The sequence below is a fragment of the Methylobacterium sp. BE186 genome, assembly GCF_031457035.1.
GTDB lineage: Bacteria > Pseudomonadota > Alphaproteobacteria > Rhizobiales > Beijerinckiaceae > Methylobacterium > Methylobacterium segetis.
The window spans coordinates 1-52,863 of the sequence record NZ_JAVDVV010000014.1; the positions used below are offsets into that span (position 1 = coordinate 1).

Below are 52,863 nucleotides of genomic sequence, written 5' to 3' on the forward strand. Positions count from 1 at the left end.
TCGTAGCGGGCGAACACCCCCTCGCTCGTCACCGTCTCCGCGCCCGACGCGATCGCGCCGGCCGTCGGACCTGCCCCGGGCAGGACGTTACAGCCCGACACCGCGAGCGCAGTGCACAGGAGAAGGGGAAGGGCGCGCATCCAGGATCGCCTGTCGGTTTCTCTCGTCTGCCGCTGCGGCCCATCCGCCGGAACCCCGGCCGCGGGACGGAGCGCCAGCAACTCGCCGGTTCTCCCGACCCCTAGCCCAAAGCCGCCCCCCTGTCCGTGGCGGGTGGGTCACAGTCCCGGGGCGACCCGCCCGCCGGCTCCGCCGTCCCCGCTCCCCACAAGCCCCGCGCAAGCCCGGGGCGCGGATGCTCCTCCGGCCTTGCCGGGAGCTCCCCCGACGCTGCAATCCTCGCAAGAGGATGGCCACGTTAATGCAATTCCGCCGCGCATGTTCTAGACAGGATCGGGGGGCCGCTCGGCTCAAGCAACACGGCACGACCCGGCGCCGAGTGCCCGATCGATGAACCAACCCTTGACCTATACGCCCCCAGACCTTCGGGGTCCCGGCCCGCAGCCGGTGCGGCGGCGGCACGTCTTCTATATCCCGGGCTACGATCCGGAGGGCCGCAGCCGCTACCGCTTCCTGTTCGTGCGGGAGTTGAACCGGCATGCGCGCCGCTTCGGCGGCGAGCGGCGGGCGGTCTCCGAGGCGCGGCTCAGCCCGGACGGGCTGGTCCAGAGCTGGCGGGTCGAGGCGCCCCAGGGCGGCGAGGGCGCCGAGACCGCGTACGACGTGCTGCTGTGGGACGACCTCGTGGCGCGGGATTTCGCCCGCTCCCGGATCCTCAGCGTCGCCCTCCTCGTCGCCGGAACGCTGCACTCCCTCCTGATCGGCCTGCTGTTCCGCTTCTATCGCCTCAATTGGAAGTACGGGAACGTCATCCTCTATCCCTTCGCCATGGTCGTGCTGCTGACGCTGCTGTCGGTCTTCCTGGGCACGATGGTTCACGCCCATCTCGGCGACTGGTTCGGCCACAGCATCGGCCTGCCGATCTACCTCTCGCTGCCGCTCGGCGTCGCGGCCGGCATCGTCTGGATCAAGGGGATCGAGGCCTTCCTGAACCGGATCTTCTTCTGGCAGCTGCTCAACGACTGGGTCTTCAACTGGCAGCACGGCCAGGGCTGGCGGCCCGATTACGAGCACAGGCTCGCGGCCTTCGCGGACATCGTGCTGGCGCGGCTCGCCGAGCGGGCGGAGGCGGGCGAGGCGGTCGACGAGGTCATGATCGTGGGCCATTCCTCCGGCGCCCTCACCGCCGTCGAGGTGGCGGCCCGCCTCTTCGCCCGCGATCCGCGCCTCGGCGCGGAGGGGCCGGCCCTCTCCCTCGTCACCCTCGGCTCCGGGCTGCCCCTCGTGGCGCTGCAGCCGCGCGCCCGCCGCCTGCGGGCAGAGGTGGAAAGCCTCGTGACGCAGCCTCACCTCGTCTGGTGCGATTTCCAGGCGCCGCAGGACTGGATGAACTTTCCCGGCTTCAACCCCGTCCGGCACCTCGCCCTCGACCTGCGGGGGCGGCCGGTGGCGAACCCGCTGATCCGCTCGGCGCGCTTCCGCGAGATCCTGTCGCCCGAGACCTATGCGAGGGTCCGGCTGCGGCCCTTCCGGATGCACTTCCAGTTCCTGCTCGCCAACGAGCGGGGCGGCCCCTACGACTTCTTCGCGATGACGCTGGGGCCGCAGGCCCTGCGCGAGCGGGTGCTGGCGCCGGAGGGGCCCGATCCCGCCCCGCTCACCGCGGCAGGCTGACGCCCCGCGGGCCCGGACGCGAGACCGGAGGCCCTCCGCGCCCTAAGACATCCGGCCATCGGCCCGAACCCGGATGCGCGCGTTGGCAGAAATCTCGGCCCCAGCCCCGGCAAAACGGAGCGCACCGCGCATCCTCGTGGTGATGGGAGTGTCGGGCTCCGGCAAGAGCACGGTCGCGGCCTGCCTCGCCGAGCGGCTCGGCTGGGCCTGCGTCGACGGGGACAGCTTCCACAGCCCGGACCACGTCGCCCGGATGCGGGCGGGCCACGCCCTCGACGACGTGGACAGGGCGCCCTGGCTCAGGGCCGTCGCCGCCTGGATCGGGGAGCGCCTCGCGGCGGGGCAAACCGGAATCGTCGCCTGCTCGGCCCTGAAACGGGCCTATCGCGACGTGCTCGTCGCCGGGCGCGCGGAGGTCCGCATCGTGCATCTCGACGGCAGCCGTGCGCGCGTCGCGGAACGGATCGCGGAGCGGCGCGGCCACTTCATGCCGGCAGCCCTCCTCGACAGCCAGTTCGCGGCCCTCGAGCCGCCGGGGCCGGACGAGGACGCGATCGTCGTCGGGATCGAGGACCCGCCCGACGCCATCGCCGAGGCGATCGTCGCCCGGCTCGGGCTCGAGGGCGAGGGCGAGGGCAGGGTAGAGGGGAGGGACCCATGACGGATGCCGGCGGCCACGACATCGCGCTCGTGATCTCGGACGTGGACGGCACCCTCGTCACCTCCGACAAGCGCCTGACCCCGGCCGCGGTCGCGGCGGTGCGGCGCCTCGGCGAGGCGGGGATCGGCTTCACCATCGCCTCGAGCCGGCCGCCCGTCGGGCTCCGGCCCCTCGTCGAGGCGCTGGGGCTCACCCTGCCGCTCGCCGCCTTCAACGGGGCGAGCATCGTGCGCCCGGATCTCACGATCCTCAGCGAGACCCTGATCCCGGAGGAGGCCGCCCGGGAGGCGGCCCACCGCCTCGACGCCGCGGGCCTCGACGTCTGGGTGTTCGCGCGGGGCGCCTGGTTCCTGCGCGACCCGGACGCGCCCTACACGGACCTCGAGCGGCGCACGCTCCAGGCCGAGCCCGCCATCGTGGCCGATCTCGAACCCCTGCTCGCCTGCGCCTCGAAGATCGTCGGCGTGAGCCCGGACGCCGCCCATCTCGCCGCCTGCGAGGCGGAGGTCGCGACGGCTCTCGGCCCGCGGGCGAGCGTCCACCGCTCGCAGGCCTACTATCTCGACGTGACGCCGCCCGGCCTCGACAAGGGCCGCTTCGTCGACTGGATGGCCGGGCATCTCGGCATCCCGCGCGCCCGGATCGCGACCCTGGGGGATGCGGGCAACGACGCGGCCCTGTTCGCCCGCAGCGGCCTCTCCATCGCGATGGGCAACGCCGTGGAGAGCCTGAAGGCGGGGGCCGACGCGGTGACGGAGGCCAACGATTCCGACGGCTTCGCGAAGGCGATCACCCGCCTCGTCCTGACCTGAGCCCCCGGCCCGGCGCCGGCCCGAAGGGTCTGTGGCGCACGGAGCACAGGCCGGGGTCAACGGCCACGCCGCCCACAGGCAACCGCAGGGAAGCCGCTTTCCGGCCTCATTTCGCCTCGACCTAGGCCGTGAAGAACAAGCGAACCGGGTCTCGCGCATGAATCGCCGCCTCCTGCTCCTCGCCGCCCTCCTGGCGGCCGCGCCGGCGCCCGCGCTCGCCCAGCAGGTCGCGCGGGACAACATCGACGCGCTGATCGAGGAGCATGCCCGGGCGAACGGCGTCCCGGCGAGCTTCGTGCACCAGGTCGTCAAGCGCGAGAGCAACTACAATCCGAACGCGAAGGGCGGCAGCGCGCTCGGCCTGATGCAGATCAAGCACGCGACCGCCCGCGGCCTCGGCTACAGGGGCGATGCGAGCGGCCTCTACGACCCGAAGGTGAACCTGCGCTACGGGGTGGCCTATCTGGCGGGGGCCTACCGCACCGCCAAGGGCAACCTCGCCCAGGCCTATCACTACTACAACCGGGGCTATTATTACGCGGCCAAGCGCCAGGGCATCACCACCGAGGTGGCCGACGAGACGCCGACGCTGCCCGCCCCCGCCGCCTCGGCCGGCGCCTTCGCCAGCCTGTTCAGCCTGCGCCCCTCCGACGCCGCCTCCGGCCCGGCTCTGGCCTATGCCGCCCCGCAGGCGGCGGCGAGCGGGCCCGTCGAGGTGCCGCTGCCGCCGCGCCGCCCGGCCGCCCTCGGGGGCGCCGACACCGTGCAGCTGGCAAGCCTCGATCCCGCCGCCGGTCTCGCCGCCGGTCTCGCCGCCGCGGGCAAGCCGCCGGGGGCCGCGGAGCCGCAACAGGCCGCCCCGCAGGCCTCGGCCTCCGTCGAGGTCCCCCTGCCGCCCCGCCGCCCGGCCGGCCTCGGCGGATCCGCCGTCGCGAGCCTCGCCGCGCCGGACCTCGCCGCCCTCTCGGTCGGCCCCCAGGGCGGCCCGCCGCCGGCCCCGGCGGCTCAGGCCCAGCCTTCCGCGCAGGGTGCCGCCGAATCGGTCGAGGTCCCGCTGCCGCCGCGCCGCCCCTCGCCCCAGCTCCTCGCCGCCATCGTCCGGCCGGCCGCGCGCAAGGCGCCCTCCGCCGCGGCGCCCATCCTCGAGGCGACGGCGCTTCCCGCCGGGCAGTAATCGCTCCCCGTTCCGGAGAAATACGCGGCCGCGCTTGATCGGGGCCGCTCTCGTCAACACATCCATCCGGTCACGGGTGTGTTCAGTGCCGTGCCCGTGTGAGCATCGGCATGTCCCCGATGGCAAAGCTTGCTCGGGACGAACGGAATTTTCCTTCCGAACACCGATATCGTACGCGCATCCATCCACAGGATGCTGCACAATTCTGCCGCTTTCGGCGTTCGTGGAGACGAGGCGGCGGAGGTCGAGTATCAACGCGCTCGCGAGGCACCGGCCTTGCTTGCGAGACTGGGAACATGGGCGACCCGATGGCCGGCGCTGCGGAACAAGAAACCCTCTTCCTGACCGAGCTCGGTCGGCGGGTGCGGCACGCGCGCACGGTCCGCGGCCTGTCGCGCAAGCTGCTCTCGCAGACCTCGGGCCTGTCCGAGCGCTACATCGCGCAGCTCGAAGGGGGCCAGGGCAACGTCTCGATCATCCTGCTGCGGCGGGTGGCGAACGCCATGGGCGTGCGCCTCGACGACCTCATCGCGGGCCAGGACCTCACGCCCGACTGGCAGGTGATGCGCGATCTCGTGGCCCAGGCCGCGCCCGAGCAGATCGCGGCCGCCAAGGCGCTGCTCGCCGGCGGCGCGCTCGCCGACGGCAGCGTGCCCAAGCCCCGCGTCGCCGTGATCGGCCTGCGCGGCGCCGGCAAGTCGACCCTCGGGCGGCTCACGGCGGAGCGGCTCGGCTGGACCTTCGTGGAGCTCAACGCCGAGATCGAGCGCGAGAACGCCCTCTCGGTGAAGGAGATCTTCGCGATCTACGGGCAGGAGGGCTATCGCCGGCTGGAGCAGGCGGCGCTGCGCCGCCTCACCGAGCATCCGGGCCCGCTGATCCTGGCCACCGGCGGGGGCATCGTGGCCGAGCCCCTGACCTACGACCTGCTGCTGCAGGCCTTCTTCACGGTCTGGCTGCGCGCGAAGCCCGAGGAGCACATGCAGCGGGTGCGCGACCAGGACAACCTGCCCCCGACCGGCGACCACGCCACCGCGATGCAGGAGCTGCGCGCGGTGCTCGCCAGCCGCGAGCCGCTCTACGCCCGCGCCTCGACGGTGGTCGACACCTCCGACATCCCGATCGACGTGATGGTGGACCGCCTCACCGCCGCGATCGAGGCCCGCTTCGGCACGCAGGAGCGCCGCCGCAGCGCGTGAGGGCGGCCGCGGGCCTCGCGCCGCGACCGGACGTTCCGATTGACGCCTCGCGCCGGACCTCGCGCGCCGCCATGCCGGCCGTCGCAGCGCGGGAAGGCTGCGGCCGCCCGGGCGACAGGCACGCGGCTTTGAAGCGCCTCGCCCCCTAAGGGTCTTGATCGCACCCGGCCGGCACCCCACGGTAGGGGCACGGTGCATTGCAGCGAGGCAGGCAGCGAGGATCTTGCCGCCGCCCGCCCCGCGTTCCGCAGGCCCGTTTTTTCGCCCGCAGCGAATTCGCGCTAGAATCGTTCCCGGCCGGCCGCCCCTCCTCCCGCCGAAAGGGGAGCCCGGCGGCCCCACGGTCCCGAGGAGAAGCCCATGACCGCCAGCCCGTCGATCAGCCCCGCCGCCGGCCACGATCCGATCGCCGGCGTGTGCGATCCGGTCTGGTCGCGCCTGCGCGGCGAGGCGGAGACCGTGCTCCGCGAGGAGCCGCAGCTCGCCTCCTTCATCGTGGCGACGATCCTGAACCACGCGACGCTGGAGGGCGCGGTCGCCCACCGCGTCGCCGCCCGGCTCGGGCACGCCTCTCTGCCGGCCGAGCTCGTGGCCCACGGCTTCCACGAGGCCCTGCAGGACGATCCCCACATCGGCGAGGCCTTCCGGGCCGACATCGTGTCGGTGATGGACCGCGACCCCGCCACCTCGCGGGCGATCGAGCCGGTCCTCTATTTCAAGGGCTTCCACGCCATCCAGGCCCACCGCCTCGCGCATTGGTACTGGGGCCACGGGCGGCGCGACCTCGCCCTCTACCTGCAGAGCCGCTCCTCCGAGGTGTTCCAGTGCGACATCCACCCCGCCGCCCGGATCGGGCGCGGGATCTTCCTCGACCACGCCACCGGCCTCGTCGTCGGCTCGACGGCGGTGATCGAGGACGACGTCTCGATCCTGCACGCCGTCACCCTCGGCGGCACGGGCAAGCAGGGCAGCGACCGCCACCCGAAGATCCGCCGCGGCGTGATGATCGGGGCGGGCGCCAAGATCCTCGGCAACATCGAGGTCGGGGCCTGCGCCCGGGTCGCGGCCGGCTCCGTGGTGCTGCGGCCGGTGCCGCCGAACACCACCGTCGTCGGCGTGCCGGCCCGCGTCGTGGGCACGGCGGGCTGCGCCGAGCCGGCGCGCGCCATGGACCAGCTCGTCAGCATGGACCAGTTCATCCACATGGCCGAGGGCATCTGAGGCCCGGCGCCTCGATCGGGGAGGGGGGCGTCCGGCCGCGCTTGCCGCTGGCGGCCGGGCATGGCAAGGCCACCGTCATCCCCTTGCGCCACGACGGAGACGAGACAGCGTGACCAAGCCCGAGATCGCGAAGCTGCAGGATTACCTGCGCCGCACGTTCGCGAACGCCAACATCCGCGTCGTCGCGATGAAATCCGCCGATTCCGCCGAGGTGTTCATCGGCCAGGAATCGATCGGCGTCATCTCCGACGACAAGGAGGACGGCGACGATTCCTTCATGTTCCGGATGGCGATCCTCGACATCGACCTCGAGGATTGAGGCATCCCGGGCGCCCGCGCCCGCGCAGCTGTGCACGGGGTTAACCCTAACCCCGGCCGGCGCTTAACGTTTCGTCAACCATGGGGCAGAGTGTCTTCATCGTCCGTTAACGGTGGAGCGCGTCGCGTATGGCTCTCGACACCTCGGCTCTCGACACGATCCAGACCCTCTGCGTCGGGCTCGCCCTCTCGGGCCTGCTCGCCAGCGCCTACGAGCTGTTCACGGAGCGGCGGGCGAGCTTCTCGCTCCTGGAGCGCGGCGGCGTCGCGGCGGTGGCCGCCCTGCCGGTGCTCGCCTTCTCGGCCCCCTTCATCATCCTGCGCAACACGGTGCGCGGGCGCCGCATCGAGGGGCGCCCGATCCCCTTCGTGATGCTCGCGACCATGATCGCCTGCGGCTGGGGCCTGATCTCCGGACGCATCGCCATCGACCTCGCCGCGCTCCTCGTCGGCGCCTGAGGCGAGGGGAGCGAGGCCGGCCCCTCAGCGGTTGGCCGTCGTCACCGGCGAGGCGCCGCCGTTCAGCGAGACCCAGCGGGTCCCGTCCTGGCCCTCGCGCTTGACGTAGGAATAGCCGGTGCGGGCCCAGGGCAGCACCGCGTTGGTCTTGTTGTCGAGGATGAAGTCGCCCCGGTCGGTGCGCACCATCAGCACCGCGTGGCCCTCGCCGATATCGTCGATCACCACCGTCATGCGCAGGGCCCGCCGGGGCAGGCCCCGCTCGGTCAGCATGCGGCGCTTGAGCAATTGGTAATCCTCGCAATCGCCGAAGCCGTCGTCCGGGTAGTCCCAGCGGTCGATCACGCCCCAATGCGCCTGGTCGGTGATCGGCTTGATGCGGGCATTCACCCGCCGGTTGACGCTCGTCAGCGTGCGCCAGATCGCGGCGTCGAGATGGATGAAGGCGGGCTCGGCCGTGTTGACCGCGCACTCGGCCGGCATCCGCTCGCAGAAGGCGCTCCAGGCCGCCACGGGCTTGACCGCGGCCCCGGTCTCCACGGGCGTGCCCGGTTCGGGCAGCGTCGGCCCGGTGCGCGCCTGGGTGGTGGCGCCGCCGAGCATCAGGATCGCACCGACCAGGGCGAGGCCGGCGCTGCGGTTCAGGCGCCGGCGCAGGCCGCGCGCCAGCCGCGCGGGCTCCAGGGCTTCCCATGCGCCGAGCCAGGGGGCGCCTTCAGCGGCCGCAGCGGCGCCGCTCCCTCCGAGACCCCCGTGCCGCATCCCCGCGCCCCGCCGACCGATCCTCAGGCGGCAAAGCTGACACGGCCCGGGCCGGGGCTCAATGGCAAAGTTAAACCCCCGTTAACTCGCCCGGGGCGGATTGGTTCCAATCCGGGACGGTGATGCATCGCTGCAACCGGTGGGGGTTCAGCGACCGGGTTCCGCGGCGGGCTTCAGCGGTTGGCGGTGGTGACCGGGGAGGTGACGCCGCCGAGGGACACCCAGGCCACCCGGTCCTGGCTCTCGCGCTTGATGAAGGTGTAGCCGGTCTGGTGCCAGGCGAGCACGGCGCTCGTCTTGTTGTCGAGGATGAAGTCGCCGCGGTCGGTGACGAGCGTCAGCACCGCGTGGCCCTCGCCCTTCTCGTCGATGACGACGGTCATGCGCATGGCCCGGCGGGGCAGGCCCGCCTCGACGAGGAGGCGCCGCTTCAGGAGCTGGAAATCCTCGCAATCGCCGATCCCGTCCTCGGCCATGTCCCAGCGGTCGGCCACGCCCCAATGCTCCAGGTCGGTCATCGGGCGCACCGCCTTGTTCACCCGGCGGTTCACCGACACGATCGTGTTCCAGGTCGCGGCCGTGAGGGCGATGGCGGCGGGCTCGGCCGGGTCGACGGCGCATTCGGCCGCGTGGCCCTGGCAGAAGGCCGCCCAGGCGATGATCGGGCGCGCCTCGCCGGCGGGCGTCGCAGAGGCGGAGGGGGCGGGCAGGGCGGCGAGGGTCTGCGCTCGCGCCGGAGCGCTCAGGCCGAGCGCGGCGAGAACCAGGAGACCGAGAGCGATTGTCGTCTTGCTGCACATGGCGAGCACCCCATCCATGCGAGGGAGGATGGGCCCGCCGGGCTGTTCCGCGCTGAAGCGGATGCGCGCAATTTTATCGATTCGCGCCCCGAAAAGGCCGCCTTCTCAACGGGGCGAACCGGGGGCTGCCGCATTCGTGAAGACTGGGCGGATCGGATTCAGGATCCGGAAACCGTGAGGCGGCGGGGGCCGTGGCAGGAGGCGGGCGCGTTTCCGGCCGGTGGGCGGACGGGCGATTCACCCGCGATCCGGCGAGGTCCCGACGTCGCCCTGCCGGGCGCGGGCTCCCCCTCGTTCCGAGAGGGGGCGCAGCGACGGGGAGCGACCCTGGCGCGCTCCCGGAGCGTCGCGCTCCCGGAGCGTTGCGCTCCCGGAGCGTTGCGCGCTCAGAGCGTCATGCCGTCGTGGAAGCGGTCGGGCGAGATCGGCAACAGGAACTGCACGCCGAAGCCGCCCTCGAAATGGCGGACGAGGCGGCCCGGGGTGCGGCCGACCGTGACGGTGGCGCCCATCGGCACCCGCTCGCTCGCCGCGATGGCCGCGCCCGACATCGAGACGTCGATGAGGCGGGCGGGGAACTCGATCCCGCTCTCGAGGCGCAGCGTCACGGCGGGCTGCGTCGGCGTGAGGCGCTCGTGGGAGCGCCCCTCCGGCAGGCCGAGCACCTCGCGGTTGGCGAGCCAGGTGAGCTGCGAGGCGATCTTGTCGCGCTTGCGCGGCGTCGCGTTGAGCTGGACGGCGAATCCGCCCGACGGATGGCGGACGATGACGCCCTCGATCCGGCCGATATGCTCGAGGTAGAGCACCACGCGCTCGCCGATCGCGCCCACGACCGCGCAGGTCAGGCGCACGCCGCCGGGCGACATGTCGACCGTCTGGCAGGGATATTCGCGCCGGTCCGAGAGCATGTAGCGCCCCAGGATCGCGATCTTCACGCGCTGGTGGCGGCGCTGCTCGGCGCCCTGCAGAGTCTTCAGCCGGCGGAGTGTGCCGGACAGTGCGGCGGCCTCGGTCATGCCATTCCAGGGTCTGGCTCGGGAGCCTCGTGCGAAACGCCCGCCCTCGCGGTCGGGACGCGCCCGGGCGGGCGCCGCGCGCACCGGTCCCAAGTCGTCCGAAGCCCCTTGTAGGGGCGATCGGGTTACGAAAGGCTTTGTCCGATCCGAGATGTGCCCGGTCTCGGGCCGCTCAGGCGCGCCCGCCCCTGTGGACGAGGAGATGCCCGCGGCGCAGCGGCACGCTGTCGTTGGCCGGGAGCGGCAGGCCGGCGGGCAGGCCGCCCGCCCGCTCGGCCGCGGGCGCCTCCGCCCCGCGGGCGGGCCAGTCGGAGAGGACCCGCAGGGTCGTGGCGGAGAGGGTCTCGACCGGGCGCAGCCCGAGCCAGCCGGGAATCGCGATCGGGCTGAGGGAGCCGAGCACCCGCGACTGCGTCCGCCCCCGGTGCCGCAGCGGCAGCAGCAGCAATTCGAGGTCCACCGTCTCGCCGCGGCCCGTGGCGCCGCGCAGGCCCGCCACAACGCCGACCGTGTCGCCGGCCACGATCTCGATCAGGCGCCAGGGATCGGCCGCGGGCTCGGCCCCCCAGAGGCCGGCGAAGCTCTCGCCCTTCAGCTCGCGCCCGAACAGGGCGCAGACCCGCGTGCCGGCGAGCCGCAGGGCGGCGCTGCGGGCGGGGAGGTCGATCTCCAGGATCAGGCTGTCCGCCAGGAGGTTGCGGATCTCGCCCGGCTCGATCTCGGCGCGCTCGGGCGCGGCGCGCTCGCCCCGCAACCGGTCCCAGTAGCTGTGGAGCAGACGGCTCGTCGGATGCTTCATGGTGACCTGGGGCGTCGCGGCCTGGTGCGTCGGGTGGGGCGGGGTCGGGTGGGGCTGGGAAGGCGTCGAGGCGGCTCGCGGCGGGCGCGGCCCGCCCGCGGCCCGCGGGGGCCGCAGGCGATTCGGTCCGCCTGAGGGACTACCCTAGGGCGAGGGCCGCCCCCGCGCTCGCGCAACCTTTCGTCAAGGTTAACGGCCTGTTGACAAGGCGTCCCGCACGCGCGCGGGCGCCGTGGGGCAGGCGTCAACGCGCCCGGGACGTCGTTTTGGGGGGTTGCCGGCCCGGGCGGCGCGCCGACATGGTGGGGCCATGGATGCCTCGCCCGACTTCCCGCGCCAGAGCCGCGTGCCCGTCTTCAACATGCCCCGCGTGGTCACGGCCGCGATCGGCGTGATGCTCGCGATCCAGGCCCTGCGCGACTTCGTGCTGCCGGACGCCTGGGACATCCGGCTCGTCCTCGACCTCGCCCTGGTGCCGGCGCGCTGGACGGTCGCGATCGACCCGGCCCAGGGGGAGGAGGTGCTGAAGGCCGCCGTCTCGAACGATGCCGCCCTCAGCGCCGCCCGGGAGGCCTTCGCCCGCTACCTCGTGGCCGAGCCCGACGCCGCGCCCTGGACCTTCGCGAGCTACGCGCTGCTGCACGGCTCCTGGATGCACGTGATCTTCAACTGCGTCTGGCTCGCCGCGTTCGGGTCTCCTGTGGCCCGCCGCTGCGGGCCCTGGCGCTTCGGGCTGCTCGCGCTCGCCGGCACCGTGGCGGGGGGCGCGCTCCACGTCGCCCTCGATCCCCTGAGCCTCGCCCCCCTCGTCGGCGCCTCCGCCGGCATCTCGGCCCTGATGGCGGCGGCCGCCCGCTTCGTCTTCCGGCCCCCGCCCCCGGGCTACGGCACCCAGCCCTGGCAGGTGCCGCCGCGGCGCGCGCTGGAATCGATCCCGGAGCTGATGCGCAACCGCTCGGCGGTCGTGTTCCTCGGCATCTGGCTCGTGACGAACCTGCTCTTCGGGGCGATCACCCTGCCCCTCGGCGTCGAGAGCGCGGCGGTGGCCTGGGACGCGCATCTGGGCGGCTTCGTGGTGGGATTCTTCCTGTTCCCGTTCATCGACGGCCCGGAATCGGGGCGGGGCTGAGCCCGAATCGGCCGGGCGCGGCGAAAAAATTCCAGTTTTCCGGCCGCGGGCTCAACCCTCGCGCTTGCCTTGGGCGCTGGCCCGCCACACACTTGCCGCGATCCGCACGAGTGCCGGGATGCAACCCGGCCGGTCGCCATTGTCGACGCGCCGCGGGCTGACGGCGCGCATGTTCGTCCAGGGAGGGACATACATGACCGTCGCACGCATCCTCGCCGAGAAGGGCAGCTCCGTCGTCACGGTGCAGCCCGAGCGTACCCTCGACGATGCGATCCACCTGCTGGCCGACAAGGGCATCGGCGCCCTCGTCGTCTGCGATCCCGAGGGACACGTCGTCGGCATCCTCTCGGAGCGCGACATCATGCGGGCGCTCGCCCGTCAGGCCGCGTCCGCCTTCGACGCGCCCGTCTCGGCCCACATGACCCGCACCGTCACGAGCTGCAAGCGCACCGCCACGATCGAGGAGGTGATGCACCTGATGACCGAGGGTCGCTTCCGCCACGTTCCCGTCTGCGAGGACGGCAAGCTCGTCGGCCTCGTCTCGATCGGCGACGTGGTCAAGCGCCGGATCGCGGCCGTCGAGGCCGAGCATCAGGCGATGCGCGACTACATCACGATGGCCTGAGGCCGTCGCGGGTCCCCTCGCCCGACCGGGAGAGGGAGCGCGTCCCGCCTCCCGTGGCGGAGCGCGGGCGCCCGCGCTTCCTCACGTCCGGGCGCTCGCGCCCTCCAGCGCCGCCCGGATGCGGGGGAGGGCGGCCCGGCCCGCCTGATGGCCGGCCGCGATCGCCTCCGCCGCCCGGTGGAACTCGAACAGCCCCATCCCGGCGAGCTTCGGGCCGATGGCGACGTCGGGCGGGTCGCGCTCCAGGCGCGCCCGCGAGATCCGGTCCTGGGTGATGTTGAAGGCGTCGAACATCACGCGCGCGACGCCGGGCGCCCCCTCGGCCGGGCGCGGGCTCCGCCGCCCGGCGATGCGCCGGCCCGCCCCTCGGACCCTGTGCAGCAGGCTCCAGCGGTGGCGCGCCTCGGCGGCGCCGGCCACCCCCGTCTCGACCGGGTCCGGCCCGTCCGGGGCGATCACGGTGCCGCCGCGCACCCGCGGGTCGCAATTGAGGTTCACGCAGATGACGAGGTCGGCCCCCATCGCCCGGGCGAGGGTCACGGGGACGGGGTTGACCAGCGTCCCGTCCATCAGGAGCCGCCCGTCGAAGGGCAGCGGCGGGAAGATGCCGGGCAGGGCGTAGGAGGCGCGCACGGCCTCGACGAGCCGGCCCTTCGTCAGCCAGACCTCGTGGCCGGTGCCGAGCTCGGTCGCGACGCTCGCGAAGCGGATGGGCAATCCCTCGATGCGCCGGTCCGCGAGATCGCCCTCCAGGCGCCGCCGCAGCCGGTCGCCGCCGATCAGCCCCGAGCCCGAGAGCCGCACGTCGAGGAGGCCGACCACCCGGCGCTTCGTCAGGGAGAGGGCGAATTCCGCCAGCGCGTCGAGCTTGCCGGCCGCGTAGCAGCCGCCGACCACGGCCCCGATCGAGCAGCCCGCCACCACGTCCGGGTGGAGGCCCGCCTCCTCCAGCGCCCGGAGCACGCCGATATGCGCCCAGCCCCGGGCCGAGCCGCCGCCGAGCGCCAGCCCGATCCGCGGCCCGCGCGGGCAGGGCGGCCGCACCGGCTCGACGGCGCCGGGCGCCCCGTGCCGGACGAGGCCGGACGGTTCGGGGAAGGCGCCGAGGGACGCCTCCCAGGTCACGCGCCGACGGGCCGGAGCGTCGCGCGCCCGTCGGAGGGCTCGAGGCTGACGCTCCGGTAGAAGCAGGCGCGCCGGCCGGTATGGCAGCAGCCGCCGTCGCCGCCCACCTCGACGCGGATCAGCACGGCGTCCTGGTCGCAATCGACCCGCATCTCGACGACGCGCTGGACCTGCCCCGAGGTGGCGCCCTTGTGCCAGAGTTCGCCCCGCGAGCGCGACCAGTACCAGGCCTCGCCGGTCTCGAGGGTGCGCCGGAGCGATTCGGCGTTCATGTGGGCGAGCATCAGGACCTGCCCGTCCCGCGCGTCGACCGCGATGCAGGAGACGAGCCCGTTCGCGTCGAAGCGGGGCGTGAAGGCATCGCCTTCCTCCACCTCGGCGCGGGGGCCCGGCGCCGGGAAGGGCGGGGTGGTCATCGCGGGCATCCTCTCGCGTGCGGCGCGCTCAGCCCTTGTTGCGCACGAGGGTGAGGAAGCGGACCTGCTCGTTCGGGTCCGCCTTGAAGACGCCCTTGAACTGGGTGGTGATCGTCGAGACGCCGGCCTTCTGCACCCCGCGCATCGCCATGCAGAGATGCTCGGCCTCGACCATCACGGCCACGCCCCGGGGCTTGAGGATGCTCTCGATCACGTCGGCGATCTGGGCCGTCATCGTCTCCTGCGTCTGCAGGCGGCGGGCGAAGGTATCGACCACGCGGGCGAGCTTGGAGAGCCCGACCACGCCCTTCGTCGGGTAGTAGGCGATGTGGGCGAGGCCCATGAACGGCACCATGTGGTGCTCGCAATGGGAGTAGAACGGGATGTCGCGCACGAGCACGACGTCGGAATAGCCCTCGACCTCCTCGAAGACGCGCTCGAGCAGCGCGTCGGCATCCTGCCGGTAGCCGCCGAAGAGCTGGTCGTAGGCCTTCACGACGCGGGCGGGGGTGTCGATGAGGCCCTCGCGGGTCGGGTCGTCGCCGGCCCAGCGCAGCAGCGTGCGGACGGCGGCCTCCGCCTCCTCGCGGCTCGGGCGGCCGAGCGCGATCTCGTCCGGCACCCGCTGCGCGGAGGGCGGCTGCGGCGCCACCTCGACCGGACGCACGGGCAAGGGTGCGGCCGAGACAGGTGCCGCGGAGACAGGGGCGGGGACGAGGGTCGGAGCGTTGTCGTTGCGCATGCCGTTCAGATCCCGGACGCCCTCGGGCAGGTTCCCGTCGGCGGTCGGGTAGGAGAGGGATTTGAGAGCGGCATCCATGGCATCTCCCGCCCGCGCCACACGGGCCGTCATCGTGGTGCTGTCCGGCTTTGCGTACATCGCGTCGAACCGTCTCGGGTCTGGGAGCGTCTGCCCAAACCAGCGCCCTGAGGGAGAACGGGTTCCGAAGCCGTGGGCGCGACCCGGGTCGACGGAGCCGCCTCCTCGCGAAACGGCACGATTGCGCCTATATCGTCGTTCTCGCCCGATCGCGCAATGCGCGGGCCGCGCATCTGACCACCGAGGCGAGCGTCCGCTCCCGCACGTTCCCGTCGCGGGCTCCGCGCAGCCCGGCAGGACCCCGCTCCCATGCTCGACGACATCTACAACCGCCGCATCCTCGAACTCGCCGCCGACATTCCCCGGCTCGGGCGCCTCGAATCGCCGGACGCGACGGCGAGCGCCCACTCGAAGCTCTGCGGCTCGACCGTGACGGTCGACCTCGCCCTCGCCCCCGACGGCACGGTGGCCGACTTCGCCCACGAGGTGCGGGCCTGCGCGCTCGGCCAGGCCTCCTCCTCGCTGATGGCCCGGCACGTGGTCGGCGCCAGCCCGGACGAGCTGCGGGCGATTCGCGCCACCATGCGCGCCATGCTCAAGGAGAACGGCCCCGTGCCCTCGGGCGCCTGGGCGGACCTCGCGGTGCTGGAGCCCGTGCGCGACTTCAAGGCGCGCCACGCCTCGACGCTCCTGACCTTCGACGCGGTGGTCGACGCCCTCGACCAGATCGCCGCCCGGGGGGCGGCCTCGCGCGAGGCGGCGGAGTAGGGCAGGTGCCGCGCCGCCTCGCCCATCTCGCGATCCGGGGCTACCAGCTCACCCTGTCGGGCCTCGCCGGCCGCCAATGCCGCCACTGGCCCTCCTGCTCGGCCTACACCGACGAGGCGATCCAGCGCCACGGGCTCTGGGCCGGGGGCTGGATGGGCCTGTCCCGGATCTGCCGCTGCGGCCCCTTCGGCACCCACGGCATCGACCTCGTGCCGGAGGCCCTGCCGCCGCGGGCCCGCCCCTGGACCCCCTGGGCCTACGGCCGCTGGCGCGGCGTCAACGCGCCCCCGTCGCCCTTCGCCTGCGAGGCGGTGGAGGAGGGGCCGGCCGTCACCCGACGCGCTGCCGGTGCCGGGTGAGCAGAGCATCCAGAAGCTCGGGGCGGCAGCGGAAATGAGTGGCGCGCAGACGCGCGACGGCCTCGGGCAGATCCATCAGGCCGCGGCCGCCCGCGAGTTCGATGAGGCCGAGCGTCCCGACGACCGCGAAGCCTTCGGCCCGGGCTGCCGCGACGCCGGCCCGATCGTCCATGATGATGAGGTCCGCGCAGAGGCTCCGTCCGAGGAGGATCGCCTCGCGTTCGCCTTCATCCAACGCCGGCAGGGCCGGCTCCTCGCCGACAGCCGCGTCCGGATGCACGCGGAGCCAGGGGGGCGCCGACGCGAGCCAGGCACGGACCATGTCGGGCGTTTCCGGCCGGTCGAGCTCCCGACGGACCGCCTCCGGCACGAGGACCGTGTCGAACAGGCTTGGCAGGATATCGATCCGGCCGATCAGGACGAGGTAGTTGAGCGGGCTCGTGTCGGCGACGACCGGCACCGCCTAAACTAAGCCGGCCCGCTCGAGGTCGCGCCGATCCTGCTCCAGGTCCTCGATTCCGTAATCGAGGAACACGCCGTGAGCCTTGAGGAAGCCGTCGAGGCCGTAGCGGGTCTCGATCCCGAGCATCCGGCGCAGTTCGGGCGCGGTCAGGCGGCCGGCCCTGAACTCTTCGAGGCCGAAGGCTTCGAGGGCACGCCGCGACAGTTGGCGCGCGTCGGATTCGGTCAGCTTCCGGGCGAGGTCGTCCGGGATCGGAAGAGTGATGTTCACGCCGTGCGCGCCGTTCCTTGTGGTGATGTCAGCATAGCACGGCGCCACGCCCCTGCGGAGGCTGCGCGACGGCGGAAACAGCGACCCTCTGCTTTTCCTGTCCCGCGAAATCGGTCTACACCCCCTCCGCCGCGCCACGCGCCGCCCATCACAGCCCCCGCTTACCTGCCGCGTTCGCAGGAGTGAGCCAAGGAGACGCGACCCGATGCCCGTCCTGACCTTTCCCGATGGCAACACGCGCGCCTATGACGGCGCGGTGACCGGCCGCAGCGTCGTCGAGGGCATCGCCAAGTCGCTCGCCAAGCGCACCGTCGCCATGGCCCTCGATGGAGCCGTGCGCGACCTCGACGACAGCATCGAGGCCGACGCCCGGATCGAGTTCCTCGACCGGACCGATCCCCGCGCCCTGGAGCTGATCCGGCACGATTGCGCCCACGTCCTCGCCGAGGCCGTGCAGGCGCTCTGGCCGGAGACGCAGGTCACGATCGGCCCCGTCATCGAGAACGGCTTCTACTACGATTTCGCGCGGGCCGAGCCCTTCACGCCCGAGGACTTCCCGAAGATCGAGGCCAAGATGCGCGAGATCATCGCGCGCGACGCCCCCTTCACCAAGGAGGTCTGGACGCGCGACGACGTGCGCGCGCTCTTCGCCGACCGGGGCGAGGCCTTCAAGGTCGAGCTCGTCGACGCGATCCCGCCGGGCGAGGACCTGAAGGTCTACCGCCAGGGCGCGTGGTTCGACCTCTGCCGCGGCCCCCACATGACCTCGACCGGCAAGGTTGGAGCCGCCTTCAAGCTGATGAAGGTCGCGGGTGCCTACTGGCGGGGTGATTCGAACAACCCGATGCTGACGCGCATCTACGGCACCGCCTGGGCCTCGCAGGCCGATCTCGACGCCTACCTGCACCGGCTGGAGGAGGCCGAGCGGCGCGACCATCGCCGCCTGGGGCGCGAGATGGACCTGTTCCACTTCCAGGAGGAGGGGCCGGGCGTCGTCTTCTGGCACCCGAAGGGCTGGACGATCTTCCAGGAGCTGATCGCCTACATGCGCCGCCGCCTCAAGGGCGACTATTCGGAGGTGAACGCCCCCCAGATCCTCGACAAGGCGCTGTGGGAGACCTCGGGCCACTGGGGCTGGTACCGGGAGAACATGTTCGCGGCCCAATCCGCCGGCGAGGAGGCCGAGGACAAGCGCTGGTTCGCGCTCAAGCCCATGAACTGCCCGGGCCACGTGCAGATCTTCAAGCACGGCCTGAAATCCTACCGCGATCTGCCTCTGCGCATGGCGGAATTCGGCGTCGTGCACCGCTACGAGCCCTCCGGCGCCATGCACGGGCTGATGCGGGTGCGCGGCTTCACGCAGGACGACGCGCACATCTTCTGCACCGAGGACCAGCTCGCCGCCGAGTGCCTGAAGATCAACGACCTGATCCTCTCGACCTACGCGGATTTCGGCTTCGACGAGATCGTCGTGAAGCTCTCGACGCGCCCCGAGAAGCGGGTCGGCTCGGACGCGCTCTGGGACCATGCGGAAGCCGTGATGACGCGCGTCCTCGCCCAGATCGAGGGGCAGTCGGGCGGGCGCATCAGGACGTCGGTCAACCCGGGCGAGGGCGCCTTCTACGGGCCGAAATTCGAGTACGTGCTGCGTGACGCGATCGGCCGCGACTGGCAGTGCGGGACGACGCAGGTGGATTTCAACCTGCCCGAGCGGTTCGGCGCCTTCTACGTCGACGCCGACAGCCAGAAGAAGATACCGGTGATGATCCACCGCGCCATCTGCGGCTCGATGGAGCGCTTCACCGGCATCCTGATCGAGCATTTCGCCGGCCATTTCCCGCTCTGGCTCGCGCCCGTGCAGGTGGTGGTCGCCACCATCACCGGCGAGGCCGACCCCTACGCGGCCGAGGTGGTGCGGGTGCTGGAGCGGGCGGGACTCCGGGTCGCGGCGGATCTGCGCAACGAGAAGATCAACTACAAGGTCCGCGAGCACTCGCTCGCCAAGGTGCCGGTGCTGCTGGCGCTCGGCCGGCGCGAGGCGGAGGAGCGCACGGTCTCGATCCGGCGCCTCGGCAGCCAGCAGACCCGCACCCTGCCCCTCGACGAGGCGCTGGCCGCGCTCGCCCGCGAGGCGACCTCGCCGGACCTCGCCCGGGCGGACGCCGTGGCCGAGACGCATCCGAGCACGGACGCGGTGCTCGATTCCCACCATGGGGTGCAGCCGGCGCCGTAGAGCGAAGCGCTTGAGCCGAATATAGCGAAATGCTATATTCGGCTCGTCATGAGGGACATCACGTACAGCAGGGATGCCCTCAGGACGCTGCTGCGCCTGCCGGCGAACACCGCGGCCCTGATCCGATCGAAGATCGCGCTCTACGCCGCGGATCCCGGCGCGCTCGGCAACAACGTGAAGGCCTTGAAGGGGCAACCCGGCATCCGCCGGCTGCGCGTCGGCGACGGGCGCGTGATCCTGAGCGAGGACGGTGCCGTCGTCGCGATCATCCGGATCGCCGCGCGCGGAAATGCCTACGATTGAGGCTGCCGGGGCGGCGTTTCGCGCGGGCTAGGGAGGGTGGGCGCATGGGCGCGCAGGTGATCGTGAGTCCCTCGGGCGAACGCCTCGTGGTTCTGCCCGAGGCGGAGTACGCCGCCCTCGTCGAGGCCGCCGAGGACGCGGCCGACGGAGCCGCCGTCGAGACCTTCCGGCAGCGCCTCGCCCGGGGCGAGGAGGAGCTGGTGCCGGCTTCCGTGGTCGAACGCCTGCTCGCGGGCGAGAACCGCATCCGGGTCTGGCGCGAGCATCGCGGCCTCGGCGTCGGTGCCCTGGCGGAGCGGGCCGGGATCGCGCAGGCCTATCTCTCCCAGATCGAGGCGGGCCGGCGCGAGGGCCGGCTCGACACCCTGCGCCGGATCGCCGACGCCCTGTCGGTGACGCTCGACGATATCGCCGGCTGAGGGCCCGCCTCACCCCATCGCCCGGGCCAGCACCTCGAACACGCGCCGGTCGCCGCACTGGGCCACGTTGAAGCGCAGGCGGTCGGCGGCATCGCCCGAGGCGCTGAAGACGGGGCCCGGCGCCAGCACCACGCCGGCCTGGAGCGCCCGCCGGGCCATCTCGGCCGCGTCGAGGCCGCCGGGCAGGCGGGCCCAGAGGAACATGCCCGCGGCCGGCACGTGCGGCACCGAGATCCCGAGCGCGGACAGCCGCTTCAGCGCCGCGCCCCGCGCCTCGGCGAGGCGGGCGCGCATCCCGTCGAGGTAGCGGCGGTAGGAGCCGTCGCTGAGGGTGCGGTGGACGAGGTCCGCCGCGAGGTTGCCGTTGCCGAGGCTCACCGCGAGCTTGAGGTCGACGAGCCGCTCGACCCAGTCCGGCCGCAGGGCGATCACCCCGGTCCGGGCCGCCGCCGACAGGGTCTTCGAGAAGCCGCCGATATGGATCACCCGCTCCAGCCCGTCGAAGCCGGCGAGCCGCGGGCCGGGCTCCGGCTCGAAATCGGCGTAGATGTCGTCCTCGACGATCAGGGTGTCGTGCGCCTCGGCGAGCTTGAGCACCCGGTGCACGGTGGCCGGGCCGACCGTGGCGCCCGTCGGATTGTGGAGGCCGGAATTCGTCAGGTAGAAGCGCGGCCGGTGCTCGGCGAGCGCGCGGGCGAGCGCCGTGAGGTCCGGCCCATTCGCCCCGAAGGGCACGCCGACGACGCGGACGCGGTGCGCCCGCAGCAGGGCGTGGAAGTTGAAGTAGCAGGGGTCGTCGACGAGCACGGCGTCGCCCGGCTCGACGAGGAAGCGGCAGATCAGGTCGAGGGCCTGGGTCGCCGAATCGGTCAGCACGAGCGCGTCCGGATGGGCCGGGATGCCCCGGTCGTTGAGCCGCCGGGCGACGAGCCCGCGCAAGCCCGCGTGCCCGAGCGGCGTGTCGTAGGAGGCGAGCCGATCGCCCGCGTCGCGGGCGAGCTGGCGCAGCGCCCGGCGCAGGCTCCCGTCCGGCATCCACTCGGCCGGCAGCCAGCCGCAGCCGGGCTTCAAGAGGGCGGGGCCGGTCTCCAGGGATTGCCGGGCGATCCAGAGCGGGTCCACCGCCCGGTCGAGCCGCGGCCCGATCGCCGCGAGGCTCAGGGGCTCGGGCCGGCCCGCCACGTAGAACCCGGAGCCCGGCCGCGAGACGATGGCGCCCTCGGCACCCAGCCGCTCGTAGGCCTCCACGACGGTGGATTTCGAGACGCCCATCGTCTCGGCGAAGGCGCGGATCGAGGGCAGGCGGGCGCCCGGGCCGAGCACGCGGCCGGCGATCCGCCCCTCGATCGCCGCCATCACGGCGCCGACCCGGGTCCCGTCGATGTTCAGGCTTGCGTCCGCCATCCGTACTGCTCGCCATCCAGGACAGTTCTGTCCGATTGTACTGCTACCGTCCCTGTCGCGGAAGCCCGTGCCGACGCATCCTGCCCGAATGACGGACGGAGGCCGCGATGGCGGAGAGATGCTGCGACGCGCCGCGGAGGCGGGACCCGGAGAGGCGGGGCCTCGCGGGGAGGCTCAACGACCTCGCACTCGTGGCGGGCGCGCTCGGCCTCGCCCTGATCCTGATCCTCGTCGGCGCCTGAGCCCCTCCGGAGAGGGCGCACCCCTCACCCCGTCCCTCTCCCGAACGGGAGAGGGGGCCCGCGCATCCTGCCCGATCCTGCCCCCGGCCCCTCTCGCCAGGCCCCAAGAAAGATGCCCGCCCCGATGTCCCAGAAGGCCACCACCCCTCGAACGGGCTCGCCCCGCGCCCTCGCGGACGGGCTGATCGGCGTCGCGATCTTCAGCGGCTCGCTGCCCGCGACCCGGCTCGCCATCGCCGATCTCGATCCTCTGTTCCTCACGGCCGCCCGCGCGGCGATCGCCGGCATCCTGGCCGCGGCGGCGCTCCTCCTGCTCCGGCAGAGCCGGCCCGGCCGCACTGACCTCGCCGGCCTCGCCCTCGTCGCCCTCGGGGTGGTGATCGGCTTTCCCCTGCTCACCGCGCTGGCGCTGGCCCATGTCACGGCCGCGCATGCGGCGATCTTCGTCGGGCTGCTGCCGCTCGCCACCGCCCTGTTCGGCGCGTGGCGGGCGGGGGAGCGGCCGGTGCCGCTCTTCTGGCTGTTCTCCGGTCTCGGCAGCGCGGCCACGGTCGCCTTCGCGGCGAAGGGGGGTGCGGCGCCCTCCCTTGCCGGGGACGGGCTGATGCTCGCCGCGATCCTCGTCTGCGGCCTCGGCTACGCGGAGGGCGGGGTGCTGGCCCGGCGGCTCGGCGGCTGGCAGGTCATCGCCTGGGCCGCGCTCCTGTCGCTGCCCCTCACCCTGCCGCTGGCGCTGCTCTGGCGGCCCGCCGATCCCGGCGCGGTCGGGGCGCCGGCCTGGGCGGCGCTCGCCTACGTGGCGCTGTTCAGCATGCTGATCGGCTTCGTGTTCTGGTACCGGGCGCTGGCGCGGGGCGGCATCGCGGCGGTGAGCCAGCTGCAATTGCTGCAGCCCTTCCTCGGGCTCGGCCTCGCGGCCCTCCTCCTCGGCGAGGCGGTCGAGGGGCGGATGCTGGTCGCGGCCGCCGCGGTCGCCGCCTGCGTCGCGGGCGCCCGGCTCTTCGCCCGGCCCGGCGCGCCGCGCCTCAGGATTTGGCCAGAACCTCGACGTCCCGGTCCATCCCGCTCTCGACCTTGAACTCGCGGGTGTAGACCTGCCCGTCGTGGCGGGCGATCAGCACGTAGTCGCCCTCGGCGAGCGTGACCTGCGGGAAGGCGCCGATCGCCTCGCGGATCGTGTCGCCGCCCGGCGTCAGCACGCTGAAGGCGGTGCCGGCGAAGGCCTCGGCGCCCGCGCTCGCCACGAGCTTCAGGGTCACGGTGGCGGCCCGGTGGTTGAGGGTCGCGTCGGTGACGCGGCCGTTCTCGACCTTGAGGTCGGCCCGCTGGATCGCGTTCGATTCGCCGTAGGTCGAGACCACGTGGTAGGTGCCCTCGGGCAGGCGCAGCAGCTCGCCCGCCTTGACGCCGCTGCGCACGAGGCGCCCCTCCGAGTTCGTCCCGATCGGCACGAAGACCGAGAAGGCGATCTGCCCCGGCGGGATCCGGGTGTCGCCGATGGCGCCGGAGAGCTTGAGCGCGCCCGCATTCACCCTGAGCCGCTCGGATTGCGGCTGGCCGGACATCACCACCTTCTTCGAGGCGCTGGCGAAGCCGTAGGTGACGGTGACGACGTAGGCGCCCGCCGGGAGGCGCAGGCTCGGCTCGGCCTCGCTCGAGCGGGCGACGATGGCCGGCTTCACGCCGTCGCTGCGGTCCTCGTAGACCCGCCAGGCGAGACCGGAGGCGAGCTTGCGCTCGCCGCCCCCGAGCACCGCCGAGAGCGCCAGCGCCGCCTCCTCGCCGCCGATCGACGGGCTCGGCAGGCCGGGCTCGGTGATCGAGGGGGAGGGCAGGTTCGGGCCGAGGCCGGGGCCGAACGGGCTCTGCGCCTGCGCAGGGACCGGCAGGAGCGCCGCCGCGACCGCGAGCCAGACCGTCCGACGCACCATTCCACCCACTCCCACATCCCGGGCCGGCCCGGGCACGCCGTCCGCGCCGATTGCCAAACGGCCGCGCGAAGGCCAGTTAGGGCTGCCTTGAACGCCGACCGTGGCGGCGTGATGGCCAGCCCGGACTCTCGCACGCCGCCGGCGCGGCCGTCGATGCCCCTGGCCGCCCCCCTTCACGCCCGTGATGAATGCCCATGCCCGAAACCTTGCCCGAAACCTTGCCCGAAACCTCGCCCGCAACCTTGGCCTTCCTCGGCGCCCGCCGCTCCGTCCCGCCGATCCGCCTCGAAGGGCCGGGGCCGGACGCGGGGAGCCTCGACGCGATCCTGCGGATCGCCTCGCGGGTGCCCGACCACGGCAAGCTCGCACCCTGGCGCTTCATCGTCATCGAGGGGGAGGCGCGCGCGCGGATCGGCGCGGTGATCGAGGCGGCCTACCGGGCCGACCACCCGGAGGCGGAGGCCGACCGCCTCGCGCTGGAGCGCGGGCGCCTCGCCCAGGCCCCCCTCGTCGTCGCCGTGGTCTCCCGCGCCGGCCCCCACGCCAAGATCCCGGAATGGGAGCAGGTGCTCTCGGCGGGAGCGGCCACCCTGAATCTCTGCCTCGCGGCCAACGCCTCGGGCTTCGCCACCGCCTGGCTCACCGAGTGGTACGCCTACGACCGACGGGTGCTCGACGCGCTCGGCCTCGACCCGCGCGAGCGCCTCGCCGGCTTCGTGCATGTCGGCCGCTCGGCCGAGCGCCCGGCCGAGCGGCCCCGGCCGGACCTCGCCGAGATCGTCACGCGGCTCTGAGGGGCGGCCGAACCCGGCGCGACGGAGCGTGAACCGAGCGGGGGAGCCGGATGAACGAGGCTCGGACCGGGCTCGGGGCGGACGATCCCGCCTCATTGATCAACGCGCGGATCGCCGCCCTCGGCGATTGGCGGGGCCCGCGGCTCGCCCGGATCCGGCACTGGATCCGGCAGGCCGACCCCGCGATCGCCGAGGCCGTGAAGTGGCGAAAGCCCTCGAACGCCATGCTGGGGGTGCCCGTCTGGGAGCGGGCCGGGCTCCTCTGCACCGGCGAGACCTACAAGACCTCCCTGAAGCTCACCTTCGCGAAGGGCGCCGCGCTCCCCGACCCGTCGGGCCTGTTCAATGCCGGCCTGGACGGCGGCACCCGGCGGGCCATCGACATCCGCGAGGCGGATGGGCTCGACGAGGCGGCCTTCACGGCCCTGATCCGCGCGGCCGTGGCGCTCAACCTGTCGCGGGCGGGCGGCTAGGGCCGTCTTCCTCTCCGGCAACCGGCGCTTAACGGGGCGCGCGTAGCCTCCCCCACCACACAACCGGCCCGCCGGCCGCCAGGATGGGATCACGGGATGGGGCAGGATCCGGTCTCCGCCGTGGCGCTCAGCCCGGACCCGCTCCGGGCGCGGCTGCACGCCGAGGCCGCGCGGCTCGCCCGGCTCGGCGCCTGGGAATGCGACCTCGCCACCGAGCGGCTGACCTGGACGGAGGGCGTCTACGACCTGTTCGGCCTGGGGGCGGGCGCGCCCCTGCGGCGGTCCGAGATCGTCGGGCTCTACGAGGAGGCCTCGCGGGGCGCGATGGAGCGCCTGCGCGCCGAGGCGATCCGGACGGGGCGGGGCTTCGTGCTCGACGCCCTGATCCGCCCGCGGCGGGGCGAGGAGCGCTGGATCCGGATCGGGGCCGAGCTCGCCCGCGACGCCGAGGGCCGCCCCGAGCGCCTCTACGGCTACAAGCAGGACGTCACCGCCGAGCGGGAGGCGCTGGAGCGGCTGCGGCACCTGGCCGAGCGCGACCACCTGACCGGGCTCGCCAACCGCGCGGCGTTCGACGCGCGCTGCCGGGCGGCGGCCGCGGGCCCGGATCGCGGCGTCGCCGGCCTCGTCCTGATCGACCTCGACCGCTTCAAGGCGATCAACGACGGGCTCGGCCACGCGGCCGGGGATGCCTGCCTGCGCGCCGCTTCGGAGCGGCTGCGCCACGCCTTCGCCGACGCCGCGCTCGTCGCGCGGATCGGCGGGGACGAGTTCGCCGTGCTGCTGCGCGCGCCGCTCGGCCGGCGCCGGATCCTGCGGATGCTCGCCCGCGCCTCCGCCGCCCTGTGCCGGCCCGTCCCCTGGAACGGGACGGCCCTCGCGGTCAGCGCCTCGATCGGGGCGCGGATCCTCGATCCGGGGCGGGACCGGGCGCCCGGCGCGGAGCTGTTCGCCGAGGCCGACGCCGCTCTCTACGCGGCCAAGGCCGCGGGCCGCAACGCGGTGCGGATCTTCGGCGAGGCCGAGATCCGCGCCGCCTCGGGCTGACGGCGGGCGCGCGGCGGCCTATCTGAGCGTCGGACGATCCCGCGACGCGGCGAGCCCATGCATTACGATTCCGAGACCCGCACCCTGCCGCACAACCCGCTGAAGGCGCTCGTGGCGCCGCGGCCGATCGGCTGGATCAGCGCCATGAGCCGCGAGGGCGCGCTCAACCTCGCGCCCTACTCGTTCTTCAACGCGGTGGCCGACGACATGGTGGCCTTCTCCTCGTCGGGCCGGAAGGACGCCATGACCTTCGCGGAGGAGGGGGGCGAGTTCGTCTGCAACCTCGCGAGCTTCGACCTGCGCGAGGCGGTCAACGCCACCTCGGCGCCGCTCCCCCGCGGCGAGAGCGAGTTCGCCTTCGCCGGGCTCGCCACCGCCCCGTCGCGCAAGGTGCGCCCGCCGCGGGTGGCGGCAGCACCCGCGGCGATCGAGTGCCGCTGGCTGCAGACCGTGCCGCTGGTGCCGCTCGACGGGGGCGAGCCCGCGAACTTCCTGGTGATCGGGCAGGTCGTCTCGATCTACATCGACGACCGCTTCGTGGCGGAGGGCCGCGTCGACACCGGCGCCATGCGCCCGATCATGCGGGCCGGCTACTTCGACTATTTCACCGCGACACCCGAGACCCGCTTCGAGATGCGCCGGCCGAAGGGCGGGGGGTAGGGGACCCCGGCACGGCGCGCGGCGCCCCCTCTCCCGTTCGGGAGGGCGATATTATACTTGCCGTACCCGTCTGACGTGATATGGTAGGCGCATCAAAGGGTTGCGCTATGGCCAAGTCCGTTCTCAGCGACAAGCATTTCCACGATGAGGCGGCGGCCTTCAAGTGGGTCGAGGCTCGTGTATGGCCCGAGGGCCCGATCTGCCCTCACTGCGGCGGTTTTGAGCGCATCGGCAAGATGGGCGGCAAGTCCACTCGCCTCGGCACCTACAAGTGCTACCAGTGCCGCAAGCCCTTTACCGTGAAGGTCGGCACCGTGTTTGAGGCTAGCCATGTGCCGATGCACCTGTGGCTGCAGGCCATGTTCCTGATGTCCTCCAGCAAAAAAGGCGTGTCCTCTAACCAGCTTCACCGGACCCTTGGCGTTACCCTCAAGACTGCTTGGTTCATGTCTCACCGCATCCGCGAAGCCGTGCGCGACGGCGCGCTTGCCCCCTTCGGCGGTGGTGGCGGCATCGTGGAAGTGGACGAGACCTTCATCGGCAACGATCGCGAGAAGAAGCCGCACGGCGAGAAGAAGGGCCGGGGCTACGCTCACAAGGACAAGGTACTCAGCCTCGTTGACCGCAGCACTGGCCAGAAGCGGTCTATGGTGGTGGATGACCTGAGCGCCAAGACTCTGGTGCCGATCCTGCGCGAGAACATCGCCAAGGAAGCCCGCGTGATGACCGACGAGGCCGCGCAAGTACGGCAAGCTATCAGCGCACTTTGAGGACGGTCACGGCTTCACCCGCCACGGTCAGGGCGAGTACGTCAGCCTCACTGATCCGAGCATCCACACCAACACCATTGAGGGTGCTTTCTCCGTCTTCAAGCGCGACATGAAAGGCATCTATCAGCATTGCGATAAGAAGCACCTTCACCGCTATCTTGCGGAGTTCGACTTCCGCTACAATCGCCGCGTTGCCTTGGGCGTGAGTGACATTGAGCGGACCACTAATCTCGCCAAAGGCATCGTCGGCAAACGCCTGACCTATCGAACGATTGCTAGAGGGGCCTAAGCGGTATGGCCGAAAACCGAAAAGCTCCCGGTAAGAAGCCCGAAAAGACACAAGCCGAGCGGTTCAAGGAAGCCGCTCGGGAGATTGGCGCCGACGAGACTGCGACGGCCTTTGAGAGGGCTTTTGAGAGGATAGTTCCTGCTCGGCGTCCGACGAAGAAGGAGCAGTGACGATATTCGTATGACTTTGCGGAAGCCTAATCGTCAGGCCATTACCATTGACGCCGCGGAGTGACAATTGCGGAATTATTTCTTTGAACATGGGCTCAATAAAGGAACAGGAAGTTAGACGGCGTTTTAGTATAAATGCCATGTGGTCTGCTATCTGCAATATTATAGAATTGTTTTTTTTCGTAAAATGCACAGCATCGACGATGTAGTTAGATTGAAAGCTTCTAGGATTTATGGGAATGGTGCGGTCTGTGTAGCTTGCATGAATTGCGCCAACCAGCTCTTTCACGCGATCTGTATCTTCAGCGATTAACATCGCAACCTCATCTGGCGCATTATTTTTCATCCAATACTCTATACGTCTTGCTGCCTCAATAAAAGCTTCAGCGTATGTCCACTTTGCAATATATTCGTCTGTGGCGAGTGGAATTCGCGCACGCATGCCAGCAATGATGTCATCTTTTCGTACATATCCTGCCACGACAGGAAGATTAAACTTAGACGGAACTTTAGAAAGTTCTAATAATAGTTTCATCCTCTGAGCGCGGGTCCACTTATCGCGCGGAAACTTGCCGCTCCCGTGCCATATATCCATCGCATGAAATACAAATGGCACACCATAAGTGGACTCAAATTCAGGAAAATACTTCTTTGTAAGTTCAACAAAGTAGCTCTCGATTTCGCGCCACTTATTGTCTGCGTTCACAATAACGCCCGCGACGATGAGGTAAGGCTCATCTTTCTTCCGCGATAAACCTGCCTCATCAAGGTAGACGAGTTGCACAATCCGGCTCCCGCACAGGGAGCCCCCGCCAAAACTGCGCGGCCCCTGACTGATTCGAGCGCTCATGCTAGCACTCCATCAGCCGATTGGGTACGCGAGGTATAATATCGCCTTCGGGAGAGAGCCGGGGTGAGGGGTGCGGCTTCCCCGGACAACCCTGAACCCCTCACCCGGTCGGCTGGCGCCGACTCGACCTCTCCCGAACGGGAGAGGTGCGACCGAACCGGGACCTGTCTCCGTGCGCCGCATTCAATCTTCCTTTACCATGACGGCAACAGGATCAGGCTCCTAGGGGAGCGCGTTCCGGCTCCTTCGCGCCGCGCCCGCCAGACTTCCGGCGCGCCCCGATCGGGTCCTCATGTTCCTGTTCACCACCCCCCCGGCCAGCACCCGCGAGACCGCCCCGGCGCCCGCGACGACGGCGCGGGGCGCCGGGTCCGCGGAGGTCGTGGCGGCGATCCGCGACGGAGCGCAGAGCACCGGCGTCGGCTTCGACTACCTGCTCGCCACGGCCCAGCGGGAATCCGCCCTCGACCCCTCGGCCAAGGCCGGCACCTCGACGGCGACCGGGCTGTTCCAGTTCATCGAGCAGACCTGGCTCGGGGTGATGAAGAATGCGGGGCCCGGCCTCGGCCTCGGGACCTATGCCGACGCCATCACGGCCAAGTCCGACGGCACCTACACGGTGGCCGACGGGCAGGCGCGCCAAGCCATCCTCGACCTGCGGCGCGACCCGAAGGTCGCCGCCACGCTCGCCGGCGCGCTGACGCAGAAGAACCGCGAGGCGCTCGGCAGCGCGCTCGGCCGCGAGCCGACCTCGGGCGACCTCTACGCCGCCCACGTCCTCGGCGCCCGGGGCGCGGCGACGCTGATCGGCAACGCCCAGACCTTCCCGGCGCGGGCCGCCGCCCTCGACCTGCCGGAGGCGGCCGCCGCCAACCGGGGCCTGTTCTACGACCGGACCGGCCGGGCGCGCAGCGCCTCCGAGCTCTACGCCGTGCTCGCCTCGGGGCCTGCCGCCGCCCAGGGCAACGCGGCGCAGGCCGCCGCGAAGGCGCCGGCCGCCAGCGACCTCACCGCCCTGCCGCAGGGGGCCACCGCCTACGCCTCCCTCGACGGCGGGGGCCTGCGCAGCCTGTTCCAGACCGACCGGCGCCAGGGCGCGATCTCGGAGGGCGTCGCCCGGCTCTGGCAGGAGCGGGCGGGGGGAGGCCCGGAGCGCAAGGCCCCGACCTACTTCCCGCGCTCCGATGCGGGCGCCGACGCGATGATCGCGAACAACGCGGGCGGGTCCCGAGAGGTGATCGCATCGGCACCCGCCGAGATCGCGATCACGGGCACGATCCCGGGGGCGATTCCCGGCGCGATCACCGTGCCGCTGCCGCCGCGCCGGCCGGCCGAATTCTCCGGCCCGGCCGCTGCCCAAGCCGCTGCCCAAGCCGCCGCCAAGCCGCGGGCGAAAGCCCCCCTCGACCTCTCCCTGTTCATGATCCGGAGCGGCCCATGATGATCCGCCAGTTCCTGGCCTGGACGCAGCACGATTCCGCCGGCCGCCGGGCCGAGGCCGCCTCGGCGCTGGCCCGGGCCTACCTCTACGGCAATCTCGGCCCCGACGCGGCCTGGGAGGCCAAGACCGCGATCCTGGCCCTCCTCGACGACGCCTCCCCCCTGGTCCGCCGGGCGCTGGCCGAGGCCTGCGCCGCCTCGGCACGGGCGCCGCGCCCCCTCGTGGTGACGCTCGCCGCCGACCAGCCCGAGATCGCCTCCCTCGTCCTCGCCCGCTCGCCCATCCTCACCGACGCCGACCTCGTCGACGCCGCCGCCATGGGCTGCGAGGCGGTCCGCTGCGTCATCGCCGGCCGCCACCACCTCACCCACGCGGTGGCGGGGGCGCTGGCCGAGATCGGCGGCCCGGAGACGCTCGCCCGGCTCGCCGCCAACCCCACCGCCCGGATCACCACCGGCCGGCTGCTGCGCATGGTCGCCCGCCACGGCGACGACGCCACCCTCCGGGAGGCGCTGCTCGCCCGGGCCGACCTGCCGCTCGAGGTCCGCCACGCGGTGGCGGGGCGGCTCGCCGAGACGCTGTCCGGCTTCGTCACGGCCTGCGGCTGGCTCTCGCCGGAGCGGGGCGAGCGGATGACCCGGGAGGCCCGCGAGCGCGCGCTGCTCGACCTCTGCGCCGGCGCGGGCGCGGCGGCCCTCGCCCGCGTCGTCCAGCACCTGCGCGCCAGCGGCCAGCTCAATGCCGGTCTCGTCCTGCGCGCCGTCCTGTCCGGGCAGATGGCCTTCGCGGAGACCGCGCTCGCCGACCTCGCCGGGCTCGACCGGGCCCGCGTGGCGGGCCTCGTGCGCAGCGCCCGGGGCTATGGCGGCCTCCATCTCCGGGCCGGGCTGCCGGAGGCCCTGCTGCCCGCCTTCTCCGCCGCCCTCTCGGCGTGGCGCGAGGCGGAGACGGGGGCGACCTCCCTGAGCGGGGCCGGCCTGTCCCGCCGCATGATCGAGCGGGCGCTGACCGCCTGCGAGGACATGCCGTTCTCCGAGATGCAGGCCGTCACGGCGCTGCTCGCCCGCTACGAGGCCGAGGCCGCCCGCGACGAGGCCCGCGCGGTCGCCCGCGCCATCGCCGAGCAGGCCGAGGCCCGCGAGGCGGCCCGCCTGGAAGCCGCCCGCGTCGAGGCGGAATGGCAGGAGGCCCAAGCCAGGGTATCGGAAGCCAGGGTATCGGAAGCCAGGGTGTCGGAAGCCAGTGTGTCGGAAACCAGGGCGACGCACGCCGAGGCGGTGGACCCCGCCGCCATCGCCCCGCTGCCCGAGCCGGCCCGCGTGACGGCCGACACGATCGAGATCCGCGCGGCCCTCGGGGCGGAGCCCGTCGCGGCCGCGTCCGGGGACGACCTCATTCCAGCCGAGGCGGCTTCGGCGGCCGCGCTGCCCGAGGCGGTCAGCGCCATCCTCGACGCCCTGCCCGACGCCATCCTGTCGAGCTTCCGCGAGGAGCAGGCCCGCACGGCGGAGGCCCGCGACCGCGAGACGGCCGAGGCCGCGGCGGAGGCCGTGCTGGAGACGATCCCCGCCGCCCTCATCGCGAGCTACCGCGAGGACCGCGCGCGGATGAAGCTCGCGGCCTGAGGGAGGCCCTCAGCCGAACTGCTCGCGCAGGATGCGCTCGTCGAGGCTGTGGCCGGGATCGTGCAGGAGGACGAGGTCGGTGGCCTGGTCGAGCCAAGTCTCCACCGTGCAGACCCGGCGGAACTCGGTGTGGTCGGCCACCGCCGCGACGGGGCGGTGCTCGGCATCCAGCACCTCGACGCGGATGCGGGCGTAGTTCGGCAGGAGCGCCCCGCTCCAGCGCCGGGGGCGGAAGGCGGAGATCGGCGTCAGCGCCAGGAGCTGGGCGTCGAGGGGCAGGATCGGCCCGCCGACCGAGAGGTTGTAGGCGGTCGAGCCGGCCGGCGTCGCCACCAGCACCCCGTCGGCGATCAGCTCCGGCAGGCGCACCTGGCCGTCCACGGCGATCTTCAGCTTGGCCGTCTGGTGCGTCTGGCGCAGCATCGAGACCTCGTTGATCGCCCGCGCCTGGTGGCTGCGCCCCTCGGTGTCCCGCGTCTCCATCAGGAGCGGATGGATCACGCTGCGCTCGGCCCGCTCCAGCCGCTCCAGGAGGCCGTCCTCCCGGAACTCGTTCATCAGGAAGCCGACCGTGCCCCGGTTCATGCCGTAGATCGGCTTGGCCGAATCCATGAAGCGGTGCAGCACCTGCAGGGTCAGGCCGTCGCCGCCGAGCGCCACCACGACGTCGGCATCCTCCGGCGTCACGTGGTCGTAGCGCCGCATCAGGGCCGCGGCGGCGGCCCGCGCATCGGGCGTGGGGCTCGCGACGAAGGCGATGCGGTGGAAACGCCGCGACATGCCGATCACCATTCGCCCGGTTGACGCAGGAGCCCGGCGCGCGCCTCATCGCGGCACCAATGCGGGAGAGCCATAGCATGGAGCGTGCGCACCTCGTCTACTCCACCTTCCCCGATGCCGAGACGGCGCTCCGGGTCGGCGAGGAGCTGGTGCGCGCCCGCCTCGCCGCCTGCGTGAACGTGATCCCGGGGATGCGGTCGGTCTACGCCTGGAAGGGCGCGGTGGAGCGGGGCGAGGAGGCCGTCGCCATCCTGAAGACCCGCAGCGGCCTCCGGGACGCGTTGGCCGAGGCCCTGAAGGCGCGCCATCCCTACGAGACGCCGATCGTCCTGCATCTCGAGGTGGCGGAGGCCGATCCCGGGACGCTGGCCTGGATCCTCGGGGAGACCGGGCCGGCCGCGGGCTGAGCGCCTCAGGTCGGCGCGCCCCATTGCACGGGCACGAGCTCGTAGCCCTCGCCGCTCCTCGCGACGTGTCCCGTGGCCGGGAAGGGCGCGTGGTAGAAGGCGACCTGCACCCGGTCCGCGGCCGCGCGGTCGAGCAGGCGATGCCGGGTGGCGCGGGCCTGATCGGCATCCATGTCGAACACCGCCGACCAGTCGGGATGGCGCACGAACAGCGCCGGGTGGTTCGTCACGTCCGACATCAGCATCAGGCGGCCGGGGCCGGATTCGAGCAGGAAGACCGTGTGGCCCGGCGTGTGGCCCGGCGCGGGCAGGGCGGTGAGGCCGGGGCGGATCTCCTTGTCCCACGCGTACTGCGTCACCCGCGGGCCGCCGGGGCCGAAGATCCGGGTCACCGCCTGGACGTTCGGGCGCAGGCGCTCGGGCGCGCGGGCGGCCATGCCCTCGTCCACCCAGAAGGCCCATTCGGGCGTGGGCACCAGCACCTCGGCGTTGGGGTAGGTGAGGCTGCCGTCCTTGAGGCGCAGGCCGAGCACGTGGTCGAGGTGGAAGTGGCTCATCACCACGGTGTCGATCGAGGCCCGGTCGATCCCCGCCGCCGCGAGGCCCCGCAGCGTGCCCCCCGTCCCGGGCGGCCCGTTATCGGCAAATCCGGTGTCGACGAGGATGCGGTGGCCCCCGGCCTCGATCAGGAGCGTCGTGAAGGTGATGTCGAGCCGGTCCGGCGGCATGAAGGCCCGCGCCATCGCGGCCCGCACCGCCTCGACCGGCGCGTTGGGGATGAAGGTCGCATCGAGCGGGCGCGCGAGCGTGCCCTCGTGGAGCGCCGTCACCGTGGCCTCGCCGAGCCGGTAGCGATAGACGCCGGGGATCGTGCCGGCCTCCTGGGCGGGGGCGGCCGCGGGGGCGGCGCCCGCGCCGGAGCCGGCGAGGAGCAGGGGCGCGGCCCCCAGGACGGTGCGGCGGTCGATCGGCATGGCGCGGTCCTTCGGGCGTGCGGCAGCGGAGCCTGAGCTATCGCGGGCGGGCACGGGATCAAGGTCGGGGCAGGGACCGCCCCGGCGCGGGAGGCCGGCGCCGAAGGCTCACGGCGCGCCCCCGATCGTGTAGCGGCGCCCCTTCCAAGATGCCGCCCCGGCGCGCTCCCGCCGCAGGAGCACGTTCCACTGGATGGCGAGCGCGACCAGCACGGCGGCCGGGTGCAGCGGGATCGTCGCCATGGGCTCGTGGGCGATCAGCGTGATCGCCGCGCGGGTGGCGAGGGACACGACGAGGGCGGCGAGGGCGACGGCGAGCACCGTGCCGGGCACGAGGCCGACGAGGCCCGCCAGAACGAGGAGCCAGGGCAGCACCTGCCCGCCGAACAGGAGCAGGGTCCAGACGGGCAGGGCGCGGGGCGTCGCCATGCCCTCGTGCGCGTTCTTCGAGAAGCCGGCCCAGGCCTCCGCGAAGCCCCGGTACATCCGGCAGGTGGCGAGCGCGTGGCCGGCTACGATATCGGTGCGGTGGCCGGCCCGCCGGAGCAGGCGGGGCAGCGTCACGCCGTCGTGCAGGCTCCAGCGGATGGCGCCGTGCCCGCCCGCCGACAGGTAGGCCGCGCGCGCGACGAGGACGAGCTGGCCGCAGGCCGCGCCGAGGGCGGGGCGGAGCGAGGCGCGCATCATCGCCACCGGGAGGTAGCCGACGAGCAGGAAGTTGATCATGGGCACGGTCAGCCGCTCGCCGAGGCTCTCCATGCGCTGGCGCGGCACGCCGCTGACGAGCGCCGAGCCCGTGGCCCGCGCCTGCGCGGCGAGCGCCGCCGCGGCGTCGGGCTCCAGGCGCACGTCGGCGTCGATGAAGAGGAGGTGCTCGCCCCGGGCCCGTTCGGCGAGGTGCGCGCAGGCGTGGTTCTTGCCGGTCCAGCCCTCGGGCAGGGCGGGAACGGGCAGGAGGCGCAGGCGCGGATCGCCCGCCGCGATGGCCTGCACCAGCGCGGCGGTGCCGTCGGTCGAGTGGTCGTCGCCGACGAGAACCTCGACGGGCACCTCCGTGCTCGCGAGCGCCGCCCGCACGGTCTGCTCGATATTGCCCTCCTCGTTGCGGGCGGGGATCAGGATCGAGACGAGACCAGTTCCCGCCTCGGGATCCGGCGTGCGCAGGAGGGTGAGGTTCGCCGCCGCGAGGGCTGCCGGGAGCAGCGCGAGGGCGAGGGCGACCAAAGCGAGCGCGAGCATCATGGGCGTTTCGCCTCGCCGGCCGCCCGGTGGGCCGCGTCGAAGCGGCGCCCGGCCATCAGCGCCCTGAGGCGGCGCCAGGAATCGTAGACGCCGCCGACGCCCTTGGCACCGGAGACGAGGCCGACGAAGCGCCCGGGCTCGCGGGCGATCACGTCGGCGCTCAGGCGGTCGAGGGTCGCGCCGAGATCGGCCTCGAGCCGGGCGAGGCGCGCGGGCCGGGGCAGGGCGAGGAGGTCGGCGGCCGGGATCGGCGTCCCGAAGGCCGCGAAGGCCTCGGCCCCCCGCTCCTCCCAGAAGGCGTATTCGAGGGCGAGCGGCAGGACGAGGGCGTCGGGCGCGATCTCGGGCAGGCGCGCCACGCCGGGACGGAGGCCGAGCGGCCGGGCTCGGACATCGGCGAAGCGCCCCTGCGCCGTGATCCACAGCATCCGCCCGGGCCGGCCGAGGATGGCCCGGGATGCACTGAGGAATTGCGCGGCGCCGCGGCGCGAGTCGAGATCGACGCCGAAGGCGCCCATGCGGCGGAAGACGGCATAGCGCTCCAGCGCATCCGCATCGAACGGGGCGTGGTGGATGCGCCCCGGGAAGAGGCGGGCGCCCAGCAGGATCAGGGTGACCGCGTCCCACCAAGCGGGATGGTTGCAGTAGACGACGATCGGGCCGGGATGCGCCGCCCCGTCCGGCCGTCCCCAGCGGGCGAGGCGGACGGCGTTGAGGTGACGGCGCAGGAACCTGTCGAAATAGGCGACCATGAACCGCCACAGGAGCGGTGAGACCGGCCCCGGCTCGGGGACGCCGCGGCGCGCGGGCTTCCAGGACTCGTTCGACGCGTCGGGCACGCTCTCGCCTCGGGGCTTTCCGCCGCCCTCCGGGTCAACCGGCCGGGGGCGGGCGGGTTCACGGACGGCTCAGGCGGATTTCCGGACCTCGCCGCGGGCATCCGCGTCGTGCGCGTCGGCGGCGATCCAGCCCGACATCATCACCATGGGCATGCCCGGCCCCGGATGGGCCGCGCCGCCGGCGAGATAGAGGCCGCGCACCTGCCGCGAGCGGTTGCCGGGCTTGAAGGCGCCCATCACCCGGCCGTGGCTGGCGAGCCCGTAGATCGCGCCGTTCAGGACCTTGTAGCGCTCGTGGATGTCCTGGGGCGTGAGGTGGCGCTCGACCACGATCCGCTCGTCCAGGTCCGGCATGTGCGCGGTGCGTTTGAGCTTGTCGAGGATGGTGCGGCGGTAGGCCGGGAACATCTTCGACCAGTCGTGGTGCGGCCGCAGGTAGGGCGTGTGCACGAGGACGTAGAGCGCCTCGCCGCCGTCGGGCGCCACCGAGGGATCGGTTGAGGAGGGGGCCGCGAGGTAGGCGGTCGGGTCGGGGGCGGGCTCGCCCTTGTTGTAGATGAAGTCGAACTCCTCCTCGGGGTCGCGGGAGAAGACGAAATCGTGGTGGTTCAGGTGCTCGTAGCGCTTGTTCAGGCCGAGATAGAGCACCACGCCCGAGCAGGCGGGCTCGAAGCCCTTCTTCTCGTAGGATCGGCCGACCTCGCCGCCGACGAGTTCCCGGTAGGTGCGCACCGAATCCATGTTCGAGATCACGGCGTCGAAGGGGGCGTGGCCCTCCTCGGTGCGGAGGCCCGTGACGGCCCCGTTCTCGACGGCGAGCCCCGTCACCTCGGTGGCGGGCTTCAGCGTCGCGCCGAGCTCGCCCGCGAGCTTGGCCAGCGCCTCGGCCACCGCGCGGGTGCCGCCCATCGGGTACCAGACGCCTTCGGCCGTCTGCATGTGGGCGATGGCGCAGAGGACGGCCGGCGCACCGTAGGGCGAGGAGCCGACATATTGCACGAAATGGTCGAGCATCTGGGCGAGGCGCGCGTCCTTCACCTTGCCGCGGATGGTGCTCGCGACCGAGGCGTGCATGCGAAGGCTCAGAACGTCGCGCAGCGTGCCCGGGTTGAGGTTCGCCCGGAGGTTGATCGTGTCGAACAGGTCCTCCACCGGCTTCCAGAAGAAGAACCGGTTCGAGACGTCGTGCAGGTGCTCCGAGATGCCGATGAAGCGCTTGTAGCCCTCGCCGGCGCCGGCGCCCGGCACGAAGCGGTCCATGTCGGCGGCCATCCGCTCGACGTCCTGCATCAGGTCGATGCGGGTGCCGTCGTCGAAGAAGCAGCGCCATTGCGGGTCGAGGCGGCGCAGGTCGAGATAGTCGTGCAGGTTGCGGCCGGCCTCGGCGAAGATGCGCTCCAGCACGCGGGGCACGGTGAGGATGGTCGGCCCCATGTCGAAGCGGAACCCGCCCTCGTGCAGCACCGCGGCCTTGCCGCCGAGCCAGTCGTTCTTGTCGTAGAGGGTGACGCGGTGGCCGCGGGCGGCGCTCACGCAGGCGGCGGCGAGCCCGCCGAGACCCGAGCCGATGACGGCGACCGAGGAACCGGACTTCATCTTTTCTCTATGCTCCCCGGGGCTTGGATCCAGCCCTATGGAAAAGCTAGGCCGATTGGAGGCTTGGTCAACGCGCTAACCCGTCGCGGCGCTGGACCTTGTTTGAACTTTCATCTCGAAAATGGCCTTCGCCGTCCGCTTCCGTCTTCAGCAAATCCGATTTCAGCAAGGAAACAGGTCAGCGCTTCGTTTCCCAGCGCCGCACGCAGGACAGCTGCCTCGTCGAACCGTTCAGCGAGGCGAACGGCCGGGATTCCCTTCCGGTAATCCGGCCAGCGGCGCGCAAGTTCGTGAAGTGCGCGCTCGGTGCTCGATGGGCGCAGATCCGCGCATCCGTCGAAATGCCTCAACAAAAGGCCCTCGTGGCAGGGCTCCTGCCAGATCAGATGCAGGTCATATCGGCGGGCAAGCGGGTCGATGCGGGCGTCCCGTTCGGGCGCGAGGCCGAGCTTGTCGGTGTCAAGCATGATCGCACGGATCGCGTACATCCCGTTGCGCTGCGCCCGCCGAAGCATCACGCGTATGGCACGTTCGACGATGGCGAGTGGATCCCCACCACCTGGCTGGAGCACCACGGCGTCGATGAAGATCCGCCGGTGCCGGATCTCGACCATGCGGGCGAGGAGGGCTCCGTAGCTCTGCTCGCTTTCTCCCTCGCAGCCGAGGAAGACGCGACGTCTCTGCAGGATCGAGCAGGGACGGCTCATCCGATCTGCGGGACTGCGCCGAACAGGCCACCGAGATACTTTTTGTAGAAGTTGTCTCGGCGGCCGAGTCCGGCGACGTCGGCAAGGCCGTATATCTCCGTGCGGCCCCTCTCATCCTTGTCGCAGAAGAGAACCTCTTCCTTGGACAAATCTTCGAGGAGCGAGGCATTGTGGCAGGTCATCCAGAGCTGCGCATGGTGCGGGTTGCGCTGCGGGTCGTAGAACCACCGCACGATCTCGGGCAGAATCATCGGGTGAATGGCCGCATCGAGTTCATCCATCACGGCGATACCGCCGCGACCGAGTGCGGCGAGGAGAAGCGGGTATAGCTTGAGGAACTGGCGCGTCCCGTGGCTCTGATAGGTCAGCGGCATCGGCAGGGTGAGGCCGTGATGGTGGAACACGGCCGCAGGACCCGAAGGCCCGGATCGCAGCTCCATCGCCCGGATGCCGAGATCGATGCGCTGAACCTCGGCGTTGAAGGCATCCACGAAAGCGGGATTGTCGAAGTAGAACTTGGCGGCGTTGGCATCCGTGTCGTCGATCCGCTCAACAAGAATGTTGCCGTTGATGCGGGACGCAACATCTGCGACTGCCATTGCGTACGGATGATCGAACTGCACGAGCGTCGCGATGACACTCGCATCCGGCCGCAGAACTTTTTCCAAAGCCTGCCTATATCCACCGAGTCCGAAAGCCTTATCGGCCTTCACAGCGCCATTTGCCTGCCGATCAAAGAGTCTGATCTGACGGCCTGCGTGCGCAGGCCTATAGTAGAAGGCCTCCCGTAGGACCGACACGGTCTCCCGGCCACCGAACATCACCTCGTAGGTGTAGCCGCAGAAGGGAGCGTTCGGATCATCGATCCGATTGATGTCTTCAAGGCCTCCGATTTGGAGGGCAATGCGCGTCGGCGCATGCCGAGCGTCACAGTCATTGAACCGCTCAAAAGGGAGCGGTTGACCCCGCTGCACCGAGAAGCTGCGATGGAGGAACCAAGCCACGAAGCTGAGGGCCTTCAGCACGTTGGACTTGCCCGATGCGTTCGCACCGAACAGGGACACGACCTTGGGAACCCGTTCGCTCGCGCCGCGCCAAACCGGCGCCAGACGATTCGCATCGTCGTCGGTCGCAGCGCGCGCCCGCAGATCGATCACCTGCCGATCCCTGATCGAGTAGAAGTTCTCGATTTCGACACGAAAGAGCATGGCGAAAATCCTCGCCCCAGCTCACCAACTGACGATGCAGGCACACGAAATCAAGGAAATTTTGGTGCTTTCGCCTCTTCAGGCCTCAAATCTCTGAGATCGACCGCCTTCCGACCAGCAGAAGTGCGAGCCCGAGCCCCGCCGCCGCCGCCCCGCCCAGCACGCCCCAGGCCGGCAGGGCTGCGCGGGCGCCCTCGCCGAGGGCGGCCTGGTAGGCCTCGATCGCCCAGGCGTTCGGGGTGAACCAGCCGGCCTGCTGCAGCCAGGGCGGCATCAGGAAGCGGGGGACCATGCTGCCGCCGACCGCCGAGAGGAGGAGGACGCCGAAGGTCGCGGCGAGATGCGCCTGCTGGCGGGTCGCGGCGGCCGCGCAGGCGGCGAGGGCGAGGCCCGCCGCCATCGCCGAGACGAGGAGCGAGGTCAGCGTCCATTCGGGCCAGTGCGGGCCGATCTCGACGCCGTAGAGGAGGACGGCGGCGGCGAAGATCAGCCCCGCCTGCGCGAGGCCCTGGAGGGTCAGGAAGCCGAACTTGCCGAGCACGATCACGGGGAGCCCGCCGGGCGCGGCCGTCAGACGGTCGGCGAGTCCGGATTGGCGCTCCTCGACGAGGGTCATCGCCCCCTGCATGGCGGCAAAGAGCAGGAACACGGCGGTGATGGCGCCCGCGTAATAGGCGACGCGCTCGTTCGCCCGGCCCGAGGCCGTGCTCTGCCGCTCGACGAGAGTGGCGAAGGAGAACGGCTCCTTCCTCGCGCGCTGCTCGGCGAAGGCCTGATCGAGGAAGGCGCGCTCGTCCGCGCCGATCTTGCCCGTGCGCTCCACGTCCGCGACGATCCGGGAGAGCACGACGTCCGGCAGGGCGTCGTTCAGGACGCGCTGGAGCTGGCCGAGGGCGATCGGCGTCGCGAGGGCCTTCGACGGGTTCTCGACCAGCACCACGGGCTGCCCGGGCGAGGTGCCGCCGGAGGGTGGTGCGGCCAGGTCGCCGCGCAGCACCAGGGCGACGTCGACCGTGCCCCGGCGTACGGCGGCCACCGCCTCCCCGACGCTGGCGGCGGGCAAGCGCTCCACCCGCAGGCTCGGGTCGGCCGCGAGCGCGGCGACCAAGCGCTCAGTCGTCGCCGTATGGGCGAGGTCGGCGAGGCCGAGATGGATGCGGATGCGGTCGCCGATGGCGCCGGAGAAGATCGCGGCGAAGATCGTGAAGATCACGGTCGGCAGGACGAAGGCCATGACGAGCGCGGCGCGGTCGCGCAGCAGGCTCAGCGTCATGACGCGGAAGGCCGCGCCGATCATCGGGCGGCCCCCGCGATGCGGGGCAGGCTCGCTGCAGGACCGGCCGCCGCAGGCTCCAGGGCCTCGCGGTAGAGCGCCTCGAGCCCAGGCGCCCGCACCCGCACCTCGCCGGCCGGCACGCCCTGGGCCCTCAGGCTGCCGAGGAGCGCGGCTCCGTCGAGTCCGGAGACGGTGCGCCCCGCCGCCCGCCAGACGAGCCCCGAGCCCCCCTCCGCGATCTCCGCCTCCACCGGGACGAAGCCTGCGCGCCGCAGCGCCGCCTCGGCAGCTCGATCGGGCGTGTGGTCGAGCGCCACCTCCTGCTCGGGCGGCCCGGAGCGGATCCGGGCCAGCATCGCGGCGAGCGCACCCTCCCGCACGATCCGGCCGCCCCCGACGAAGGCGACGCGGTCGGCGAGCCGCTCGGCCTCGCCGAAATCATGGGTGGCGATGAGGATGCCGGCGCCCTCGGCCCGCAGGCGCCCGAGGAGCGCGTGGATCGCGGCGCGGGCGGAGAGATCGACTCCCTGCGTCGGCTCGTCGAGGAGGATGAGGCGGGGCTCGCCGAGGAGGCTCGCCGCGATGTTGACCCGGCGCTGGTAGCCGCCGGAGAGCTGGCCGACCAGCCGGTGTGCCACCTCGATGGTGCCGGTCCTGTCGAGGGCGCGCGCCACGGAGGCGGCCCGCGCGCGACGGGGAAGGCCGATCAGTTCGGCGAAGACGCCGAGATTCTCGGCGACCGTCAGGCGGGGATAGAGCGCGATCTCCTGGGGCACCCAACCGATGGCGCGCCGGGCCGCGCCGCGGCGGAACGGGTCTGCGCCGCCGACGCGCACCCTCCCCGAATCGGGCGCGAGGCGCCCGGCCACGAGCCGCATCAGCGAGGATTTGCCGGCGCCGTTCGAGCCGAGCAGCGCCAGCGTCTCGCCGACCCGGAGCGCGAGGTCGACGCTGTCGAGGATCTGCCGTCCGCCGAGGGCGAGCGTCGCGCCCGCGACCTCCACGAGGGGGGCGCCCCCCTCGGGACGCGGCTCGGGCGCCGGCATGGGGCGTCTCAGCGCGCGGGCAGGGCGCGCATGAGGCGCACCCGGAGCGCGAGGCCGGGCTCGCGCAGGGAGAAGGCGGCGCGGGCGAAGTCCGGGCGCGCGTTTCGCCCCGCCTCGCCGGAGAAGCCGTAGGGCTCGAGCGGCAGGCCGAGGGGGGTCCGGTCGAGGCGGCCGTTGCCGTTCAGGTCCTGGAAGGCGGCGAGCGCGTAGGTGCCCGGCGGGACGTCGCGCAGCACGAGGCGCTGACGCGGGCCCGTTGCGCGCGCCGTCTCCCCGTCACGGCAGGCGGCCTCCGACAGGCCGCCCTGGCAGAGCGCGACGTAGACGGAACCGGAGCCCGCCTCGATCCCGTCGACCTCGACCTCGACGGTCGCGGCGCGGGCCGGCGTCGCGGCGGCGAGGCAGCCTGCGAGGAGGAGGGCTGCGCGGCTCACGTGGCCTCGCCACCGGCCGCGAGCGGAGCCGTTTCCGGCAGTCCCGCCTCGCCGGCGGGCAGGCGGGCCCCGGCGAGTTCCTCGATGAGGAGGCGGGCGGAGATGCGCGCGCCCTCGTAGATCACGGGAAGCCCCGAGCCCGGATGGGTGCCGCCGCCGACGAGGTAGAGGCCCGGCCCGAAGCGGTTGTGGGGCCGGAAGTAGAGCATCTGCATCAGGTCGTGGGCGAGGTTGAAGGTGGCACCCTCGTGGACCGCGAAATCGTCCCGCCAGCCGGTCGGGTCGACGATGCGCTCGTAGCGGATGCGCGATTCGAGATCGTCGAGGCCGAGGAGCTTCAGCCGCTCCAGCACCAGTTGCCGGTAGCGCGGCCGCACCGCCTCCCAGTCGATTCCCGCCTTCAGGTTCGGCACCGGCACCAGCACGTAGAGGGCGGTGTGCCCGGGGGGCGCCATGCCCCCGTCCGTGAATCCCGCGTGCTGGACGTAGATCGACGGCTCCAGCGGCAGGACGCCCTCCGAGACCTCGCGGATGTTGCGGGCATAGTCCTTGGCGAGCAGGATCGTGTGATGCCCGAGGCCCGCGGGCATCCGCCCCTCGATCCCGAGATAGAGCATGAAGGTCGAGCAGGAGAGGCGGGCCTTGGCGACCTTCGCGTCGCGCCAGCGCGGTCTGTGCGCCTCCGGCACCAGGGCCGGCACGGCGCGGGCGAAGTCGCCGTTGATGACCACCGCGTCGGCCCGCAGCGTCTCACCCCCCGCCACGACCCCGCAGGCGCGCTTGCCCTCGAACAGGACCCGGTCGACGCCGGTGCCGAGGCGAATGTCGACGCCCATGCGGCGGGCGAGCCCCGCCATCGCCTCCGAGACCGCGCCGCAGCCGCCGACGGGGTGGTAGACCCCATGCTCGTACTCGAGGAAGGAGAGGATCGTGAACAGGCTCGGGCAGCGGAAGGGCGACATCCCGAGATACTTGGTCTGGAACGAGAAGGCGAGGCGCACCCGCGGGTCGGCGAAGTAGCGCTGAAGGTCGCGGTCGACGCTCCGGCCGGGATGCAGGTAGGGGAGGGCCGCGAGCATGGCGGGCGAGGCCATGCTGCGGAAGCGGTGGAAGGCCTGCTCCAGGACCGGCTTGAAGAACTTCAGCTTGGTCCGGTTGTCGGCGAAGAAGCGGCGGACGTTCTTCGCGTCGTCCGGCGCGATCCGGGCGATCTCGGCCTCCAGCCGGTCCATGTCGGCGGTGGCGCGGATCTCGCCCGAGAGGCCGCCCTCGCCCTCGAAGGCGAGGTGGTATTGCGGGTCGAGGCGCTCGAGCCGGACATGGTCCTCCAGCCGCTCGCCGCAGGAGGCGAAGATGTCGGCGAGGATCTGGGGATAGAGGAAGAAGGTGGGGCCGATGTCGAAGCGGTAGCCGCCGGGCGCCTCGACGGTCCGGGTACGCCCGCCGACCGCCTCGTCCTTCTCGAAGAGCGTGACGTGGATCCCGGCGCGGGCCAGCAGAAGTGCTGTCGCCAGCCCACCGGGACCGGCACCGACGATGACCACCCGACGTCCGGACAAAGTCCGGAGGCCGTCCCGTGACTGCAGCAACGCTCGAACCTCCCGCCGGTGCGGATCCCCGATCCTGCCCGGATCTCCGCCACCTGTGAACAGGCGCCACGCGCGGTTTCCGGCCAAGCTAGACTGTACAAGCTAGGAGAGCGGTGCGTTCGGGCAATTGTCACTCTTTGTCGCGCGCAACCTGTGCCGATGGTGCGCGCAGGTGATGGAGCGCGATGGCCCCCGCGGTCGCGACGTTGAGCGAATCGAACCCCAGAGCCATCGGGATGCGCACGCCGCGGGCCCGCGCGATGGTCTCGGCCGGCAGGCCCGGCCCCTCGGTCCCGAGGAGGAGGAGGGCTCGGGGGAGGGCGGGCAGGTCCGAGAGAGCCTCCGCCCCGCCGGGCGAGAGGGCGAGCGGCGTCAGGCCGAGGCGTGCGGCCAGGGCGAGCCAGCCCTCGCCGGGTTCGAGCCGCGCGAAGGGCACGGTCAGCGCGGCGCCCGCCGAGACGCGGATCGCCTTGCGGTAGAGCGGGTCGCAGGTCGCCGCATCGAGGAGCACCGCGTCGGCGCCGAAGGCGGCGGCGTTGCGGAACAGGCCGCCGACATTGTCGTGATTGGTCAGGCCGCAGAGCCCCAGCACCAGGGCCGGCGCCGGATCGGGCGGCACGAGACCGGCCGCGCACGGCTCCGCGCCGCGGAGTCCGACCGCGAGGACGCCGCGATGGATCGGGAAGCCCGTCACCGCGCTCATCACGGGCCGGGCGGCGAGGTAGACCGGGGGCGGGGCGGGGAGCCGCGCGGCGTGGGCGGCGAGCGCCTCGGCAAGGCCCGGCAGGCGCTCGGGCGCGAGCAGGATCGATTCGGCCTGGAACCGCGCCTGCCCCGAGAGCATGAGGCGCAGGGTTACCTCGCCCTCGACGATGAAGCGGCCTGCGCGCCCGACGAGGTCGCGCTCGCGCATCGCCGCGTAGGGGGCGAGGCGCGGATCGCCGGGATCGTCGAGGGGGATTGTCTCGATCACGGCGCCCGGCTCGCTAGGCTCCGCCCCCCGCGCGACGCGGAACTCCGCGCCCGCACGCTGGCGGGACGCGGTGCGGCCGTCACGCCTCCGGCCGGCCGCCCATGCGGATGGCGAGCGGATCCGCCTCCTCCTTCTTCGGCACCTTCACCAGCGCCTCGCCGTCGAGCACCACCTCGCCCGCCACCGAGCAGGTGCAGGTGAGCCGCGCGCGGCGCCGCTCCGGCACGAGTTCGGCCACGGTCACGGTCACGTCGACGGTATCGCCGATGCGCACGGGCGCGCGGAAGTTGAGGGTCTGGCTGATGTAGACCGCGCCGGGGCCAGGCAGGCGGGTGCCGAGCACCGCCGAGATCAGGCCCGCCGTGTAGAGGCCGTGCGCGATGCGGGTGCCGAAGGGCGTGCGCGCGGCGAAGTGCTCGGAGAGGTGGATCGGGTTGCGGTCGCCGGTGATCTCGGCGAAGCCGACCACGTCGGAGGAGGCGATGACCTTGGTCAGCGTCTCGGAGAGCCCGACCTCCAGGTCCTCGAAATACAGAACGCGCAGCTCGGGCAACATCCTCGGCCTCCCGCTTCTCTCGTTGTCGCCGCGCGATACGGCGCAGGTCCGGTTGTCGCCTCGCACAGGCGCGCCACGGAATCCAGTATCGGACTTGCGAAAATTTCCGCCTCGACAGGGGGCCCACGCCCGCGCCATGTGCAAGCCGAGCCGCCCGCAAGCCCGAAGCATCCCGCAAATATCGTCTGCCCGTGACATCTCCCGTGACACCTGCCGCCCCACCCTCCCTGCGCCCCGTCGTCGTTCGCGTCGCGGGGCTGAACCTCGCCTATTTCGGGGTCGAGATCGCGGTCGCCCTCGCGATCGGCTCGGTCGCGCTCATCGCCGACAGCCTCGATTTCCTGGAGGATGCGGCGCTCAACCTCCTCATCTTCGCCGGGCTCGGCTGGAGCCTGCGCAACCGGGCGCGGCTCGGCACCGTGATGGCCGGCATCCTGCTCGTGCCGGCCCTCGCCACGGCCTACGCGGCCTACGAGAAGTTCTCCGACCTCGCCCCTCCGGCGCCCCTGCCGCTGACGCTGACCGGCCTCGGAGCGCTCGCCGTCAACGTGACCTGCGCGATGATGCTCGCCCGCCACCGGCACGGGGCGGGCAGCCTGACGCGGGCGGCCTATCTCTCGGCGCGCAACGATGCGGCGGCGAACCTCGCGATCATCGCGGCGGGCCTCGTCACCGCCCTCTGGGCTTCCCCCTGGCCGGACCTCGCGGCGGCGGCCGGCATCGCCGTCCTCAATGCGGATTCCGCCCACGACATTCTCAAGGCGGCCCGGGCCGAGCGCCGCGCCGCTGGGGCCGCAGAGGCCTGAGACCCGTGGAAGCGACGATGCGCCTGTTCCCGATCTCCGACCTGCACCTCGAGCGCCGCCGGGCCGACCTGATCCCGCGGCCGAGCGTACCCTTCGACGTCCTCGTCTGCGCGGGCGATCTCTACGAAGGGCACCCGGAGCGCGGCCTCGCCGTGCTCTGCGACATCGCGGGCGAGCGGCCGATCGTGCTGGTGCCCGGCAATCACGAGCACTACGCGCCCACCGGCGATCCGCGCACGGCGCCGGACCTCCTCGCCGCCCTCGGCCGCGAGGTCGCGCGGCTGAACGAGGCCGGGGCCGACATCCGCCTGCTTCAGGGGGGCGCCGCCACCGAGATCGCGGGCGTGCGCTTCGTCGGCACGACGCTCTGGAGCGACTGGTCGCTCGCCGGGCGCTGGCTCCCCGAGGCGAGCCCGGGCCAACCGGCGGACCCGGTGGCCTTCGCGGCCGACCGCATGACAGACCCCGTCACCGGCTCGCGGGAATATCGCGGCTCGATCCGCAAGGCAGACGGCACGCCCTGGCAGCCCGCCGACGCGATGGCCGCGCACGCGGCGGAGCGGGCGGCGCTCCTCGCACAGCTGCGCGGGGGCCACGACGGCCCGACCGTCGCCGTCACCCACCACCCGGCGAGCCCGCTCGCGGCCGACGCCTACCGCGACGCGCCGGGCGTGCCCTGGTGGGTGCCGGCCTTCTACGCGACGACGGTGCTCGACGATCTTGCCGACGCGGAGCGGCCCGCGATCTGGATCTCGGGCCATTTCCACGCCGGGCACGACTTGCGGATCGGGCGCTGCCGCTGGCTGGCGAACCCGGTGGAGGACCGAAACTTCGATCCCGGCCTGATCGTAGAGGTGCCTTGAGGGCCGGGCGGCGCGCCCCATGATGGGAGGCGGCCCGCGCCCGGCGAGCCCGCACGGAGGAGAGGCCCCGCATGAACACCTTCATCGCCGTCGTCTTGGTCTGCGCGAGCGGCCTGCCCCAGGAATCCTGCACGGACGACAAGGCGGTCGAGGTGCGGAAGGTTCGGGTCGCCAACGAGCTCGGCTGCGCCAGCGGCTGGCAGGAGATCATCGCCCGCACCGACCTCAGCGAGGAGGTGGGCAAGACGACCTACCTCAAGACCGAGTGCCGGCGGGTGAAGGAGCCGGGCTGAACCCGGCTCAGTGATCGTACTTGATGTAGGCGAAGCGCTGGTCCGTGGGCGTGCCCTCGAGGGCGCCCCCCTCGGCGCCGGGCTGCCAGGCCACGACCTCCTCGATCTTGCGGGCGAGGGCGAAGTCCTTCTCGGTCACGCCCTTGGCGGCGTGGTTCATCAGCCGCACCTCGACCCAGGCGTAGGAGGCCGTGAGGTCGGGATGATGCCAGGCGGCTTCCGCCAAGTGGCCCACCGTGTTGATGACCATCAGCGTGCTCTTCCAGCTCGCGGTCTTGTAGGTCCGGCGGATCCAGCCGTCCTCGTAGCGCCAGTGCGGCAGCTCGGCCTTCAGCCGCTCGGCGATCACGTCACCGTCAAGAACACCTTCGCGCCGCTCGGTCATCGCCGCCTCCCCATCGTTGCCCGCGACTGTCCCAACTCCGCGTGCCCAACTCCGCGCGAACCTGCGCCCGCAGGGCTGCCGGCGCAAGGGTGTCGCCACGGACGTCGCGGGAGGCGCCGCCGGGAGTGGCGCCCGCTGCGCCGGGGGCCCGGCTCCCGGGCCCTCGCGGCTCGGTCAAAAGCACTCAGGCGGCCCCTGTGGACGGGCGGTTCGCGAGGCCGTAAGGACTTGGACCAACAGGATTGCCGATCCGTTCCGCGGAGGCAGGTATTTCCGGCACGACACGGGGAGAAGGCGCCATGCTGTCTCGGCGCGCATTGCTCGCGACGGCGGCGCTCTGGCCCCTGCCCGCGATCCTCACACGGCCGGCCCGCGCCGCGGGCGAGACCATCCGCATCGGCGTGCTGCCCTTCGGCACGGCCTCGTGGGAGGCCGCCATCATCAAGGATCGCGGCCTCGACGCGGCGAACGGCTTCACCCTGGAGACGGTCAAGCTCGCGGGAAACGACGCCGCGCGCATCGCCTTCCAGGGGCGCCAGCTCGACACGATCGTCGGCGACCTGATCTGGGCCGCGCGGCTGCGCAACGAGGGGCGCGGCGTCAAGTTCGTGCCCTACTCGACCACCGAGGGCGCGCTGATGGTCCCGCCCGACAGCCCGATCAAGGGCATCGCGGACCTCTCGGGCAAGCGCCTCGGCGTGGCGGGCGGCGCCCTCGACAAGAACTGGGTGCTGCTGCGCGCCCAGGCGCGCGAGGCGGGCAACCTCGACCTCGAGACCGCGTCCCAGCTCGCCTACGGCGCGCCGCCGCTCCTGATGCAGAAGCTCGAATCCCGCGAGCTGGACGCGGCGCTGCTCTACTGGACCTACTGCGCGCGGCTCGAAGCCAAGGGCTATCGCCGGCTGATCAGCGCCGACGACATCATGCGGGCCTTCGGCGCCAAGGGACCGGTGGCGCTGATCGGCTACCTGTTCGAGGGCGAGACGGTGCGGGCGAAGCTCGCCGCCGTCGAGGGCTTCGCCCGCGCCTCCGCCGCGGCCAAGGAGGTGCTCGCGAGCGATGCCGCCGCCTGGGCCCTGGTGCGGCCGCTGATGGCGGCGGAGGACGACGCGACCTTCGAGGCCCTCAAGCGCAACTTCCTGGCCGGCACGCCGCGCCGGCCGCTCGCGACCGAGCGCAGCGACGCCGAGACCATCTACGCGACGCTGGCACGCCTCGGCGGCGAGCGCCTCGTCGGCGATGCCAAGGCCCTGCCGCCGGACCTCTACCTCGACGGCGCCCGCAATGGGTGAGGGATCCGTGTCCGTCCGAGGCTGCCGCACCCGCTCTCTCCCGCGCGGGAGAGGGGGCTCGGCCCGTTCCTGACGAACCGCCTCATGGCCCTCGCCGCGCGCCTCGCCTCGCTGCTGATCCTGCTCGCCCTCTGGCAGCTCGCGGCGGCCCTCGCCGACGCGCGGACCCTGCCGGCGCCGAGCGCGGTCGCAGCCTTCGTCCTGCGCGAGATCCAGACCGGCGGCATGCTCTTCAACGTCGGCGTGACGCTGGCGCGGGTCGCCGTCTCCTTCGTGATCGCCATGAGCCTCGGGCTGGTGCTCGGCGTGCTGCTCGGCCGCTCGAAGCTCGCGGACCGCACCCTCGACACGCCGCTCCTCGTGGTGCTCAACACGCCGGCCCTCGTCATCACGGTGCTCGCCTATGTCTGGCTCGGGCTCACCGAGACCGCGGCGATCGTCGCGGTGGCGCTGAACAAGCTCCCGAACGTCGCCGTGATCATGCGGGAGGGGGCCCGCGGCCTCGATCCGGGCCTCGAGGAGATGGCCCGCACCTACCGGTTCGACCGGCGCACCTGGATCGCCCACGTGCTGGTGCCGCAACTCCAGCCCTTCGCGGTGGCGGCCGCGCGCTCCGGCATCTCGCTCGCGTGGAAGATCGTGCTCGTGGTCGAGCTGATCGGCCGGCCGAACGGGGTCGGCTTCGCGATCAACTACTATTTCCAGCTCTTCGACGTCACCGCGGTCATCGGCTACAGCCTCGTCTTCATGACGGTGATGCTCGCCATCGACACCCTCGTCCTGCAGCCCCTCGATGCGCATGTCCGACGCTGGCGCTGAGGCCACCGGCCCGGTCCTCGCCGCGCGGATCGCGCGCAAGGTCTATCGCTCCGCCCGCAACGAGCCGGTGGAGGCGGTGCGCGACCTCGCCTTCGCGATCGCGCCCGGCGAGGTGGTCTGCCTGATCGGCCCCTCGGGCGCGGGCAAGACCACCACCCTGCGCATCCTGCTCGGGCTCGACCGGGACTACGAGGGCGAGGTCAGGCCCGATCCCCGCAAGGATTCCGCCGGGATCGGCATGGTGTTCCAGGATCCCCGCCTCCTGCCGTGGCGGACGGTGGAGCAGAACGTCCGCCTCGCCCTGCCGCGGGAGCGGCGCGGGCGCGATCTCGACGCCCTGTTCGAGCATCTCGCCCTCACCCCCTGGCGCGGGCGCTACCCCGGAGCCCTGTCGCTCGGCATGCAGCGGCGGGTGGCGCTCGCCCGCGCGCTCGCCGACGATCCGCGCCTCCTCATCCTCGACGAGCCCTTCGTCTCCCTCGACGATGCGGCGGCCGCCTCCTTGCGCGGGCTCGTCGTCGACACGGTCGACCGGCTCGGCATGAGCGTGCTGATGGTCACGCACAACGTGGCGGAGGCGCTTGAGATCGCCGACCGGCTGCTCCTGCTCTCGCCGCGGCCCGCGAGCCTGATCGCCGCTGTGCCCCTCACGCTGCCCCGGCCGGAGCGCCGACGCGCCTTCGTCGAGGCGACGCGGCGCGATCTCGCCGCGCGCTATCCCGGGGTGATCGCGGATTGAGGTTTCTCAGTTCGCCCTGGCGTCGACGTCGAGCTTGTCGAGCACCGCGCCGGGGGAACCGGCCGTGCTGAAATCGGCCACCCCCACGCCCGTGCCGTCCTTCGCCTTGGCGGTCACCGAGAGACGGCCGGGCTTCGTCACGAACTGGCCCATCGCGGCACCGATCGCCTTGGCGGCCGGCGAGTTGCCGAGGATGACGGGCACGCCGAGCACGCTGGCGGTCACGTATTCCTGGCGCAGTTCGTCGGGCTTGAGGCTCAGCACCTTCGACTGGGCGTTGATGAAGCGCTCGAACAGGCCCGTATTCTCGATCGTGAGATCGAGCGCCTTGGCGGTGGCGGAGAGCATGGCGAGGCCCGAGACGCCCGCGTCCGGATCGAAGATCTCCGGCCCGATCCCGCCGAGCGTGCCCGTGAGGCGCAGCGTGCCCATGTCCTTGCCCGAGACCGAGACCTCGCGCACGGAGAGCTCCCGCCGACCCTCGTCCCAGGCCGTATCGGCGACGACGTTGAGGTCGAGATCCTGGTAGCCGTAGGCCGTGAGCGAGCCGAGCCCGGGCACGCCGGCCACCGTCGAGGCCGGAAGCGTCAGGCCGGTCAGGCTGAGGCGGCTCGCGGTCGGCACCCCGTCCCGTGGCGGCCCGAAGGTGATGGCGGCGTTGCGCAGGCCCACGTGGAGCGGCGTCTCGGCCGGTGCGGACTTGACCGACGGGGGCTTCGCTCCGAGCGCTTGGCGCGCCGCGTTCTCGAAGGGATCGCCCGCGGAATCGCGGGCCGGCGCCTTCGGAGCGGGAGCGGGTGCGGCCTTGCCGGCCTCGGGGGGCAGGTCGAGGCTGATGTCCTGCATCGCGAGCGTGCCGATCACCGGGGTGAGGCGGCGCAACGCGTCGTCCGTGGCCTCGGCCTTCGGGTCCGAGAGACGGCGCAGGGCCTCGACCGTCGGCGCCAGAGAGAATCCGGTGAGGGTGAGCTTGCCGACGCGCGAGCGCACGCCCTTCTGCGCGAAGGCGAGGTCCTCGAGGTTCATCCCCGCCTCGGGACCCTGGCCCGCATAGGCCATGCGGCCGATCTCGAGGAGGAGGGGCTCCGCAGACTTGCTCTCGCTGATGCTGAGCCCGCGCGCCTCCAAGCCGCCGACCGAGACGGCCTCGACGAGGTCGGCGGCCGCCGCCGTGACCCTGGCGCGGTCCGCCGGGCTCGCCTTGTCGAGGTCGAGCCCCGCGAAGGCGTCGAGGGCGCCGGTCCAGCCGCCGGGAATCTGGCGGCCGCCGAGGTCGCGCCCCTCGACGCGGGCGAGCTTCACGGTGGTGCCGCGATCGTCGGTGTAGACCACGTCGGCGATGGAGACGGACGCGTAGACCCGCTGCACCGGCCCCTTGCCGTCGCCCGCGACGGCGTAGAGCCGGGCCAGGGCGGCGAGGTCGATGTCGGTGGCACCGATGCGGCCGTAGGTGCCCGAGCCCGTCTCGGGGCCGCCCGCGACCGTCACGGCGGCGCCGGCCGCCGAGAGTTCGGCCGCCTTGCCCGCCCGCACGTCGCGGGCCGCGACGTCGCGGTAGACAACGGTCTGGCGCGAGGCCCCGGGCCCCGCATGGACCGAGCGCAATTCCGGTATCGTCAGGCTCGCCGCGTCGAGGCGGGCGAGGCGCGTGGCCCAGGGCTCGGGCGAATCGGCCTTCAGGATCGCCAGGAGATCGTCCTTCGAGAGCCGGGTGCCGCTCACCGTGATGCGCGGCATCGTCAGCACCGTGGACCCGAACGGCAGGACGACGTCCTGCAGCGTCACGTCCTGGACTGCGGAGGCGGCCTCCTGCGCCCATGCCGCCTGCGGGACGGCGAGCGGCGCGGGGGAGAGGAGGGCGAGGGCGCAGACGGAGGCGCGGGCGGCCCGGCCGAGGCGGGCGCGGCCTGTCACGTGGGTCATGGGCTTGTCCGGATCGCTGACGGAGGCGCGGGTCTCAAGGCTTGTGGAAAACGTCGAGGCGCATCCGTGCCGCAGAATGCCGGGCGAGGCAATCGGGGCCCGACGCCCCGCCCGCTGCGGACGGATGGCCCGCCGTCACCTGTCGTTCCGGCGCAACGACGATCAGAGCGAGAAGGAGGTGCCGCAGCCGCAGGAGGCGGTCGCCTGCGGGTTCTCGATCTTGAAGGACTGGCCGATCAGGTCGTTGACGAAGTCGATGGTCGAGCCCGCCATGTACTCGAGCGACACCGCATCGACGAGCACGGTCGCGCCGTCCCGCTCGATCACGATGTCATCGGTCTCTCGGCCCTGGGCCACGTCGAAGGCGTAGGAGAAGCCGGAGCAGCCGCCGCCATTCACGCTGATGCGCAGCGACGAGCCGGGAGGCTCGGCGCCCATGATCTCGTTGATGCGCTTGGCGGCGCGGGGCGTCAGG

58 protein-coding genes and 1 pseudogene (1 of these 59 only partly in view) are annotated in these 52,863 nt (G+C 72.3%); 31 read left to right on the forward strand and 28 right to left on the reverse strand.

Annotated features, from left to right (window positions below; genetic code table 11):
* Nucleotides 1-510 precede the first annotated feature (510 nt).
* From J2X36_RS15225 to J2X36_RS15260, 8 genes are all read left to right on the forward strand, one after another.
* Complete coding sequence (locus tag J2X36_RS15225) at nucleotides 511-1,794, forward strand: alpha/beta hydrolase (RefSeq protein ID WP_310351130.1); 1,284 nt, start codon at nucleotides 511-513, stop codon at nucleotides 1,792-1,794.
* A 73-nt stretch (nucleotides 1,795-1,867) separates the two neighbouring features.
* On the forward strand, nucleotides 1,868-2,455 hold the full coding sequence (locus J2X36_RS15230) for a gluconokinase (RefSeq protein WP_405029793.1): 588 nt from the start codon (nucleotides 1,868-1,870) through the stop codon (nucleotides 2,453-2,455).
* Nucleotides 2,452-3,267: a Cof-type HAD-IIB family hydrolase gene (locus J2X36_RS15235; protein WP_310351132.1), complete on the forward strand. Its 816-nt coding sequence runs from the start codon at nucleotides 2,452-2,454 to the stop codon at nucleotides 3,265-3,267. The genes J2X36_RS15230 and J2X36_RS15235 overlap by 4 nt, the downstream gene beginning before the upstream one ends.
* A 157-nt stretch (nucleotides 3,268-3,424) precedes the next feature.
* Nucleotides 3,425-4,441, forward strand: a complete 1,017-nt coding sequence (locus J2X36_RS15240) for a transglycosylase SLT domain-containing protein (protein ID WP_310351134.1) — start codon at nucleotides 3,425-3,427, stop codon at nucleotides 4,439-4,441.
* Between the two features lie 308 nt (nucleotides 4,442-4,749).
* Nucleotides 4,750-5,640, forward strand: a complete 891-nt coding sequence (locus tag J2X36_RS15245) for a helix-turn-helix transcriptional regulator (RefSeq protein ID WP_132251508.1) — start codon at nucleotides 4,750-4,752, stop codon at nucleotides 5,638-5,640.
* Nucleotides 5,641-6,000: 360 nt separating this feature from the next.
* Nucleotides 6,001-6,861: a serine O-acetyltransferase gene (cysE, locus tag J2X36_RS15250; protein ID WP_310351137.1), complete on the forward strand. Its 861-nt coding sequence runs from the start codon at nucleotides 6,001-6,003 to the stop codon at nucleotides 6,859-6,861.
* 109 nt (nucleotides 6,862-6,970) lie between these two features.
* A complete protein-coding gene (locus J2X36_RS15255) occupies nucleotides 6,971-7,180 on the forward strand; it encodes a DUF3126 family protein (RefSeq protein ID WP_132251488.1) in 210 nt (69 codons plus the stop codon).
* 128 nt (nucleotides 7,181-7,308) lie between these two features.
* Nucleotides 7,309-7,638, forward strand: a complete 330-nt coding sequence (locus J2X36_RS15260; protein WP_132251486.1) for a DUF6949 family protein — start codon at nucleotides 7,309-7,311, stop codon at nucleotides 7,636-7,638.
* Nucleotides 7,639-7,662: 24 nt separating this feature from the next.
* On the opposite strand, the gene J2X36_RS15265 is transcribed toward J2X36_RS15260, so the two are convergent.
* The 4 genes from J2X36_RS15265 to J2X36_RS15280 all read right to left on the reverse strand — a co-directional run bounded on the left by J2X36_RS15265 (nucleotide 7,663) and on the right by J2X36_RS15280 (nucleotide 11,015).
* Entirely contained in the window at nucleotides 7,663-8,400 is a 738-nt protein-coding gene (locus J2X36_RS15265) for a transglutaminase-like cysteine peptidase (RefSeq protein ID WP_405029794.1), read from the reverse strand.
* 173 nt (nucleotides 8,401-8,573) lie between these two features.
* The gene (locus J2X36_RS15270) at nucleotides 8,574-9,200 is read right to left on the reverse strand and encodes a transglutaminase-like cysteine peptidase (RefSeq protein WP_310351141.1); all 627 of its coding nucleotides are present in this window, start codon (nucleotides 9,198-9,200) and stop codon (nucleotides 8,574-8,576) included.
* A 386-nt stretch (nucleotides 9,201-9,586) separates the two neighbouring features.
* On the reverse strand, nucleotides 9,587-10,216 hold the full coding sequence (locus tag J2X36_RS15275; RefSeq protein WP_132251479.1) for a PilZ domain-containing protein: 630 nt from the start codon (nucleotides 10,214-10,216) through the stop codon (nucleotides 9,587-9,589).
* A 172-nt stretch (nucleotides 10,217-10,388) separates the two neighbouring features.
* The gene (locus tag J2X36_RS15280) at nucleotides 10,389-11,015 is read right to left on the reverse strand and encodes a PAS domain-containing protein (RefSeq protein ID WP_310351143.1); all 627 of its coding nucleotides are present in this window, start codon (nucleotides 11,013-11,015) and stop codon (nucleotides 10,389-10,391) included.
* A 310-nt stretch (nucleotides 11,016-11,325) separates the two neighbouring features.
* On the opposite strand from J2X36_RS15280, the gene J2X36_RS15285 reads away from it, so the two are divergent.
* Together J2X36_RS15285 and J2X36_RS15290 are read left to right on the forward strand one after the other, a co-directional pair.
* The gene (locus J2X36_RS15285; protein ID WP_132251475.1) at nucleotides 11,326-12,144 is read left to right on the forward strand and encodes a rhomboid family intramembrane serine protease; all 819 of its coding nucleotides are present in this window, start codon (nucleotides 11,326-11,328) and stop codon (nucleotides 12,142-12,144) included.
* Nucleotides 12,145-12,337: 193 nt separating this feature from the next.
* Nucleotides 12,338-12,769 carry a CBS domain-containing protein gene (locus J2X36_RS15290; RefSeq protein WP_132251472.1) on the forward strand — a complete coding sequence of 144 codons (432 nt, stop codon included), beginning with the start codon at nucleotides 12,338-12,340 and terminating at the stop codon, nucleotides 12,767-12,769.
* A gap of 81 nt (nucleotides 12,770-12,850) precedes the next feature.
* Here the strand turns inward: J2X36_RS15290 and J2X36_RS15295 are convergent, their stop codons facing one another.
* From J2X36_RS15295 to folE, 3 genes are read right to left on the reverse strand one after another with little or no spacing between them, the layout of a single operon-like run.
* The gene (locus J2X36_RS15295; protein WP_405029795.1) at nucleotides 12,851-13,894 is read right to left on the reverse strand and encodes a patatin-like phospholipase family protein; all 1,044 of its coding nucleotides are present in this window, start codon (nucleotides 13,892-13,894) and stop codon (nucleotides 12,851-12,853) included.
* The gene (gene hisI, locus J2X36_RS15300; protein ID WP_207919156.1) at nucleotides 13,891-14,319 is read right to left on the reverse strand and encodes a phosphoribosyl-AMP cyclohydrolase; all 429 of its coding nucleotides are present in this window, start codon (nucleotides 14,317-14,319) and stop codon (nucleotides 13,891-13,893) included. Before hisI ends, J2X36_RS15295 begins: the two co-directional genes overlap by 4 nt.
* 19 nt (nucleotides 14,320-14,338) lie before the next feature.
* Nucleotides 14,339-15,190 carry a GTP cyclohydrolase I FolE gene (gene folE / locus J2X36_RS15305; protein ID WP_132251465.1) on the reverse strand — a complete coding sequence of 284 codons (852 nt, stop codon included), beginning with the start codon at nucleotides 15,188-15,190 and terminating at the stop codon, nucleotides 14,339-14,341.
* 249 nt (nucleotides 15,191-15,439) lie between these two features.
* Between folE and J2X36_RS15310 the strand changes: the two genes are divergently transcribed.
* Entirely contained in the window at nucleotides 15,440-15,898 is a 459-nt protein-coding gene (locus J2X36_RS15310; RefSeq protein ID WP_132251463.1) for an iron-sulfur cluster assembly scaffold protein, read from the forward strand.
* Between the two features lie 5 nt (nucleotides 15,899-15,903).
* Complete coding sequence (yidD, locus tag J2X36_RS15315; RefSeq protein ID WP_310351150.1) at nucleotides 15,904-16,257, forward strand: membrane protein insertion efficiency factor YidD; 354 nt, start codon at nucleotides 15,904-15,906, stop codon at nucleotides 16,255-16,257.
* On the opposite strand, the gene J2X36_RS15320 is transcribed toward yidD, so the two are convergent.
* Both J2X36_RS15320 and J2X36_RS15325 read right to left on the reverse strand, forming a co-directional pair.
* On the reverse strand, nucleotides 16,229-16,717 hold the full coding sequence (locus tag J2X36_RS15320; RefSeq protein ID WP_310351153.1) for a DUF3368 domain-containing protein: 489 nt from the start codon (nucleotides 16,715-16,717) through the stop codon (nucleotides 16,229-16,231). The genes yidD and J2X36_RS15320 overlap by 29 nt on opposite strands.
* Before the next feature lie 3 nt (nucleotides 16,718-16,720).
* Nucleotides 16,721-16,990, reverse strand: a complete 270-nt coding sequence (locus J2X36_RS15325; protein WP_132251455.1) for a UPF0175 family protein — start codon at nucleotides 16,988-16,990, stop codon at nucleotides 16,721-16,723.
* Between the two features lie 205 nt (nucleotides 16,991-17,195).
* On the opposite strand from J2X36_RS15325, the gene thrS reads away from it, so the two are divergent.
* From thrS to J2X36_RS15340, 3 genes are read left to right on the forward strand one after another with little or no spacing between them, the layout of a single operon-like run.
* On the forward strand, nucleotides 17,196-19,223 hold the full coding sequence (gene thrS / locus J2X36_RS15330; protein ID WP_310351156.1) for a threonine--tRNA ligase: 2,028 nt from the start codon (nucleotides 17,196-17,198) through the stop codon (nucleotides 19,221-19,223).
* A 48-nt stretch (nucleotides 19,224-19,271) separates the two neighbouring features.
* Nucleotides 19,272-19,526, forward strand: coding sequence for a type II toxin-antitoxin system RelE/ParE family toxin (locus tag J2X36_RS15335; protein WP_310351159.1), 255 nt, complete (start codon nucleotides 19,272-19,274; stop codon nucleotides 19,524-19,526).
* Nucleotides 19,527-19,570: 44 nt separating this feature from the next.
* Nucleotides 19,571-19,945 carry a helix-turn-helix domain-containing protein gene (locus J2X36_RS15340; protein ID WP_132251449.1) on the forward strand — a complete coding sequence of 125 codons (375 nt, stop codon included), beginning with the start codon at nucleotides 19,571-19,573 and terminating at the stop codon, nucleotides 19,943-19,945.
* 9 nt (nucleotides 19,946-19,954) lie between these two features.
* Here the strand turns inward: J2X36_RS15340 and J2X36_RS15345 are convergent, their stop codons facing one another.
* Nucleotides 19,955-21,349, reverse strand: a complete 1,395-nt coding sequence (locus J2X36_RS15345) for a PLP-dependent aminotransferase family protein (RefSeq protein WP_132251447.1) — start codon at nucleotides 21,347-21,349, stop codon at nucleotides 19,955-19,957.
* 107 nt (nucleotides 21,350-21,456) lie between these two features.
* Here J2X36_RS15345 and J2X36_RS15350 point away from each other — a divergent pair, with 107 nt between their 5' ends.
* Together J2X36_RS15350 and J2X36_RS15355 are read left to right on the forward strand one after the other, a co-directional pair.
* Nucleotides 21,457-21,591, forward strand: a complete 135-nt coding sequence (locus tag J2X36_RS15350) for a hypothetical protein (RefSeq protein WP_310351166.1) — start codon at nucleotides 21,457-21,459, stop codon at nucleotides 21,589-21,591.
* A gap of 124 nt (nucleotides 21,592-21,715) precedes the next feature.
* Nucleotides 21,716-22,669 (forward strand): DMT family transporter, encoded by a 954-nt coding sequence (locus tag J2X36_RS15355; RefSeq protein ID WP_310351168.1) that lies wholly within the window; start codon nucleotides 21,716-21,718, stop codon nucleotides 22,667-22,669.
* Here the strand turns inward: J2X36_RS15355 and J2X36_RS15360 are convergent.
* Complete coding sequence (locus J2X36_RS15360; RefSeq protein WP_132251443.1) at nucleotides 22,617-23,522, reverse strand: hypothetical protein; 906 nt, start codon at nucleotides 23,520-23,522, stop codon at nucleotides 22,617-22,619. The two genes, J2X36_RS15355 and J2X36_RS15360, sit on opposite strands and share 53 nt — an antisense overlap.
* Before the next feature lie 194 nt (nucleotides 23,523-23,716).
* Here J2X36_RS15360 and J2X36_RS15365 point away from each other — a divergent pair, with 194 nt between their 5' ends.
* The 5 genes and pseudogenes from J2X36_RS15365 (at nucleotide 23,717) to J2X36_RS15385 (ending at nucleotide 27,555) form a co-directional block, all read left to right on the forward strand.
* Nucleotides 23,717-24,316 (forward strand): nitroreductase, encoded by a 600-nt coding sequence (locus J2X36_RS15365; RefSeq protein WP_310351173.1) that lies wholly within the window; start codon nucleotides 23,717-23,719, stop codon nucleotides 24,314-24,316.
* A 50-nt stretch (nucleotides 24,317-24,366) separates the two neighbouring features.
* Nucleotides 24,367-24,789 carry a DUF1801 domain-containing protein gene (locus tag J2X36_RS15370; protein WP_310351175.1) on the forward strand — a complete coding sequence of 141 codons (423 nt, stop codon included), beginning with the start codon at nucleotides 24,367-24,369 and terminating at the stop codon, nucleotides 24,787-24,789.
* Nucleotides 24,790-24,885: 96 nt separating this feature from the next.
* Complete coding sequence (locus tag J2X36_RS15375; RefSeq protein ID WP_310351178.1) at nucleotides 24,886-25,836, forward strand: diguanylate cyclase domain-containing protein; 951 nt, start codon at nucleotides 24,886-24,888, stop codon at nucleotides 25,834-25,836.
* A 57-nt stretch (nucleotides 25,837-25,893) separates the two neighbouring features.
* The gene (locus tag J2X36_RS15380; protein WP_310351180.1) at nucleotides 25,894-26,496 is read left to right on the forward strand and encodes a flavin reductase family protein; all 603 of its coding nucleotides are present in this window, start codon (nucleotides 25,894-25,896) and stop codon (nucleotides 26,494-26,496) included.
* A 107-nt stretch (nucleotides 26,497-26,603) separates the two neighbouring features.
* Nucleotides 26,604-27,555 (forward strand): annotated as a pseudogene (locus J2X36_RS15385) (IS1595 family transposase).
* A 63-nt stretch (nucleotides 27,556-27,618) separates the two neighbouring features.
* Here the strand turns inward: J2X36_RS15385 and J2X36_RS15390 are convergent.
* Nucleotides 27,619-28,575: a DUF3800 domain-containing protein gene (locus J2X36_RS15390; protein WP_310351181.1), complete on the reverse strand. Its 957-nt coding sequence runs from the start codon at nucleotides 28,573-28,575 to the stop codon at nucleotides 27,619-27,621.
* 292 nt (nucleotides 28,576-28,867) lie between these two features.
* Here J2X36_RS15390 and J2X36_RS15395 point away from each other — a divergent pair, with 292 nt between their 5' ends.
* Complete coding sequence (locus tag J2X36_RS15395) at nucleotides 28,868-30,016, forward strand: lytic transglycosylase domain-containing protein (RefSeq protein WP_310351182.1); 1,149 nt, start codon at nucleotides 28,868-28,870, stop codon at nucleotides 30,014-30,016.
* Nucleotides 30,013-31,641, forward strand: coding sequence for a DUF2336 domain-containing protein (locus J2X36_RS15400; RefSeq protein ID WP_310351184.1), 1,629 nt, complete (start codon nucleotides 30,013-30,015; stop codon nucleotides 31,639-31,641). The genes J2X36_RS15395 and J2X36_RS15400 overlap by 4 nt, the downstream gene beginning before the upstream one ends.
* 9 nt (nucleotides 31,642-31,650) lie before the next feature.
* Here the strand turns inward: J2X36_RS15400 and J2X36_RS15405 are convergent, their stop codons facing one another.
* On the reverse strand, nucleotides 31,651-32,421 hold the full coding sequence (locus tag J2X36_RS15405; RefSeq protein WP_132251429.1) for an NAD kinase: 771 nt from the start codon (nucleotides 32,419-32,421) through the stop codon (nucleotides 31,651-31,653).
* A 77-nt stretch (nucleotides 32,422-32,498) separates the two neighbouring features.
* On the opposite strand from J2X36_RS15405, the gene cutA reads away from it, so the two are divergent.
* Nucleotides 32,499-32,828 (forward strand): divalent-cation tolerance protein CutA, encoded by a 330-nt coding sequence (gene cutA, locus J2X36_RS15410; RefSeq protein WP_310351187.1) that lies wholly within the window; start codon nucleotides 32,499-32,501, stop codon nucleotides 32,826-32,828.
* Nucleotides 32,829-32,833: 5 nt separating this feature from the next.
* On the opposite strand, the gene J2X36_RS15415 is transcribed toward cutA, so the two are convergent.
* The 12 genes from J2X36_RS15415 to croR all read right to left on the reverse strand — a co-directional run bounded on the left by J2X36_RS15415 (nucleotide 32,834) and on the right by croR (nucleotide 45,268).
* Nucleotides 32,834-33,802, reverse strand: a complete 969-nt coding sequence (locus J2X36_RS15415) for an MBL fold metallo-hydrolase (protein ID WP_310351191.1) — start codon at nucleotides 33,800-33,802, stop codon at nucleotides 32,834-32,836.
* A 108-nt stretch (nucleotides 33,803-33,910) separates the two neighbouring features.
* Entirely contained in the window at nucleotides 33,911-35,044 is a 1,134-nt protein-coding gene (locus J2X36_RS15420) for a glycosyltransferase (RefSeq protein WP_310351193.1), read from the reverse strand.
* Nucleotides 35,041-35,796 carry a lysophospholipid acyltransferase family protein gene (locus J2X36_RS15425; protein WP_310351379.1) on the reverse strand — a complete coding sequence of 252 codons (756 nt, stop codon included), beginning with the start codon at nucleotides 35,794-35,796 and terminating at the stop codon, nucleotides 35,041-35,043. Before J2X36_RS15425 ends, J2X36_RS15420 begins: the two co-directional genes overlap by 4 nt.
* A gap of 156 nt (nucleotides 35,797-35,952) precedes the next feature.
* Nucleotides 35,953-37,479: a phytoene desaturase family protein gene (locus tag J2X36_RS15430; RefSeq protein ID WP_310351197.1), complete on the reverse strand. Its 1,527-nt coding sequence runs from the start codon at nucleotides 37,477-37,479 to the stop codon at nucleotides 35,953-35,955.
* Between the two features lie 110 nt (nucleotides 37,480-37,589).
* Nucleotides 37,590-38,093, reverse strand: coding sequence for a hypothetical protein (locus J2X36_RS15435; RefSeq protein ID WP_310351200.1), 504 nt, complete (start codon nucleotides 38,091-38,093; stop codon nucleotides 37,590-37,592).
* Between the two features lie 89 nt (nucleotides 38,094-38,182).
* Nucleotides 38,183-39,394, reverse strand: a complete 1,212-nt coding sequence (locus J2X36_RS15440) for an AAA family ATPase (RefSeq protein ID WP_310351202.1) — start codon at nucleotides 39,392-39,394, stop codon at nucleotides 38,183-38,185.
* A gap of 85 nt (nucleotides 39,395-39,479) precedes the next feature.
* Entirely contained in the window at nucleotides 39,480-40,691 is a 1,212-nt protein-coding gene (locus J2X36_RS15445) for an ABC transporter permease (protein ID WP_310351204.1), read from the reverse strand.
* Nucleotides 40,688-41,716, reverse strand: a complete 1,029-nt coding sequence (locus J2X36_RS15450; protein ID WP_310351205.1) for an ABC transporter ATP-binding protein — start codon at nucleotides 41,714-41,716, stop codon at nucleotides 40,688-40,690. The genes J2X36_RS15445 and J2X36_RS15450 overlap by 4 nt, the downstream gene beginning before the upstream one ends.
* Nucleotides 41,717-41,724: 8 nt before the next feature.
* Nucleotides 41,725-42,150 carry a DUF2141 domain-containing protein gene (locus tag J2X36_RS15455; protein ID WP_310351208.1) on the reverse strand — a complete coding sequence of 142 codons (426 nt, stop codon included), beginning with the start codon at nucleotides 42,148-42,150 and terminating at the stop codon, nucleotides 41,725-41,727.
* Entirely contained in the window at nucleotides 42,147-43,739 is a 1,593-nt protein-coding gene (crtI, locus tag J2X36_RS15460; RefSeq protein WP_310351209.1) for a phytoene desaturase family protein, read from the reverse strand. Before crtI ends, J2X36_RS15455 begins: the two co-directional genes overlap by 4 nt.
* 130 nt (nucleotides 43,740-43,869) lie before the next feature.
* A complete protein-coding gene (locus tag J2X36_RS15465) occupies nucleotides 43,870-44,652 on the reverse strand; it encodes a TrmH family RNA methyltransferase (protein ID WP_405029800.1) in 783 nt (260 codons plus the stop codon).
* 139 nt (nucleotides 44,653-44,791) lie between these two features.
* On the reverse strand, nucleotides 44,792-45,268 hold the full coding sequence (croR, locus tag J2X36_RS15470) for a 3-hydroxybutyryl-CoA dehydratase (RefSeq protein ID WP_310351214.1): 477 nt from the start codon (nucleotides 45,266-45,268) through the stop codon (nucleotides 44,792-44,794).
* 203 nt (nucleotides 45,269-45,471) lie between these two features.
* Between croR and J2X36_RS15475 the strand changes: the two genes are divergently transcribed.
* From J2X36_RS15475 to J2X36_RS15485, 3 genes are all read left to right on the forward strand, one after another.
* Nucleotides 45,472-46,074, forward strand: a complete 603-nt coding sequence (locus J2X36_RS15475) for a cation transporter (RefSeq protein ID WP_310351216.1) — start codon at nucleotides 45,472-45,474, stop codon at nucleotides 46,072-46,074.
* 17 nt (nucleotides 46,075-46,091) lie between these two features.
* On the forward strand, nucleotides 46,092-46,937 hold the full coding sequence (locus tag J2X36_RS15480; RefSeq protein WP_310351219.1) for a metallophosphoesterase: 846 nt from the start codon (nucleotides 46,092-46,094) through the stop codon (nucleotides 46,935-46,937).
* Between the two features lie 71 nt (nucleotides 46,938-47,008).
* Entirely contained in the window at nucleotides 47,009-47,230 is a 222-nt protein-coding gene (locus J2X36_RS15485; RefSeq protein WP_132251407.1) for a hypothetical protein, read from the forward strand.
* Between the two features lie 7 nt (nucleotides 47,231-47,237).
* Here J2X36_RS15485 and J2X36_RS15490 read toward each other — a convergent pair whose 3' ends face one another.
* Entirely contained in the window at nucleotides 47,238-47,615 is a 378-nt protein-coding gene (locus J2X36_RS15490) for a 4a-hydroxytetrahydrobiopterin dehydratase (protein WP_310351223.1), read from the reverse strand.
* A gap of 299 nt (nucleotides 47,616-47,914) precedes the next feature.
* Between J2X36_RS15490 and J2X36_RS15495 the strand changes: the two genes are divergently transcribed.
* The 3 genes from J2X36_RS15495 (at nucleotide 47,915) to J2X36_RS15505 (ending at nucleotide 50,465) form a co-directional block, all read left to right on the forward strand.
* Nucleotides 47,915-48,907 (forward strand): ABC transporter substrate-binding protein, encoded by a 993-nt coding sequence (locus J2X36_RS15495; RefSeq protein ID WP_132251403.1) that lies wholly within the window; start codon nucleotides 47,915-47,917, stop codon nucleotides 48,905-48,907.
* A gap of 84 nt (nucleotides 48,908-48,991) precedes the next feature.
* The gene (locus tag J2X36_RS15500) at nucleotides 48,992-49,726 is read left to right on the forward strand and encodes an ABC transporter permease (protein ID WP_132251401.1); all 735 of its coding nucleotides are present in this window, start codon (nucleotides 48,992-48,994) and stop codon (nucleotides 49,724-49,726) included.
* Nucleotides 49,707-50,465 carry an ABC transporter ATP-binding protein gene (locus tag J2X36_RS15505; RefSeq protein WP_132251399.1) on the forward strand — a complete coding sequence of 253 codons (759 nt, stop codon included), beginning with the start codon at nucleotides 49,707-49,709 and terminating at the stop codon, nucleotides 50,463-50,465. The genes J2X36_RS15500 and J2X36_RS15505 overlap by 20 nt, the downstream gene beginning before the upstream one ends.
* Nucleotides 50,466-50,471: 6 nt before the next feature.
* On the opposite strand, the gene J2X36_RS15510 is transcribed toward J2X36_RS15505, so the two are convergent.
* Nucleotides 50,472-52,388: a hypothetical protein gene (locus J2X36_RS15510; RefSeq protein ID WP_310351232.1), complete on the reverse strand. Its 1,917-nt coding sequence runs from the start codon at nucleotides 52,386-52,388 to the stop codon at nucleotides 50,472-50,474.
* 162 nt (nucleotides 52,389-52,550) lie between these two features.
* Nucleotides 52,551-52,863 carry the 3' portion of an iron-sulfur cluster assembly accessory protein gene (locus J2X36_RS15515; RefSeq protein ID WP_132251394.1) on the reverse strand. 14 nt of this gene lie beyond the right edge of the window, so 313 of the gene's 327 nt are visible here — the last part of the coding sequence; its start codon lies beyond the right edge, outside the window; its stop codon occupies nucleotides 52,551-52,553.

What these genes read in the sequence shown, in the direction of transcription:
- J2X36_RS15225 (WP_310351130.1), top strand. Translation starts at nt 511, where the DNA reads ATGAACCAACCCTTGACCTATACGCCCCCAGACCTTCGGGGTCCCGGC.
- J2X36_RS15230 (WP_405029793.1), top strand. Translation starts at nt 1,868, where the DNA reads ATGCGCGCGTTGGCAGAAATCTCGGCCCCAGCCCCGGCAAAACGGAGC.
- J2X36_RS15235 (WP_310351132.1), top strand. Translation starts at nt 2,452, where the DNA reads ATGACGGATGCCGGCGGCCACGACATCGCGCTCGTGATCTCGGACGTG.
- J2X36_RS15240 (WP_310351134.1), top strand. Translation starts at nt 3,425, where the DNA reads ATGAATCGCCGCCTCCTGCTCCTCGCCGCCCTCCTGGCGGCCGCGCCG.
- J2X36_RS15245 (WP_132251508.1), top strand. Translation starts at nt 4,750, where the DNA reads ATGGCCGGCGCTGCGGAACAAGAAACCCTCTTCCTGACCGAGCTCGGT.
- cysE (WP_310351137.1), top strand. Translation starts at nt 6,001, where the DNA reads ATGACCGCCAGCCCGTCGATCAGCCCCGCCGCCGGCCACGATCCGATC.
- J2X36_RS15260 (WP_132251486.1), top strand. Translation starts at nt 7,309, where the DNA reads ATGGCTCTCGACACCTCGGCTCTCGACACGATCCAGACCCTCTGCGTC.
- J2X36_RS15265 (WP_405029794.1), bottom strand. Translation starts at nt 8,400, where the DNA reads ATGCGGCACGGGGGTCTCGGAGGGAGCGGCGCCGCTGCGGCCGCTGAA.
- J2X36_RS15270 (WP_310351141.1), bottom strand. Translation starts at nt 9,200, where the DNA reads ATGTGCAGCAAGACGACAATCGCTCTCGGTCTCCTGGTTCTCGCCGCG.
- J2X36_RS15275 (WP_132251479.1), bottom strand. Translation starts at nt 10,216, where the DNA reads ATGACCGAGGCCGCCGCACTGTCCGGCACACTCCGCCGGCTGAAGACT.
- J2X36_RS15280 (WP_310351143.1), bottom strand. Translation starts at nt 11,015, where the DNA reads ATGAAGCATCCGACGAGCCGTCTGCTCCACAGCTACTGGGACCGGTTG.
- J2X36_RS15285 (WP_132251475.1), top strand. Translation starts at nt 11,326, where the DNA reads ATGGATGCCTCGCCCGACTTCCCGCGCCAGAGCCGCGTGCCCGTCTTC.
- J2X36_RS15290 (WP_132251472.1), top strand. Translation starts at nt 12,338, where the DNA reads ATGACCGTCGCACGCATCCTCGCCGAGAAGGGCAGCTCCGTCGTCACG.
- hisI (WP_207919156.1), bottom strand. Translation starts at nt 14,319, where the DNA reads ATGCCCGCGATGACCACCCCGCCCTTCCCGGCGCCGGGCCCCCGCGCC.
- folE (WP_132251465.1), bottom strand. Translation starts at nt 15,190, where the DNA reads ATGTACGCAAAGCCGGACAGCACCACGATGACGGCCCGTGTGGCGCGG.
- J2X36_RS15310 (WP_132251463.1), top strand. Translation starts at nt 15,440, where the DNA reads ATGCTCGACGACATCTACAACCGCCGCATCCTCGAACTCGCCGCCGAC.
- thrS (WP_310351156.1), top strand. Translation starts at nt 17,196, where the DNA reads ATGCCCGTCCTGACCTTTCCCGATGGCAACACGCGCGCCTATGACGGC.
- J2X36_RS15335 (WP_310351159.1), top strand. Translation starts at nt 19,272, where the DNA reads ATGAGGGACATCACGTACAGCAGGGATGCCCTCAGGACGCTGCTGCGC.
- J2X36_RS15340 (WP_132251449.1), top strand. Translation starts at nt 19,571, where the DNA reads ATGGGCGCGCAGGTGATCGTGAGTCCCTCGGGCGAACGCCTCGTGGTT.
- J2X36_RS15345 (WP_132251447.1), bottom strand. Translation starts at nt 21,349, where the DNA reads ATGGCGGACGCAAGCCTGAACATCGACGGGACCCGGGTCGGCGCCGTG.
- J2X36_RS15350 (WP_310351166.1), top strand. Translation starts at nt 21,457, where the DNA reads ATGGCGGAGAGATGCTGCGACGCGCCGCGGAGGCGGGACCCGGAGAGG.
- J2X36_RS15355 (WP_310351168.1), top strand. Translation starts at nt 21,716, where the DNA reads ATGTCCCAGAAGGCCACCACCCCTCGAACGGGCTCGCCCCGCGCCCTC.
- J2X36_RS15360 (WP_132251443.1), bottom strand. Translation starts at nt 23,522, where the DNA reads ATGGTGCGTCGGACGGTCTGGCTCGCGGTCGCGGCGGCGCTCCTGCCG.
- J2X36_RS15365 (WP_310351173.1), top strand. Translation starts at nt 23,717, where the DNA reads ATGCCCGAAACCTTGCCCGAAACCTTGCCCGAAACCTCGCCCGCAACC.
- J2X36_RS15370 (WP_310351175.1), top strand. Translation starts at nt 24,367, where the DNA reads ATGAACGAGGCTCGGACCGGGCTCGGGGCGGACGATCCCGCCTCATTG.
- J2X36_RS15375 (WP_310351178.1), top strand. Translation starts at nt 24,886, where the DNA reads ATGGGGCAGGATCCGGTCTCCGCCGTGGCGCTCAGCCCGGACCCGCTC.
- J2X36_RS15380 (WP_310351180.1), top strand. Translation starts at nt 25,894, where the DNA reads ATGCATTACGATTCCGAGACCCGCACCCTGCCGCACAACCCGCTGAAG.
- J2X36_RS15390 (WP_310351181.1), bottom strand. Translation starts at nt 28,575, where the DNA reads ATGAGCGCTCGAATCAGTCAGGGGCCGCGCAGTTTTGGCGGGGGCTCC.
- J2X36_RS15395 (WP_310351182.1), top strand. Translation starts at nt 28,868, where the DNA reads ATGTTCCTGTTCACCACCCCCCCGGCCAGCACCCGCGAGACCGCCCCG.
- J2X36_RS15400 (WP_310351184.1), top strand. Translation starts at nt 30,013, where the DNA reads ATGATGATCCGCCAGTTCCTGGCCTGGACGCAGCACGATTCCGCCGGC.
- J2X36_RS15405 (WP_132251429.1), bottom strand. Translation starts at nt 32,421, where the DNA reads ATGTCGCGGCGTTTCCACCGCATCGCCTTCGTCGCGAGCCCCACGCCC.
- cutA (WP_310351187.1), top strand. Translation starts at nt 32,499, where the DNA reads ATGGAGCGTGCGCACCTCGTCTACTCCACCTTCCCCGATGCCGAGACG.
- J2X36_RS15415 (WP_310351191.1), bottom strand. Translation starts at nt 33,802, where the DNA reads ATGCCGATCGACCGCCGCACCGTCCTGGGGGCCGCGCCCCTGCTCCTC.
- J2X36_RS15420 (WP_310351193.1), bottom strand. Translation starts at nt 35,044, where the DNA reads ATGATGCTCGCGCTCGCTTTGGTCGCCCTCGCCCTCGCGCTGCTCCCG.
- J2X36_RS15425 (WP_310351379.1), bottom strand. Translation starts at nt 35,796, where the DNA reads ATGGTCGCCTATTTCGACAGGTTCCTGCGCCGTCACCTCAACGCCGTC.
- J2X36_RS15430 (WP_310351197.1), bottom strand. Translation starts at nt 37,479, where the DNA reads ATGAAGTCCGGTTCCTCGGTCGCCGTCATCGGCTCGGGTCTCGGCGGG.
- J2X36_RS15435 (WP_310351200.1), bottom strand. Translation starts at nt 38,093, where the DNA reads ATGGTCGAGATCCGGCACCGGCGGATCTTCATCGACGCCGTGGTGCTC.
- J2X36_RS15440 (WP_310351202.1), bottom strand. Translation starts at nt 39,394, where the DNA reads ATGCTCTTTCGTGTCGAAATCGAGAACTTCTACTCGATCAGGGATCGG.
- J2X36_RS15445 (WP_310351204.1), bottom strand. Translation starts at nt 40,691, where the DNA reads ATGATCGGCGCGGCCTTCCGCGTCATGACGCTGAGCCTGCTGCGCGAC.
- J2X36_RS15450 (WP_310351205.1), bottom strand. Translation starts at nt 41,716, where the DNA reads ATGCCGGCGCCCGAGCCGCGTCCCGAGGGGGGCGCCCCCCTCGTGGAG.
- J2X36_RS15465 (WP_405029800.1), bottom strand. Translation starts at nt 44,652, where the DNA reads ATGCGCGAGCGCGACCTCGTCGGGCGCGCAGGCCGCTTCATCGTCGAG.
- croR (WP_310351214.1), bottom strand. Translation starts at nt 45,268, where the DNA reads ATGTTGCCCGAGCTGCGCGTTCTGTATTTCGAGGACCTGGAGGTCGGG.
- J2X36_RS15480 (WP_310351219.1), top strand. Translation starts at nt 46,092, where the DNA reads ATGCGCCTGTTCCCGATCTCCGACCTGCACCTCGAGCGCCGCCGGGCC.
- J2X36_RS15485 (WP_132251407.1), top strand. Translation starts at nt 47,009, where the DNA reads ATGAACACCTTCATCGCCGTCGTCTTGGTCTGCGCGAGCGGCCTGCCC.
- J2X36_RS15490 (WP_310351223.1), bottom strand. Translation starts at nt 47,615, where the DNA reads ATGACCGAGCGGCGCGAAGGTGTTCTTGACGGTGACGTGATCGCCGAG.
- J2X36_RS15495 (WP_132251403.1), top strand. Translation starts at nt 47,915, where the DNA reads ATGCTGTCTCGGCGCGCATTGCTCGCGACGGCGGCGCTCTGGCCCCTG.
- J2X36_RS15500 (WP_132251401.1), top strand. Translation starts at nt 48,992, where the DNA reads ATGGCCCTCGCCGCGCGCCTCGCCTCGCTGCTGATCCTGCTCGCCCTC.
- J2X36_RS15505 (WP_132251399.1), top strand. Translation starts at nt 49,707, where the DNA reads ATGTCCGACGCTGGCGCTGAGGCCACCGGCCCGGTCCTCGCCGCGCGG.
- J2X36_RS15510 (WP_310351232.1), bottom strand. Translation starts at nt 52,388, where the DNA reads ATGACCCACGTGACAGGCCGCGCCCGCCTCGGCCGGGCCGCCCGCGCC.